The sequence below is a fragment of the Candidatus Neomarinimicrobiota bacterium genome (assembly GCA_022573815.1).
Lineage (GTDB): Bacteria > Fidelibacterota > SORT01 > SORT01 > SORT01 > JACZTG01.
Window position 1 is genome coordinate 57,672 of record JACZTG010000001.1, and the last position, 57,671, is coordinate 115,342.

62 protein-coding genes (2 of these 62 cut by a window edge) are annotated in these 57,671 nt (G+C 40.6%); 56 read left to right on the plus strand and 6 right to left on the minus strand.

Annotation, left to right across the window (positions count from 1 at the left end):
- Positions 1–1,179, plus strand: partial view of a peptidase M49 gene (locus IIB39_00275; protein MCH8927134.1) — the 3' portion only. Its footprint begins 867 nt before the window's first position; only the last 1,179 of its 2,046 coding nucleotides appear in the window; the start codon falls outside the window, past its left edge; it ends in the stop codon at positions 1,177–1,179.
- A 44-nt stretch (positions 1,180–1,223) separates the two neighbouring features.
- Here IIB39_00275 and IIB39_00280 read toward each other — a convergent pair whose 3' ends face one another.
- A complete protein-coding gene (locus IIB39_00280; protein ID MCH8927135.1) occupies positions 1,224–2,861 on the minus strand; it encodes a DUF814 domain-containing protein in 1,638 nt (545 codons plus the stop codon).
- Between the two features lie 140 nt (positions 2,862–3,001).
- On the opposite strand from IIB39_00280, the gene IIB39_00285 reads away from it, so the two are divergent.
- The 12 genes from IIB39_00285 (at position 3,002) to IIB39_00340 (ending at position 14,098) form a co-directional block, all read left to right on the plus strand.
- Positions 3,002–3,874 (plus strand): YicC family protein, encoded by an 873-nt coding sequence (locus IIB39_00285; protein ID MCH8927136.1) that lies wholly within the window; start codon positions 3,002–3,004, stop codon positions 3,872–3,874.
- Between the two features lie 6 nt (positions 3,875–3,880).
- On the plus strand, positions 3,881–4,459 hold the full coding sequence (gene gmk / locus IIB39_00290) for a guanylate kinase (protein ID MCH8927137.1): 579 nt from the start codon (positions 3,881–3,883) through the stop codon (positions 4,457–4,459).
- Between the two features lie 3 nt (positions 4,460–4,462).
- Positions 4,463–4,795, plus strand: a complete 333-nt coding sequence (locus IIB39_00295; protein ID MCH8927138.1) for a DNA-directed RNA polymerase subunit omega — start codon at positions 4,463–4,465, stop codon at positions 4,793–4,795.
- Between the two features lie 11 nt (positions 4,796–4,806).
- Positions 4,807–6,009, plus strand: coding sequence for a bifunctional phosphopantothenoylcysteine decarboxylase/phosphopantothenate--cysteine ligase CoaBC (gene coaBC / locus IIB39_00300; GenBank protein ID MCH8927139.1), 1,203 nt, complete (start codon positions 4,807–4,809; stop codon positions 6,007–6,009).
- A gap of 4 nt (positions 6,010–6,013) precedes the next feature.
- On the plus strand, positions 6,014–6,712 hold the full coding sequence (locus IIB39_00305) for a uracil-DNA glycosylase (protein MCH8927140.1): 699 nt from the start codon (positions 6,014–6,016) through the stop codon (positions 6,710–6,712).
- Entirely contained in the window at positions 6,713–8,092 is a 1,380-nt protein-coding gene (dnaB, locus tag IIB39_00310; GenBank protein ID MCH8927141.1) for a replicative DNA helicase, read from the plus strand. It abuts the gene before it with no gap.
- Positions 8,093–8,104: 12 nt separating this feature from the next.
- Positions 8,105–10,282, plus strand: a complete 2,178-nt coding sequence (locus tag IIB39_00315; GenBank protein ID MCH8927142.1) for a bifunctional (p)ppGpp synthetase/guanosine-3',5'-bis(diphosphate) 3'-pyrophosphohydrolase — start codon at positions 8,105–8,107, stop codon at positions 10,280–10,282.
- 81 nt (positions 10,283–10,363) lie between these two features.
- Positions 10,364–10,687 carry an integration host factor subunit beta gene (locus IIB39_00320; protein ID MCH8927143.1) on the plus strand — a complete coding sequence of 108 codons (324 nt, stop codon included), beginning with the start codon at positions 10,364–10,366 and terminating at the stop codon, positions 10,685–10,687.
- A 71-nt stretch (positions 10,688–10,758) separates the two neighbouring features.
- Positions 10,759–11,187 carry a Holliday junction resolvase RuvX gene (ruvX, locus tag IIB39_00325; protein ID MCH8927144.1) on the plus strand — a complete coding sequence of 143 codons (429 nt, stop codon included), beginning with the start codon at positions 10,759–10,761 and terminating at the stop codon, positions 11,185–11,187.
- Between the two features lies 1 nt (position 11,188).
- A complete protein-coding gene (gene lnt / locus IIB39_00330) occupies positions 11,189–12,751 on the plus strand; it encodes an apolipoprotein N-acyltransferase (protein ID MCH8927145.1) in 1,563 nt (520 codons plus the stop codon).
- The gene (locus IIB39_00335; protein ID MCH8927146.1) at positions 12,741–13,337 is read left to right on the plus strand and encodes a hypothetical protein; all 597 of its coding nucleotides are present in this window, start codon (positions 12,741–12,743) and stop codon (positions 13,335–13,337) included. The genes lnt and IIB39_00335 overlap by 11 nt, the downstream gene beginning before the upstream one ends.
- Positions 13,338–13,342: 5 nt before the next feature.
- Positions 13,343–14,098 carry a hypothetical protein gene (locus IIB39_00340; GenBank protein MCH8927147.1) on the plus strand — a complete coding sequence of 252 codons (756 nt, stop codon included), beginning with the start codon at positions 13,343–13,345 and terminating at the stop codon, positions 14,096–14,098.
- Here IIB39_00340 and IIB39_00345 read toward each other — a convergent pair.
- Positions 14,088–15,041 (minus strand): aminopeptidase, encoded by a 954-nt coding sequence (locus IIB39_00345; GenBank protein MCH8927148.1) that lies wholly within the window; start codon positions 15,039–15,041, stop codon positions 14,088–14,090. The two genes, IIB39_00340 and IIB39_00345, sit on opposite strands and share 11 nt — an antisense overlap.
- 141 nt (positions 15,042–15,182) lie before the next feature.
- Between IIB39_00345 and IIB39_00350 the strand changes: the two genes are divergently transcribed.
- The 21 genes from IIB39_00350 to IIB39_00450 all read left to right on the plus strand — a co-directional run bounded on the left by IIB39_00350 (position 15,183) and on the right by IIB39_00450 (position 33,368).
- Positions 15,183–15,998: an energy-coupling factor transporter transmembrane protein EcfT gene (locus IIB39_00350; GenBank protein ID MCH8927149.1), complete on the plus strand. Its 816-nt coding sequence runs from the start codon at positions 15,183–15,185 to the stop codon at positions 15,996–15,998.
- A gap of 10 nt (positions 15,999–16,008) precedes the next feature.
- A complete protein-coding gene (truA, locus tag IIB39_00355; GenBank protein MCH8927150.1) occupies positions 16,009–16,743 on the plus strand; it encodes a tRNA pseudouridine(38-40) synthase TruA in 735 nt (244 codons plus the stop codon).
- Between the two features lie 12 nt (positions 16,744–16,755).
- A complete protein-coding gene (fsa, locus tag IIB39_00360; GenBank protein ID MCH8927151.1) occupies positions 16,756–17,400 on the plus strand; it encodes a fructose-6-phosphate aldolase in 645 nt (214 codons plus the stop codon).
- A gap of 143 nt (positions 17,401–17,543) precedes the next feature.
- Positions 17,544–18,551, plus strand: coding sequence for a trypsin-like peptidase domain-containing protein (locus IIB39_00365; GenBank protein MCH8927152.1), 1,008 nt, complete (start codon positions 17,544–17,546; stop codon positions 18,549–18,551).
- Positions 18,552–18,556: 5 nt separating this feature from the next.
- A complete protein-coding gene (locus tag IIB39_00370; protein ID MCH8927153.1) occupies positions 18,557–19,852 on the plus strand; it encodes an adenylosuccinate lyase in 1,296 nt (431 codons plus the stop codon).
- A 12-nt stretch (positions 19,853–19,864) separates the two neighbouring features.
- The gene (locus IIB39_00375; protein MCH8927154.1) at positions 19,865–20,569 is read left to right on the plus strand and encodes a phosphoribosylaminoimidazolesuccinocarboxamide synthase; all 705 of its coding nucleotides are present in this window, start codon (positions 19,865–19,867) and stop codon (positions 20,567–20,569) included.
- A gap of 15 nt (positions 20,570–20,584) precedes the next feature.
- Positions 20,585–21,229 (plus strand): phosphatidylserine decarboxylase family protein, encoded by a 645-nt coding sequence (locus IIB39_00380; GenBank protein ID MCH8927155.1) that lies wholly within the window; start codon positions 20,585–20,587, stop codon positions 21,227–21,229.
- The gene (gene pssA / locus IIB39_00385) at positions 21,222–21,953 is read left to right on the plus strand and encodes a CDP-diacylglycerol--serine O-phosphatidyltransferase (GenBank protein ID MCH8927156.1); all 732 of its coding nucleotides are present in this window, start codon (positions 21,222–21,224) and stop codon (positions 21,951–21,953) included. Before IIB39_00380 ends, pssA begins: the two co-directional genes overlap by 8 nt.
- A 10-nt stretch (positions 21,954–21,963) precedes the next feature.
- On the plus strand, positions 21,964–22,209 hold the full coding sequence (gene purS, locus IIB39_00390; protein ID MCH8927157.1) for a phosphoribosylformylglycinamidine synthase subunit PurS: 246 nt from the start codon (positions 21,964–21,966) through the stop codon (positions 22,207–22,209).
- Positions 22,210–22,218: 9 nt separating this feature from the next.
- On the plus strand, positions 22,219–22,905 hold the full coding sequence (gene purQ / locus IIB39_00395) for a phosphoribosylformylglycinamidine synthase subunit PurQ (protein MCH8927158.1): 687 nt from the start codon (positions 22,219–22,221) through the stop codon (positions 22,903–22,905).
- A gap of 15 nt (positions 22,906–22,920) precedes the next feature.
- Positions 22,921–23,190, plus strand: coding sequence for a hypothetical protein (locus IIB39_00400; GenBank protein MCH8927159.1), 270 nt, complete (start codon positions 22,921–22,923; stop codon positions 23,188–23,190).
- Between the two features lie 21 nt (positions 23,191–23,211).
- Positions 23,212–23,412: a twin-arginine translocase TatA/TatE family subunit gene (gene tatA / locus IIB39_00405; GenBank protein ID MCH8927160.1), complete on the plus strand. Its 201-nt coding sequence runs from the start codon at positions 23,212–23,214 to the stop codon at positions 23,410–23,412.
- A 51-nt stretch (positions 23,413–23,463) separates the two neighbouring features.
- A complete protein-coding gene (gene gatA / locus IIB39_00410; GenBank protein ID MCH8927161.1) occupies positions 23,464–24,870 on the plus strand; it encodes an Asp-tRNA(Asn)/Glu-tRNA(Gln) amidotransferase subunit GatA in 1,407 nt (468 codons plus the stop codon).
- Positions 24,871–24,921: 51 nt separating this feature from the next.
- Positions 24,922–25,869: a VWA domain-containing protein gene (locus tag IIB39_00415; protein MCH8927162.1), complete on the plus strand. Its 948-nt coding sequence runs from the start codon at positions 24,922–24,924 to the stop codon at positions 25,867–25,869.
- Entirely contained in the window at positions 25,869–26,900 is a 1,032-nt protein-coding gene (locus IIB39_00420; protein MCH8927163.1) for a VWA domain-containing protein, read from the plus strand. The genes IIB39_00415 and IIB39_00420 overlap by 1 nt, the downstream gene beginning before the upstream one ends.
- The gene (locus IIB39_00425; protein ID MCH8927164.1) at positions 26,884–27,603 is read left to right on the plus strand and encodes a tetratricopeptide repeat protein; all 720 of its coding nucleotides are present in this window, start codon (positions 26,884–26,886) and stop codon (positions 27,601–27,603) included. The genes IIB39_00420 and IIB39_00425 overlap by 17 nt, the downstream gene beginning before the upstream one ends.
- Entirely contained in the window at positions 27,603–29,414 is a 1,812-nt protein-coding gene (locus tag IIB39_00430; protein MCH8927165.1) for a protein BatD, read from the plus strand. Before IIB39_00425 ends, IIB39_00430 begins: the two co-directional genes overlap by 1 nt.
- 2 nt (positions 29,415–29,416) lie before the next feature.
- A complete protein-coding gene (locus tag IIB39_00435; protein MCH8927166.1) occupies positions 29,417–30,175 on the plus strand; it encodes a hypothetical protein in 759 nt (252 codons plus the stop codon).
- A gap of 2 nt (positions 30,176–30,177) precedes the next feature.
- The gene (locus IIB39_00440; protein ID MCH8927167.1) at positions 30,178–30,705 is read left to right on the plus strand and encodes an SPOR domain-containing protein; all 528 of its coding nucleotides are present in this window, start codon (positions 30,178–30,180) and stop codon (positions 30,703–30,705) included.
- Between the two features lie 69 nt (positions 30,706–30,774).
- Positions 30,775–31,767: a flippase-like domain-containing protein gene (locus tag IIB39_00445; protein MCH8927168.1), complete on the plus strand. Its 993-nt coding sequence runs from the start codon at positions 30,775–30,777 to the stop codon at positions 31,765–31,767.
- Positions 31,764–33,368: a CehA/McbA family metallohydrolase gene (locus IIB39_00450; protein MCH8927169.1), complete on the plus strand. Its 1,605-nt coding sequence runs from the start codon at positions 31,764–31,766 to the stop codon at positions 33,366–33,368. The genes IIB39_00445 and IIB39_00450 overlap by 4 nt, the downstream gene beginning before the upstream one ends.
- On the opposite strand, the gene IIB39_00455 is transcribed toward IIB39_00450, so the two are convergent.
- The 4 genes from IIB39_00455 to IIB39_00470 form a co-directional block, all read right to left on the minus strand.
- Positions 33,365–34,627, minus strand: a complete 1,263-nt coding sequence (locus tag IIB39_00455) for a DUF1704 domain-containing protein (protein ID MCH8927170.1) — start codon at positions 34,625–34,627, stop codon at positions 33,365–33,367. The two genes, IIB39_00450 and IIB39_00455, sit on opposite strands and share 4 nt — an antisense overlap.
- Before the next feature lie 35 nt (positions 34,628–34,662).
- The gene (locus IIB39_00460) at positions 34,663–35,628 is read right to left on the minus strand and encodes a tetratricopeptide repeat protein (GenBank protein ID MCH8927171.1); all 966 of its coding nucleotides are present in this window, start codon (positions 35,626–35,628) and stop codon (positions 34,663–34,665) included.
- Between the two features lie 82 nt (positions 35,629–35,710).
- Positions 35,711–35,941 carry a hypothetical protein gene (locus IIB39_00465; protein ID MCH8927172.1) on the minus strand — a complete coding sequence of 77 codons (231 nt, stop codon included), beginning with the start codon at positions 35,939–35,941 and terminating at the stop codon, positions 35,711–35,713.
- Positions 35,942–35,960: 19 nt separating this feature from the next.
- Positions 35,961–36,383 carry a hypothetical protein gene (locus IIB39_00470; protein ID MCH8927173.1) on the minus strand — a complete coding sequence of 141 codons (423 nt, stop codon included), beginning with the start codon at positions 36,381–36,383 and terminating at the stop codon, positions 35,961–35,963.
- Between the two features lie 407 nt (positions 36,384–36,790).
- Between IIB39_00470 and IIB39_00475 the strand changes: the two genes are divergently transcribed.
- From IIB39_00475 to IIB39_00580, 22 genes are all read left to right on the plus strand, one after another.
- A complete protein-coding gene (locus IIB39_00475; protein MCH8927174.1) occupies positions 36,791–37,150 on the plus strand; it encodes a C40 family peptidase in 360 nt (119 codons plus the stop codon).
- Positions 37,151–37,288: 138 nt separating this feature from the next.
- Entirely contained in the window at positions 37,289–37,849 is a 561-nt protein-coding gene (efp, locus tag IIB39_00480) for an elongation factor P (GenBank protein ID MCH8927175.1), read from the plus strand.
- A gap of 28 nt (positions 37,850–37,877) precedes the next feature.
- Entirely contained in the window at positions 37,878–38,339 is a 462-nt protein-coding gene (accB, locus tag IIB39_00485; GenBank protein MCH8927176.1) for an acetyl-CoA carboxylase biotin carboxyl carrier protein, read from the plus strand.
- 10 nt (positions 38,340–38,349) lie between these two features.
- A complete protein-coding gene (accC, locus tag IIB39_00490) occupies positions 38,350–39,783 on the plus strand; it encodes an acetyl-CoA carboxylase biotin carboxylase subunit (protein ID MCH8927177.1) in 1,434 nt (477 codons plus the stop codon).
- Positions 39,767–40,144 carry a glycine cleavage system protein GcvH gene (gene gcvH, locus IIB39_00495; protein MCH8927178.1) on the plus strand — a complete coding sequence of 126 codons (378 nt, stop codon included), beginning with the start codon at positions 39,767–39,769 and terminating at the stop codon, positions 40,142–40,144. Before accC ends, gcvH begins: the two co-directional genes overlap by 17 nt.
- On the plus strand, positions 40,141–41,499 hold the full coding sequence (gene gcvPA / locus IIB39_00500) for an aminomethyl-transferring glycine dehydrogenase subunit GcvPA (protein ID MCH8927179.1): 1,359 nt from the start codon (positions 40,141–40,143) through the stop codon (positions 41,497–41,499). Before gcvH ends, gcvPA begins: the two co-directional genes overlap by 4 nt.
- Positions 41,500–41,502: 3 nt before the next feature.
- Positions 41,503–42,249, plus strand: coding sequence for a geranylgeranylglyceryl/heptaprenylglyceryl phosphate synthase (locus IIB39_00505; GenBank protein MCH8927180.1), 747 nt, complete (start codon positions 41,503–41,505; stop codon positions 42,247–42,249).
- Positions 42,207–43,160: a site-specific tyrosine recombinase XerD gene (gene xerD, locus IIB39_00510; protein MCH8927181.1), complete on the plus strand. Its 954-nt coding sequence runs from the start codon at positions 42,207–42,209 to the stop codon at positions 43,158–43,160. The genes IIB39_00505 and xerD overlap by 43 nt, the downstream gene beginning before the upstream one ends.
- A 2-nt stretch (positions 43,161–43,162) precedes the next feature.
- The gene (locus IIB39_00515) at positions 43,163–43,813 is read left to right on the plus strand and encodes a site-2 protease family protein (GenBank protein ID MCH8927182.1); all 651 of its coding nucleotides are present in this window, start codon (positions 43,163–43,165) and stop codon (positions 43,811–43,813) included.
- Entirely contained in the window at positions 43,813–44,019 is a 207-nt protein-coding gene (locus IIB39_00520; protein MCH8927183.1) for a hypothetical protein, read from the plus strand. Before IIB39_00515 ends, IIB39_00520 begins: the two co-directional genes overlap by 1 nt.
- Positions 44,016–44,990, plus strand: a complete 975-nt coding sequence (gene hutG / locus IIB39_00525; protein ID MCH8927184.1) for a formimidoylglutamase — start codon at positions 44,016–44,018, stop codon at positions 44,988–44,990. Before IIB39_00520 ends, hutG begins: the two co-directional genes overlap by 4 nt.
- The gene (gene mutL / locus IIB39_00530) at positions 44,983–46,782 is read left to right on the plus strand and encodes a DNA mismatch repair endonuclease MutL (GenBank protein ID MCH8927185.1); all 1,800 of its coding nucleotides are present in this window, start codon (positions 44,983–44,985) and stop codon (positions 46,780–46,782) included. The genes hutG and mutL overlap by 8 nt, the downstream gene beginning before the upstream one ends.
- Before the next feature lie 37 nt (positions 46,783–46,819).
- The gene (gene miaA / locus IIB39_00535; GenBank protein ID MCH8927186.1) at positions 46,820–47,755 is read left to right on the plus strand and encodes a tRNA (adenosine(37)-N6)-dimethylallyltransferase MiaA; all 936 of its coding nucleotides are present in this window, start codon (positions 46,820–46,822) and stop codon (positions 47,753–47,755) included.
- Positions 47,756–47,889: 134 nt separating this feature from the next.
- Positions 47,890–48,636 (plus strand): ABC transporter ATP-binding protein, encoded by a 747-nt coding sequence (locus IIB39_00540; GenBank protein ID MCH8927187.1) that lies wholly within the window; start codon positions 47,890–47,892, stop codon positions 48,634–48,636.
- Positions 48,633–49,436, plus strand: coding sequence for an ABC-2 transporter permease (locus tag IIB39_00545; protein MCH8927188.1), 804 nt, complete (start codon positions 48,633–48,635; stop codon positions 49,434–49,436). Before IIB39_00540 ends, IIB39_00545 begins: the two co-directional genes overlap by 4 nt.
- A gap of 27 nt (positions 49,437–49,463) precedes the next feature.
- On the plus strand, positions 49,464–49,883 hold the full coding sequence (locus IIB39_00550) for a response regulator (GenBank protein MCH8927189.1): 420 nt from the start codon (positions 49,464–49,466) through the stop codon (positions 49,881–49,883).
- Positions 49,884–50,669, plus strand: coding sequence for a prepilin peptidase (locus IIB39_00555; protein MCH8927190.1), 786 nt, complete (start codon positions 49,884–49,886; stop codon positions 50,667–50,669). It begins immediately after the preceding gene.
- 35 nt (positions 50,670–50,704) lie between these two features.
- On the plus strand, positions 50,705–52,459 hold the full coding sequence (gene tadA / locus IIB39_00560; protein ID MCH8927191.1) for a Flp pilus assembly complex ATPase component TadA: 1,755 nt from the start codon (positions 50,705–50,707) through the stop codon (positions 52,457–52,459).
- Positions 52,460–52,483: 24 nt separating this feature from the next.
- Entirely contained in the window at positions 52,484–53,884 is a 1,401-nt protein-coding gene (locus tag IIB39_00565; protein ID MCH8927192.1) for a sigma-54-dependent Fis family transcriptional regulator, read from the plus strand.
- The gene (locus IIB39_00570; GenBank protein ID MCH8927193.1) at positions 53,884–55,095 is read left to right on the plus strand and encodes a type II secretion system F family protein; all 1,212 of its coding nucleotides are present in this window, start codon (positions 53,884–53,886) and stop codon (positions 55,093–55,095) included. The genes IIB39_00565 and IIB39_00570 overlap by 1 nt, the downstream gene beginning before the upstream one ends.
- 50 nt (positions 55,096–55,145) lie before the next feature.
- Positions 55,146–56,429, plus strand: coding sequence for a hypothetical protein (locus IIB39_00575; GenBank protein MCH8927194.1), 1,284 nt, complete (start codon positions 55,146–55,148; stop codon positions 56,427–56,429).
- 15 nt (positions 56,430–56,444) lie between these two features.
- Positions 56,445–57,671, plus strand: partial view of a SpoIIE family protein phosphatase gene (locus IIB39_00580; protein ID MCH8927195.1) — the 5' portion only. The gene runs 795 nt beyond the window's last position; the window shows 1,227 of its 2,022 coding nt (coding positions 1–1,227); its start codon is at positions 56,445–56,447; its stop codon lies off the right edge, out of view.

Genomic DNA, 57,671 nt, shown 5'->3' on the forward strand with positions numbered 1-57,671 from the left:
CAGACATATAACATCGCATGGGTGCAGGATAGTTCGTTCTTTGATATTATCAATGGATTTATCGAAGTATATGACGATCCGCGCGCGCAAAAGGGTTCTTATGAGGCGGTGCTTGAAATGATTGACACTGAAAATTCAAAGCTTATGAAACAATTTGCAAGCAACGCTTTGTATTTCGAAAATAAAGCTCCCTGGCCCGATGAATATAAAAGGAAGGAAATAAATCCACCGCTGGCTAATGTAATGACAATATTGGTGGAGACAGGAAACGCGGGACCGATTAGTCCCGGTGGAATTAACTTGCCTAACGAACAATTTATCAGACAGGAATACGGCTCAAAAAGTATATTGCTTGGGAATGTGGTCAAAGCCAGATTGGAAGCGGTGGCGGGTGAAGAAGTTGATGAATTTCTCTCTTCGGAAGTAGAAAAAGAGATATTAAAGAAATACAGCAATATTGAATACGACTTGAAAGTAGGCATGCATGAGGTAGTTGGACACGCTTCCGGGAAACAATCCGAATCGCTTGAGGGAGACCCTGCAGAGTATATAAAGGAGTATTACTCCACTCTTGAGGAAGCACGGGCTGACCTTGTGGCTCTTTGGAATTTCTTTGACGAAAAATTGGTGGAATTGGGTCTAACCCCATCAACGGAAGTTGGAAAGGCAGGCTACATTAAATACGCTATGAGCGCTCTTACGCAGCATCGAACTGTTCCGAATGGCGACCAGTACGAGGAAGACCATGACCGGGGAACACAGATGATAGTAGAGTATATTAAAAGAAATACGTCCGGTATTGAAGTGATAAAACGGGATGGAAAGACGTATTACAAGGTTGTGGATTTTGAAGAAATGCGCAGAGGTGTGGGTGAAATACTCTCTAAATTGATGGTGATTAAGGCTACCGGCGATTATGAAGGAGCCAAAGCTCTGATAGAAGAGTACGGATTAAAGTTTGACACTGCGCTCAGGGATGAAGTTCTTGAGCGTTCCAGAGCTATTGGACTCACCGACTATACGGCAGTAGTATTCCCCCGACTGACGCCGGTTTACGATGCTGATGGAAATATTGAAGACATCTCAATATCCTATCCAAAGGATCTGAAAACCCAGATGCTGGATTTCAAACACTTTTTTGATGAGGAAGAAGAGAAGGATGATGATCCGGTAATGTAGAATCCGATTTAATCAGATAATTCAGGTTATAGATTAAAGCCCGGCTATTGGTCGGGCTTTACCATTATGGACTTTTCGTTCTTAATATGCACCGCGCCGGGCGCCGACCCTTTTTTCTTCCAGACATATTTTCGTAAGGTGTAAATGACCGGAACAATACCGGAATGTTTCTGCGAACTGTATCGCGCGGCGAGTTGGGCCGCCTGAATTATTACGTCTCGAGGGAAAGGGTCTCCCTTTTTTATTGCCGGAACTATCACGTGAGAGCCTTGACCTCCTTGCACGTGCAGCCAGAGGTCGTTCTTTTTAGCTACTTTGAAAGTGAGTTTATCGTTGTCTCTTGAGCTTTTACCAACCAATACTGAATATCCGTTACCTGCGTCAAACTTCCGATAAGGATAAGAACTGAATTCTTTTTTCTTCTTCAGTGGAGTTTTCTTTTTCTTTAGAATCTTTTCAAAAGCGTTCCATTCGTTTATTGATTTAACTTTTTCGATTTCAGTCAGCAGATTGCTGATATTCGGTATTTCTCTTTCGCCTTCCGCAATAACTTTTTCAAGTTTTTTCTCACCCGAACGGGCTGATTTAGCTTTTTTATAATATCGTTCGGCGTTAGCGGCAGGTGGTATGAGGGGGTCGAGTTTTATCTCCACTTCGTCTCCGTTAAAATCGGTTAAAGAAACAGTTGTCATCCCTTTTTTGAACAATGTCAGGTTGGATATGAGAAGGTCGGCAATTTTATCCCAATCTTTTCGCTCTTTTAGTTTCGAGAGATCGACTTTCTGTTTTTTGGTTCTTTCAAATACGGATTTTAATTTTGATTTCAATCCTTTTACAGCCTCTCTTTTCTTTTTGATTAAATTTTCATAACCATATACGGCTTTATTAGTTTCGATAATCGCATCATTTATGGATTTAAACTTCTCCGTCGAGACTCCCTGCAGGTGAGTCAACTCAATAAGAGAGAAAATCGGCGGGGAAGAATGATAGAGAAACTGTTTTGGATTAGAAAATGCCGACGTGATTGAGTTATATGCCGTGAAAAGTTTCTTATAACCGCTATCGGAAAGTGTGTGGCTCAGTGCGTCAGGTTGTAATCCCGCACTGAAAATCAGTTCATCGGCAATAGTTTTGTTCACCAAAGGAAGTGAATTACGAAGCGCCTTTTTAAGTTTGACGGACGTTTTAGATTTTAATGATTCTTTAAGTTTTTTAACGCTATTAAGTGTCTGAATGTTATTCGGCTGAAAAACGTCGCTATAATGTAAATTCATTAATTTTGCCGGGCTTTTGAATGAGTTCAGAATTTCAGATTCATTATTTAGAATCACCACATTTGGCAGGGAGCCGTAAAAGATAAACCGTAAAATCAAATTTCTTTCAAATCGAAAGGAAATTACCTTCTCATCTCCGGAAATCAGATTGGAAATAAATTTCAAACCGTTTAATTCATTGAATAATCGCACTGTTTGTTTTTTCTTCGGCTTAAAACTTCCTGCAATGGCATAAAGATAAGATTTTCCTTTAACCGCATTGAAAAATAGTGTTTTTGTTTCTTTGCCTTCGAATTCCAAAAGTAATTCGTTCTTACGAAATGTGAAAGCTGAGGAGAATCGCATTCCTTTGAGCATAACCTCCAATTCAAGAGATAGGAGTTTCAATGTTTCATGATGATTAATCATAGTAAAATAAACTTAAACAATTATTTAGAAGAAAAATAATACTATTGACTATCCGTCCGGTAATATTTACTTTACCTTGCTTAATATAAAATGAGTTATAACGCTCATTTCAGGTAATAAAAAAGCGCTAAGGAGATAGTTTGCTCAGTAGTATGACAGGATACGGAAGAGGGGAATCCACCGGACCACACTGCACAGTTGCGGTGGAATTACGGTCGGTGAACAATCGCTATTGCGACGTTGTTTTGAGAAATAACAAAGGTTTTATGCAATGGGATGACGAGGTAAGACGCATAATACAGAAAAATCTTAAGCGTGGGAAAATCTATGTTAATATAAATGTGGAAGCTACGAATTCAAACGGAGATGTTTCTAAATTAGATTCGGACGCGGTAAAAAAATATGCTTCTCTTTTAGAAGAGATTAAGAAACACGCAGGAATAGATGAGCCTATTCAGCTCAGTCATCTGCTCAGTAATAACAATATATATGCTCAGCCATCAGAGATAGACGAAGAAGATTTGCACAAGTTAATGCTTAAAGCCCTTGAAAGCGCGCTTACTCAGGTAGAAAATATGCGGAGCGAAGAAGGGGAAAAATTATCAGCAGATATTACAGAAAGAATTAATTTGATAAAAGAAGAGGTTACAAGCATAAAGAATATATCTTCTGATAATGCGTCTACGCAATTCGAAAAATTAAAAGTAAGAGCCCAAGAGCTCATCGGCAATGAAATGGAGTTCGACCGGCTTAATCAAGAGCTCGCCCTGCTATCAGATAAATTGGATATTTCGGAAGAATGTGTAAGAATAGATAGTCATGTCGGTCAATTCACAGATTATTTAACAATTGACGAGCCTGTGGGTAAAAGACTTGATTTTTTATTGCAGGAAATGAATCGTGAATCCAATACGATTTCTTCTAAAAGTAATAATGTATCAATTTCTCATATAATAGTAGAAATGAGAAACGTAATTGAATCGTTACGAGAACAAGTACAAAATATAATTTAAACGAAATTGTCATCAGGAAATAAAAGAGGTTTACTTGTGGTAGTATGCGCGCCATCCGGCTCCGGGAAAACATCAATCTGCAAAGCATTTATGAGCAGAAATTCACGTTCAGGCTATTCCATATCCCTCACAACGCGTCCGCCGAGAGCCGGGGAAGTGGACGGAGTTGACTTCCGATTTGTGAGTACCGAAGAATTTCAAAATGCGGTGAATAATGATGAATTTGTTGAATATGAAAAGGTACATGATTCAATGTACGGCACTCGTAAGGACGACATAGAAACTGCTCTCAGCAATGGAAATATATTGTTAATCGATATAGACGTGCATGGCGGCATGGCAATAAAAAATGAATACCCGGATGATACAATTACTATTTTTATAAAACCGCCGTCTATTGAGGAATTAAAACGAAGACTTCAGGCAAGAGGAACTGAATCGGAAGAAAAAATTATAAAGCGTTTGGAACGATACGAGTATGAACTTTTAAAATCAAAAGATTTTGATATAATAATTAAAAACGAAGATTTTGATGTCGCAGTAAGTGATTTTGAAAACAGTATTAACAATAAAGGAGGAAGTTAGCGAATGGGGTTAGAAACAATAAGAATGCGAGACTTGGAAGGAAAAGCTAAAAACTTGTATGAGGCGGTTACTGTAATGGCAAAACGAGCCAAACATATAAATAACACCAGACTTTCAAAAAAAGAAGAAATTTTAGACCACGACGACGCAGAGGATTACTCGGCTGAACCGATAGTTCCGGTAATCAGCACAGTGAAAGAAACTAAAGTAGCTACTGTTGCGCTCAACGAGTTTTTAAACGGCGAAATTGAATTCGAGTACGTAAAACCGATGCCTGTCTCTGAAGACGAAGAGTTGAGTGAAGGCGAAGAAGAAGAAAAAACCGAAAAATCCTAAAGCAGCGGAAGATGATTTTCAAAGATCATAAAATAGTTCTCGGAGTGACCGGTGGCATAGCAATATATAAATCCGCTGCTCTATTGCGTGAGCTGGTGAATGAACATGGGGCAGAAGTACAGGTCATAATGAGCGACTCTGCCCTGAAATTTATGACTCCGCTGATATTCGAGACGTTCTCGGGGAAACCTGTCTGGACGAGCTTGTTCAGTGATGAAGAAGCTGTTGGCGTTCGTCATGTTACAATTTCAAAGTGGGCTGATGTAGTTCTTGTGTGCCCTGCTACTGCCAATATCATTGGAAAAGCGGCGAATGGAATAGCTGACGATTTGCTTTCAACAGTAATTTGTGATGCCGGTACAAAAACAATATTTGCCGCCGCAATGGAAACAGGAATGTATTATAACCCGATTGTTCAGGGAAATGTTGCCCGATTAAAAGAAGCGGGTTTTGGATTTATCGAGCCTGAGACGGGAGAATTAGCGAGCGGTTCAATCGGGGTAGGCAGACTCGCAGAAAATAAAACAATAATTCATTCAGTGGAAAGACATTTGCAGCCGGGCAGCCTTAATGGTAAGAAAATATTGGTTACGGCCGGTTCTACAAGAGAATTCATTGATCCTGTACGTTTTATTTCAAATCCCTCAACAGGGAAAATGGGATACGCGATTGCTGAAGCAGCTTCTCTTCAGGGCGCTGAAGTTACACTTGTAAGCGGACATTCTGAATTGGAAGAACCTGCAATTTCTAAATTAATTCGAGTATCAACCGCTGAGGAGATGAAAAACGCGGTGGTTAAGGAGTTTAAGAAATCAGATGCATTGATAATGGCTGCGGCAGTGGGTGATTACACAAATTCAGATATTAAAAAACACAAACTGAAAAAGAATTGGGGAACATTGAAACTCGAGCTAAAACCTACCGATGACATCCTGACACTGATCGGCAAAGATAAGGGAAATAAGAAAATTATAGGTTTTAGTCTGGAAACCGAAAATATGATCAAGAATTCAAAGGCCAAGCTGAAGAATAAGAACCTCGACCTTATCATCGCCAACAATCCCACTGAAGAGGGTGCGGGATTCGGATATGATACAAATAAAGTCTCGATGATAAACTCTGCCGGCGAAGTGGAAAATTTTGATTTAATGAGCAAGAAAAAGCTATCACGTATAATCGTTGATAAGTTATCGAATATGATGAACGGAAATTAATCGTTTGTCGCCTCCATTAAATAGCAAAGCAGCTCGATATTTTGAACAGCAGAAGGAATTGTATGGTTCGGAAATCCTGCTTGACGAAAAACTCAGACCGAATCGAAATGCCGATAAAAACGGTGATTCAGCGAAACTTCTTGAAGCATATTATAATGAAATTAAAGATTGCCAGCTCTGCTCACTTGGAAGCACTCGCACTAAATTTGTATTCGGAGTCGGTAATCCGAACGCCGACCTGCTGCTTATCGGCGAAGCGCCGGGACAAAATGAAGATCTTCAGGGAGAGCCGTTTGTAGGACGAGCAGGGCAATTACTCGACAAGATACTTCATTCGATAGGGCTTTCGAGAGAAGAAGTCTATATTGCAAATGTTTTGAAATGCAGACCTCCCAATAACAGGGACCCATTAAAAACTGAATCTGAAACCTGTAAGCCTTATCTTAAGAAACAAATAGAGATCATCAAACCAAAATTGATTCTTGCTCTCGGGCGGATATCGGGTGTTTGGCTCATCGGCGAGGAAATGTCGCTTGGTGATATGAGAGGTAAAACTTTCTTTTTCGGTGACAGCGAGATGATGGTCACATACCATCCGGCAGCCTTATTGAGGAATCCGAATTGGAAGAGACCATGTTGGGAAGATATGCAAAAGGTAAGGGATCGGTTAAAAGAATTGACAGCTAATTCGAGTATGGCATAAATGGCTAAATCAAAGGGTTCACAGGAAAAAGTACCTCCATATTCGAGGGAAGCGGAAGAATCTGTCCTCGGCGCAATGATGCTGAGCAAAGAAGCGACATTTAAAGCATTCGAGCGGATTTGGGATACAAACGTATTTTATTTTGCCGAGCACAGATTCATCTATACCGCGATGAATGAGCTTTTTAATGATTCTCAGCCCATAGATCAGATTACTGTATCCGATAAGCTGAAACAAAAGGGTCAGCTCGAAAAAGTGGGTGGAAGTTTTTATGTGACCGGATTATTGGAAAGTACCCCCTTAGCTTCAAATATTGATAAATACATTGATATAATTATCGAGAAGGTGCTGCTCCGAAATTTGATTTCCCTGGGAGGCAGAATGACCTCTGACGGATATGACGCTTCCACGGGAGTAAATGAGTTGATTGAATCTTACGAGCAAAAGATATTTCAGCTTACCGAAGGGAGATGGAACAGCTCATTCAGACCTATTGAGCCTATTATCCATGACACAATGGAATACATTGATAAAATCAGCCAGACTAAAGGATATGTCACGGGTATTCCAAGCGGCTATACGGAACTCGATAAGAAAACGGCAGGGTTTCAGGATTCTAATCTCATTATTATTGCAGCGCGTCCATCCGTTGGTAAAACGGCCTTGGCTCTTTCAATGGCAAAAAATATGGCTCTCACAAGCAATACTTCCGTAGGGTTTTTTAGTTTAGAAATGTCAGCTCATGAACTTGCGCTCCGATTATTATGTATGGAAGCGAAGGTGAGTTCACTCGATGTCAAGATGAAAAAATCTTCAAATCAGGATCGTTCCCGTTTAGTAAATGCCAGTAACAAGTTATTTAAAGCTCCTATATTTATTGATGATACAGCCGGTCTAACTGTCTTGGAATTAAGGGCAAAAGCCAGAAGACTTAAAGCAGAATATGATATAGGTATATTGTTTATTGATTACCTTCAATTGATGACCGGGCCGGCAAATACAGAAAACAGACAACAGGAGATTTCAACTATATCTCGTTCCCTTAAAGCTACATCGAAGGAACTCAACATTCCGATAATAGCTCTCTCTCAACTTTCTCGCGCACCCGAGCAGAGAGGTACGAAGGACAGACGTCCGCAGCTTTCTGATCTAAGAGAAAGCGGCGCACTTGAACAAGATGCCGATCTTGTGTTATTTATATACAGAGAGGGGATGTATGACAGATATGAAGAAGGATACCAGCAGCCTGATGAAGACGAAGCGGAGATTATTATCGGAAAACAACGTAACGGACCAACAGGAACCGTCAGATTGACATTCTTGAGTAATTATGCGAGGTTTGAAAACAAGGTATTCGAATACGACACGCCTCCTTTTTAAGGTGGTATCAAATTGATTAATGTATTAGACGCGATAGAAAAACGTGTTATCCCTAAATATCCGAGGAAATTCCGCAAACTTTTAGGTAGTATCGAGTATGAAATAAGTTCCAAGGACGGTGATTTTCTTTGGGAGGCATATACTTTTGCCCGTCGGGCGCATAAGGGTCAAACCCGGCTTTCCGGCGAAGCATACTTTGAACACTGCTATCAAACTGCTCTGAATCTGTGTAAAATGAATATGGATATAGTCACTATTGCCAGTGGGCTATTGCATGACGTTTTAGAAGATACAGAAGTATCTATTGACGATATAGCAAATACTTTCGGCGATGAGGTCAGCCGTCTCGTAAATGGCGTAACGAAAATTTCCGAGCTTGATTATAAGAGTAATGAAGAAAAACAGGCCGGTAATTTCAGGAAGATGCTTTTTTCTGTGATTGAAGACCTTAGAGTAATTTTAATTAAATTCGCAGATCGTCTGCATAATATGAGAACGCTTGAATATCTTCCGGAAAAGAAAGCAAAACGAATCGCATTGGAAACTCGCGATGTTTATGCGCCATTGGCTCATCGTCTCGGAATGGGTAGGATAAAATGGGAATTAGAGGATCTTTGTTTAAAAATTCTTGAACCTGATTCTTACGCGGCTATAGAAAAAAAGGTTAAGGGTAAGAGGGGAGAGCGTGAGAGATATATTCAAAAAGTTGCGAAACCATTAAAAGTAAAGCTAAAAGAATCTAAAATTGAAGCGGATATATCAGGCCGACCTAAGCATTTTTCCAGTATTTTTGGGAAAATGACCAGAAGGGAAAAGCCGTTTGAAGAGATTTACGATCTTTTTGCTATTAGGGTAATTGTAAATTCTGTGGAGGAATGCTACGCAACTTTGGGATTAGTGCATTCGATGTATAATCCCGTGGCAGAACGTTTCAAGGATTTCATCGCCATCCCAAAAGCAAATGGCTATCAATCAATACATACCACTATCGTCGGACCGGGTGGAAAAATGGTCGAGATTCAGATTAGAACTTATGAAATGGATAGAACAGCAGAAGACGGTATTGCTGCGCATTGGCGGTACAAAGAGGGAAAAAAGGAAGATGAAGACCTTGATCAGTATATGAAATGGCTGAGAGAACTTATTGAGGCGATTCAAAATGAAGATGCGAATCCGACTGAATTTATGCAATCGCTAAAGATAGATCTGTTTAAGGATGAAATCTTTGCTTTTACGCCAAGGGGTGAATTGATGCAGCTTCCAACCGGTTCCACTCCGGTAGATTTTGCATATGCAGTTCATACTGAAGTGGGCAATCATTGTATTGGAGCCAAAGTAAACGGCAAGATAGTGCCGTTAAATACGAGTCTTTCCAGCGGAGATTCCGTCGAAATAATTACCAGCGATTCCCAACATCCCAACTCGGCACATCTAAAATTCGTTAAGACGGGAAAAGCGAGAAGCAGAATAAAACGGTGGATAGCGAAAGAAAGATCCGAGCAAGCAATTAAGCTGGGGAAAGAAATAATTGATAAGAAGCTCAAACGAAGGAAAGTTTCCAAGGCGAGGCAGAAGCTCAAAGAAGCGCTGGTCAACACCAATTATAATACAATGGAAGACTTATATAAAGCGGTTGGATCGGGAAATTATCCATTTGAAAAACTAATAAATATTATTATTCCTTCCGAGGTTAAAGAAGAAAAAGAAGAAGAGAAGGATAAAAAAAGTTTTTTAGATAGAGCAAGAAGGCGGGTCAAGGGCGTTAAAGTACAGGGATTGGATAACATTATGATTAATTTTGGTAAATGCTGTCAACCAATTCCCGGAGACGATATTATCGGATTTATAACAAGGGGAAAGGGTGTTACTATACACAGAGTGGACTGTAAGGATTCTGCGCATTTATTTAGTTCCAAGGACCGATCTATAGAAGTGGAGTGGGATACAGGTAAAAAAGATGAGTTTCTCGTTCGCGTAAGGATTCAAGGCAGGGAAAGAAAACATTTCCTTAGAGACCTGACAGAAGCTATCTCGTCAACAAACACAAATATTTTAAGCCTCGATCTTGATGTGGAGGATTCGATCGCGGGAGTCAATCTCGTAGTCCAGGTCAGAAATCTTAAACATTTTAATACGGTTAGTAAGAAAATATCAAATATACCAGGTATTATAGGGGTCGAACGCGGATAGTAAAAGAGCTTGAAGCTAATGAACTTATTATTTATCTTAAACTTATCTATAAATGCAATAATTATAATGAGGAATGAGTAAATGAGTTCAATAACCTATACTAAGCGAGACGTGGCAAGACAAACCGCTCGGAAATTGGGTCTCAAAATTTATATGGTTGAGGAGATAGTGGACGGTGTATTTACTACTCTCAGGGAAATGATGAGCGAGCCTTTCCCGCAGATTAGAATTGAGGTTAGAAATTTCGGTGTATTTGAGGTTAAACCGACAAAAGCGAAGCCGAAAGCGAGAAATCCTCGTACAAATGAAATAATTCATGTTCCTCCACGGAGAAAGACCCACTTTAGACCCGGCAAATTGCTGAAAAAATCTCTGAGACTACCGCTTGATTCACTTCAAGGCTGACGAACTTTCAATTTCAAAATTAGTTTTAATCATAAATACCTCAGTGGCAATTCATCAATTATGCGAAAATCTTGAATGAACCCGGGCGTATTTTAGCAATCGACTACGGCGAGAAGCGGGTAGGGCTTGCCATGACAGATCCATTGGCAATTATAGCCAGCGGTTTTAACACAATTCAAAACAATAATAGAAAAGATTTAATCAAAGAGTTATTAGAAATAATTCAATCAAATGGCGTAAATGGAGTAGTAGTGGGAATACCTTACTCTCTTGACGGCGAGAGCGGCCCAATGGCGGAATCAGTGAAAGAATTCGTTAGGGAACTCGAATCCAGTGTGGAAGTTAAAGTAGAGACCTGGCCGGAAGAATATTCATCGGAAGATGCAAAGAGCGAATTGCGGAAATTAGGCGTAGATTATAGGAAGGACAAAGGCGAAGTAGATAAAATGGCTGCGGCTCTCATATTACGGTCATATTTGGATCATATAGAGAAACACTGAATTGAACGGTGAAGAAAGTAATATAAAACGCGAAAAGAAAGTTGATTACGCTTTACTCGGTTTTTTTGCTCTCTTATTTGGAGGTTCGTTTCCTCCGCTAAATACGGGCTATTTCGCGTGGATAGCCTTTGTTCCATACTTTTATTTTCTTGAACGAAACCTCAACGCTAAAATGTTCAGGAAAAACTTTATTACGGGATTGGTAGCAAATCTAATAATTATTTATTGGATAGGAGCAAATTCCGGAGCGTCTGCTTTTGTCGGAATATTAACAGTAATTGGTTCAGTTTCAGTTCTTGCTCTCTGGTTCACATTATACGGATGGATACACGTTCGGCTACTGAAAAAATGGGGAGACTCCGCAATCTGGGCAGCGCCGGTCGTATGGGTAGGGATTGAATTCGTTCGTTCACACGGTTCTTTAGGGTTTCCGTGGACAATGATAGCAAACTCCCAAACGTATTATATTCCGCTGATTCAATTTGCCTCAATAACAGGAGCATGGGGAGTATCATTTTTACTTATATTCGTGAATGTATTAGCGTTTAAAGCGCTGAAATCGCTGTCACAGCCGAAAATTGCAGGAATATATGCAATAGCCGGAGGTATGGCGCTTTTAATCCCCTGGCTATATGGAACTGCTGTTCTAAGCGGCGCAGATACGATTCTTGAAAATACGGTCAATTCAATAAAAGTCAGTATCGTACAGCCGAATATTGATCCGAAAGACAAATGGAATGTGGAGTTGAGAGACGAAGTATATCGGAATTACGGAAAGCTGACAGCCGAAGCGGGAAAATATAATCCCGATCTCATAATTTGGCCCGAAACTGCTACGCCGGCATATCTACGTACAAACAGGGACAACAGATTTGATCAGGTACTCTCTTTTGTTGATTCGGTGGGAATTCCGCTTTTGACCGGTACGTTAGATTATAAATACTATGGAAAAGATAAGTTTCACAAATATAATTCCTGCTTTCTTCTTCGTCCCGGAACTCGAAATATAGAACGTTACCATAAAATGTATCTGGTGCCTTTTGCCGAGAAAGTTCCGTTCGAGGATAAGTTACCGTTTCTCTCTAATTTTGATGTAGGACAGGCAAATTTTACAAGTGGAGAGGACTATAAAGTATTTGATTTAGATGGCAAAAAATTCTCCGTAGGTATCTGTTTCGAATCCGTATTTCCTTCATCATCAAGGACTTTTGTATCAGGCGGGGCGGAGCTTCTCATCATCATCACTAATGACGCATGGTTCGGAAACACTTCAGGCCCATACCAGCATGCTCAGATAGCCGTGATGAGAGCAATAGAAAATCGTCGGTCGATAGCCAGGTGCGCAAATACGGGAATATCGGAGCTTATTGACCCTTTCGGGCGAATCACGAAAAAGATAGGACTCGGGAAAAGAGGCGTACTTTCCGGAGAGCTGAAGCTTCTTGATGAGGAAACGATATACAATAAGTACGGCGATTATGTCGGTTGGATAACCGCCGTTATCACACTTCTATTAGTAGGAATAAGTTATGTAAAGCTACCGTCAGGTAAAAATGAAGTATAAAATTATTTCAATCTTCTTGATTCTAATAGTGAGCGCTCAATTATCCGGGCAGGATGAAATAATGAATAATGTTCGATTTGCAGAAACAGCAATAAAAAAGATAGTGACCGACAGTCTGACGGTTAATGCGATTCCTAAAGAAAAAACGTATAGAATTTTAAGTTCAGAAAATGAAGCCAAGACTTTGTTTGTGACAACCGCAGTCAAAGAAGCGCTTGACGAAATGGGATATACCACTATATTGGATGATGATGTTGACACTCTCACAAATATTGTTGAATTGAATATTCTCAATCCGAAAATCAACTTTGAACTTCGCGACGGATTGAGAAAAATATCAGGAAACTTTAAGTTATTGCTTTATTCGAAGTCAGATGGGAATATAAATTGGGGAAAAGAAATGGATTTGAGTTTTCTGGGAAATGATTCGGTAAAGGGAATTGATACCGGTTTATTAGAACAGGGCGCTCCCGATTTTTTAAAGAGTAAGAGGGAAGTTAAATTCTCAAGCAGCAAAATGGAAAAATTTTTGGCAGGAGTGATCGCCGGGATTATTACATATCTTTTATATTCGGTGAGGAGTTGAAAATATTGAAATTGACTAAATCATCGGGAATTTTGATTGCTCTAATTATCTTAATCGGCAACTCCTACTTATATCCCTCAGATGGGGACGACAAAAAGATTATCCCTGTAGGATTGGTGCAGAGGATGTCTGCGGATGTGACTTCTAAAAGTATAAATGCAAATCTAATGCTGTCTCAGGGAATCGACTATGATAATTATCCTACAAAGAGAAAAGCTGTTTTGTTATCGTTCTTATTGCCGGGCTTGGGAGAAAAGTCAATCGGAAGTCATACATCAGCCAAAATATTTCATTCGTCCGAAACAGCGCTCTGGTTGTCATTGATATGGAACATAAAAGTTAAAAATTGGAAGAAAGAGGATTTTGAAGTTTTTGCTTCGGCAAATGCGGGAGTTGATATAAATGGCAAGGATGATCTGTTTTTCGCAAATATAGGCGGGTATAACACTGTTGAAGATTTCAACGCTTCCAGGAGACGGAGTCGAGACCCGACAAGCGTTTATAATTTGGAGGAGTATAGTTGGAACTGGAGTTCAAATGAGGCAAGGCTCAGGTATAAATCACTGCGGTTTGACAGTGAAAACGCTCAACTAAATATCGAATACACCATCGGATTTTTAATATTAAATAGAATAATTAGCGTTATGAATACAAGCTACAGATACGGACGGAATCAGATGATTGGCAGGTCTATCGAAAGCGCACAGTTGAAGATTAGCCCGGAAGGCACGCCTGTAGTTTCTATGAACTTCATATTCTGATTTTTCCTCCCGATAGAATCACTTTATCATCAATAGTCAAGGTCGGCTTGAGTAAAATGCCGTCTAAGTGAATTCCAACATCGCAGGTTCCGCCCATACTTATATTGTTTCCAAGCGCAACATGAACGGTTCCGAGAATTTTTTCGTCTTCTAAGATATTTCCCGTGAGAATCGCTTTATGGTTGGTTCCTATACCGAGTTCGGCGATATTTCTCCCCTTTTTACCGAAAGGCGCAAGCTGTTTTCTTAAAATGCGGGCTTCGCGTGTTCCGATAATTTTTGTGACATAGCCATTCGAAATATACATTTTAATAGGTTTTTTGATAATCCCTGTATTTCCCATAGAACCGTTGATTACCATTATACCATCCGTTTTCCCTTCCACCGGAGCTAAAAAAGCTTCGCCCGCCGGAATATTGCATGTCTCTCCCGGATTGGTTACGTATCCGGTATCGGGTATTCCTTTTCTCCCTTTGATGGACATTCTCAAATCAGTTCCCGACGCGGTAGTGATATGAACATTTCGACCTATAGTGAGAATATCTGATATTTTATTTGTGATAAGAGACATTCTTTTCATATCCGCATTCCCCGCGCGCGCTAACATATCTTCGTTTACGTTTGGAAGCGTGATGGTTCTCGCACCCTTTTTACTGGCTGCTCTTCGAGCATTTGTATGTGTCAGCGATTTGCTTGTGGGACAAATAAGAACATCGGTGGAGAGCATAAGCTTCGCTATGGCATCAGGCGGCTCTTCACCGTCTGTAGAGCGCGGAATCATATCAATGAGAAACGATTCGGCTCCCAATTCTTTTGCCCTTTCATGAAATAATATTCCGATATGCCGTGTTTTCGCATCAGTGATGACAAGAACCTTTTCACCCTTTTTTACGGCTAAGCTGTTAGTTAAAGCTGAATTTACGGCATCTGACAATCTCTTCAATAGAGCACCATCTGTAAAAATTGAATTATTTTTCCCTCGTTAATTCGGAGCATTTAACCAACTCAATTCTCCTAACAAAGTCAAGCAAAAGTTCCCTTGACCGGCCGATAATAAAATTCAACGAATGATTTCGCAGCAAATTTGACTTTTATTTTATTCAGCTTAACTTATCTACTCGTTAACAATGCTAAAAATATATCAGGATCAATAATCGACCTTTCCAATTCTTTTTATATGAAATATGATCCACGCGTTAAATCTATATTTTTTGTTTGTCTGCTCATTCTCGCAATGGTAGGAGGGATGCGGTCAACGCTGACTTCTCTGCTGTTTTTATTGATAATAATAGGAGTTGAGCCTTCGGGGTTTAAACGGTTTTGGCAGAGATCAAAATACTTTTTATTGCTTGTTCCGTTAACGTTCGTATTTCATTTTATTTTCAATGCGAGCTTTTTAGGTGGAACGGGATTATCATATTCGGATGAAATAGTGAACAAAGCGCTTTTTTTTACTTATCGGGTTGGAATATTAGTTTCTGCCGGAGCTTATTTCAGTATGACTGTTGAACCGGCAAGTTTGGCGGAATCTCTGAGGGAGTTGGCAGCTCCGTTAGGAAAAATCGGTGTTCCGCTTGAGCGTATCTCCCTTCTTTTTCTTTTGGCGCTGTCTTTTGTTCCGATAATTTCTGATCAGGCTGTTCGGATAAAGGAGGCACAGATTGCCCGCGGAATTTCAATGGGGAATAGTCTCTTTAGCAGAGTCAGACGGATGCTTCCTGTGCTGATTCCGCTTTTCACACTAAGCCTTGCTCGAGCGGAGCGATTAGCTCTTGTGCTTGAATCGAGAGGATATAGCAGTCCCGGCGCTAAAACACGATTAAAGAAGTTCAGATTTTCCACGGCTGATTATATATCAACATTTATTGCCACAGCGGTTACAGGAGCAACGTATTTTTAATATGAGGAATGTGAAACTTCTTTTGGAGTATGATGGAACTAACTACAGCGGGTGGCAAAAACAAAAAAACGGGATAACCGTGCAGGGGGAATTAGAAAAAAGTCTTAAAATAATAGTGGGGCAGGACTTGACGGTAACGGGAGCCGGAAGAACTGATAAAGGCGTGCATGCTAAAGGGCAGGTAGCGAACTTTAAAACATCCGCTGATATTCCTGCGGATAAGATAAAGAGCGGGCTTAACGGCACTCTACCGAGAGACATAAGGGTTCTTGCATCGGAGGATGTAGATGATAAATTTGATTCGCGCAGAAGCGCGATTGAACGGCACTACGGATATAAAATTATTAGGAGAGTGACTGCGCTTGAACGACATTTCGCTCACCGTCTGGAGATTGAATTAAATGTAAGTGAAATGAATTCTGCCGCAAATTTCATTATGACACAAAAAGACTTCAACTCATTTTGCAAAGCGACCTCGGGAACCGAAAACGGAAATTGTAACGTATTAAAATCCGTGTGGAATGAATATGATGATTTTTTGTATTATACTATAAGAGCTGACAGGTTTCTGCACCATATGGTAAGATCGCTTGTCGGCACAATGATAGAAATAGGTAACGGTAATATTGGTATTGAAGATTTTAAATTGATATTTGAGAAGTCTGATAGAAGAGCGGCAGGGCCTACTGCCCCTGCTCACGGGTTATATCTTGAAAAAGTTATTTATCCCAACGATGTGAATTGATAGAGGAGTGAAATGAAAATATTTTTAGATACTGCAAATGTGGATGAGATTAAAGAAGGCGCTTCATGGGGAATTGTGGATGGAGTAACAACAAATCCAACTTTAATCGCTAAAGAAGGTCGGGATTTTGAAACAGTAATAAAAGAAATTTGTGAACTTGTTGACGGGCCGGTAAACGCTGAAGTGGTAGGACTTAAAGTAGATGAAATGGTAGAAGAAGGCAGAAAGCTAAGAGAACTGCATAAAAACATCTGTGTTAAAATTCCTATGACGGTTGATGGCATAAAAGCTGTGAAGATTTTAAGCAGTGAAGGAACTATGACCAACGTAACGCTGATATTTTCAGCACTTCAAGCGCTATTAGCCGCTAAGGCCGGAGCTACTTTCGTTAGCCCGTTTGTAGGCAGGATAGACGATATGGCAGCTGAGGGGATGAATCTTATTGGTGATATCAGGCAGATTTACGATAATTACGGATATAAAACGGAAATAATCGTTGCGAGTATTCGGAACCCGATCCATGTGGTTGATTCAGCTTTATACGGAGCGGATATCGCTACGCTTCCGATGAAAGTGCTTCATCAGATGGCAAAGCATCCTTTAACGGATATTGGCTTGAAGCAGTTCCTTAAAGACTGGGAGTCAATGAAATCATAACAGGTTTTTGCATACGAAAGATGAAAGGTCATAAGTCGATATATTATATTTTAATATTATTGGTATCTGTTTCTTTAATACAAGATCTAACCGCGCAGGATAAAAACGATGCGAATGCATTTATTTCTAATAATAGAAATAATATGATAACAAGGACAGTTGCCGATGCCAGTCCGGCAGTTGCAGGAATAAATGCTACTCAGATTCGTGAATATTCACGGACTCCGTTTGACAAGGACCCTATTTGGTCGCTTCTGTTTCCTGATAGGGTATTCAGGCAAAGAATAAAAAGTTTGGGTTCCGGTTTTTTAATTTCATCGGATGGGTTTATACTGACCAATACGCACGTAATTGAAAACGCTGAAGAAGTTATAGTGACCTTATCTGATGGAACAGATCACAATGCCGATATAGTAGGCATTGATGAGGTATCTGATATTGCATTGCTGAAAATCAAGGGAAAAAATTTTCCATTCCTGAAAATGGGCAATTCAGATGATATAATTATCGGGGAATGGGTCATTGCTCTCGGTAATCCATTCGGGCTTTTCGACGTAAGTAAAAAGCCTACTGCAACAGTAGGTGTGGTATCCGGATTAGATCTTGATTTCGGTCAACAGGAATCAGGAAGAGTTTATCAGGATATGATACAGACGGATGCCTCGATAAACTCCGGAAACAGCGGCGGTCCATTGCTTAACGCAATTGGTGAAGTAATCGGTGTGAACACTTTTATCTTCACCGGTAGCCGGTTTTCTGAAGGGTCAATTGGAATCGGTTTCGCCATACCCGTGAACAGAGCAATTTCCGTTTATGAGGAATTAAGGACTATGGGTAAAGTTGATAGAAGTTTCTGGACGGGAATGGCAGTAAGAAACCTGAATCGGCTGTTAGCGAAACATTTGGACTTGAAAACTGAAAAGGGTGTGATTGTCACGAACGTTGAAAAGAAAAGCCCGGCTTCGAAAGCCGGATTACTCGTAGGCGATATAATTATTAAAGTAAATAATGTTGAAGTGATTGATGATGACGATATCTTCAGAATAATTGAGGAAAATTTTTTGAGAGCCGGAGATTTATTGACTATCGAAATTAAAAGAGGGAATTCGGTTAGAGGCGTTAAAATGATTTTAGGAAAATCTCACAAGTAATTATTATGATAGACCGATACACTCCGAAAGAAATAGGTAATGTTTGGACGGAAGAGCATAAATTTGATACCTGGCTCGAAATAGAAACCATAGTCGCCGAGGTGCAATCCGAAATAGGTATGATTCCGAAGGAAGCAGCAAAATCCATTCGCGCAAAGGGTAAGTTTTCCGTTAAGCGGATTGACGAAATTGAAAATGAAGTTAATCATGACGTAATCGCTTTTCTCACTAATGTTGCCGAGTATGTGGGTGATAATTCCGGTTATATGCATTTCGGAATGACCTCTTCAGACCTTCTTGATACATCACTCGCTATGAGGATGAAAGAAGCGGGAATGATAATCGCTAAAGAACTGTCGGTTCTTGAAGATGTATTGATAAAAAGAGCGTTAGAACATAAGAATTCCGTAATGGTAGGCAGAACCCACGGTATCCACGCAGAGCTGCTGACATTCGGTTTGAAGCTCGCCGTATGGATAGAGGAAGTGAGACGACATAAAAAAAGATGGTCAGAGGTATTAGAAGATATTTCTACAGGTCAAATATCGGGCGCTGTGGGAACGTATTCTCATTTGGGTCCTGAAATAGAATCTGCGGTATGTGAACGGCTTGGATTAACGCCTGCCCCTATATCCAACCAGATAATTCAGAGAGACAGACACGCAAGTTATCTGAACATGCTTGCATTGATAGCATCCAGCCTGGAAAAATTTGCTGTGGAAATTCGCCATTTACAGAGGACGGAAGTAAGAGAAGTTCAGGAGTATTTCAGTAAAGGACAAAAAGGCTCTTCGGCTATGCCGCATAAAAAAAATCCGATCCTCGCCGAAAGAATCAGTGGAATGGCGCGTCTCGTAAGAGGATATTCGCTTGCTGCTCTGGAAAATGTGGCGTTGTGGCACGAGCGGGATATATCTCATTCATCAGTTGAAAGAGTTATAATTCCGGATGCCACTATTACAGTGGTATATTGTCTTAAGAAATTTAGTTCATTAATGGAAAATCTGATAGTGGATCCGGATAGAATGAGAGAAAATATTAATCAATCATTTAATCTTGTTTATTCAGGGGGAGTGCTGCTTAAGCTGATTGAGAAAGAGATAGCCAGAGAAAAAGCATATTCGATTGTACAGACATCTGCAATGAAAGCCTGGAACGAGCAGATAGATTTTAAAGTATGTTTACAGGAAAATAACGAAGTTCAATCTCTGCTAAGTGAGGAAGAAATTGAAGAATGTTTCAAGCCGGAATTGAACTTAAAATACGTAGATGAAATATTTGATAGATTGAATCTACATTAACGGAGGAACGTGTTGGACAAGAAAAATCTTTTATATGAAGGTAAAGCAAAAAAAATATATTCTACCAAAGACGATGAACTTGTAATTCAACTCTTTAAGGATGATGCTACAGCAGGAAATGGCGCCAAGAAAGGTACTATTAAAGGAAAAGGCGAGGTCAACAATCAGGTATCGGCATTCCTATTCGATTATTTGAAAACCTTTGGCATTCCAACTCATTACGAGAAAAAGCTGACCGCTACATCCATGCTGGTAAAAAAACTTGAGATGTTCAAATTAGAAGTCGTAATGAGAAATATCGCTGCCGGAAGCCTTGTAAAGAAATACGGTATTAAAGAGGGGACGGAACTTGAGCAACCTGTGCTTGAGTATTATTTAAAAGAAGATAAGCTGCATGATCCGATGATAAGTAACGAACATGCTGTGGCATTCAAGCTTGCCACTCTGGACCAGGTGACGGAAATCGGAAAATATGCTAAAAAGATAAATGTTGTCTTAAAAGATTTTTTAATTAGAAGAGACCTACTGCTGGTTGATTTTAAATTGGAGTTCGGGCTTCAAAACGGAACAATCTATCTTGGTGACGAAATTTCGCCTGATACCTGCCGTTTCTGGGATGCAGAGACTAAAAAGAAACTTGACAAAGACCGGTTCAGGCAAGATCTTGGAGGCGTGGTAAGCGCCTACAAGGAAATTTTGTCAAGAGTTCTCGGTTAATATTAGAGATATAAGATGGCTTTAGACGGACTTCCATTCATTGGAGCAGCAGGATTAGTACTGATAATCTTGGGGATAATTGCATCCTTTACCGGAAGCAATATTATTTGGGGATTCACCTTCGCCGAAGGAGTGCTTTTGCTCTTTATAATTTTTTTCTTTCGTGATCCCGACAGAGTTACGCCGGAAGGAGTAGGACTTGTAATATCCGCCGCTGACGGTAAAGTAGTGGTGGTAAAAGAGGCGAGTTTTCCCGAACTGTCTGACGAAAAGCTGATTCAGGTGTCTGTATTTCTATCGGTATTCGATGTGCATATAAACAGGATTCCGATTTCGGGTGTTGTTGATGAAATAAAATATTACCCGGGAAAATTCTTAGCCGCCTGGAATGAAAAGGCATCGCTCGAAAACGAGCAAACGCTTATTTCTATTGACACTGGAAGCAAAAAAATATACTTTAAACAAATAGCAGGATTGATCGCAAGGCGAATAGTCTGGAAACTTGAACCCGGTCAATCTGTCAGCGCTGGAGAAAGATTCGGATTAATAAGGTTTGGAAGTCGGGTTGATATTCTCCTCCCGTTGAACTCGGAGATTCGAGTTAAAGTTGGTGATAAAGTTAAGGGAGGGGAAACAGTAATAGGGATTATAGATGTTTAGAATAAGCAAATCTGTGGTACCGAGTGTATTTACGGTTATGAACCAAATGAGCGGTTACCTCTCAATTCTTGCTACAATCAACGGCAAGTTTTCCATGGCAGCATATTTTATAATAATAGCTACTCTGTTTGACGCTCTTGATGGAAAAATAGCCCGTAAATTGAATCAGCCATCACATTTTGGGTTAGAATTTGATTCAATGGCAGACATTATCTCATTCGGACTTGCTCCCTCAGTATTACTTTATAAAGCCTTTTCCGGAGATTGGGTAGTGGCAGGAGCCATAGTTGCATTTGTGCCTCTATTATTCGCGGGAATAAGGCTGGCGAAATTCAATATTCATTCGGAGAAACATTCCGCAAAATTTGTGGGTTTACCCGTTCCGGGTATGGCGATGTTACATTCGTCATTGGTTCTTTTTAATTTTGCAGTCCCTTATAATATGGGGGCGGCAAGGTTTGTAATACCTCTTATAATTTTAACATCCACTCTTATGATAAGTCATATTCCTTTCGATAAATTCCCTCACTTCTCCTTAAAAAGAGATGGTAAGGTTAATATTATGTTGTGGATAATGGTCGCCTCAGGTATCTTGATGCTCACTTTCAGAGGTTTGGTAATATTCCCGATTACTTTTACATATCTAACCTATGTTATCGGTCGTTGGATACTGAATAATGGGAAAGAAGAATCAGAAATTACCGACTCCACTATCCGGGAATGACGGCGATTTGATAACAGCCAGGGTAAAAGTCACATTAAAGGACGGTATTTTAGATCCGCGGGGTAAAACTATCTTAGAAGCTTTTCCGGGGGTCGGCATAGAGGGAATCAAGGAACTCCGAACAGGTAAATATTTTGAAATTCTGTTTGATTCTGCTGAATTAGAAGAAGCTCGGATATCAACCGAAAAAGCCTGCGAAAAGCTGTTATCAAACCCTGTAATAGAGAAATATACTTATGAGTTGCTTGAGGAGTAAATGCGTTAAATGAAATTCGGTATAGTCGTATTTCCCGGATCAAATTGCGATTTAGACGCTCAACACGTATTACAGGACGTTCTTCTTCAAGACGTGAAAATGCTTTGGCACAAAAATTCCGAGCTTGAAGAAGTGGATGTAGTGATACTTCCGGGTGGATTCAGTTATGGCGATTATTTACGAGCCGGCGCAATTGCGCGGTTTTCTCCGATTATGGATTCTGTGATAGAATTTGCGAATAAAGGTAAACCTGTTCTTGGTATTTGTAATGGATTTCAAATATTGCTCGAATGCGGATTGTTGCCCGGAGCGCTGGTAACTAATGACTCTTTAAGGTTCATCAGCGACGATGTATATATTACACCTGAGGCAGATAATCCTGTTTATTCCGCGAAATATGAAAAATCACAGGTTTTAAAAATGCCGATAGCGCATATCGGAGGAAATTATTTTGCTGATGCGGAAACTTTGGCTCTGCTTGAGTCAAACAATCAGATAGCTTTCCGATATTGTGACAAGGATGGGAATGTGAACGATGAATCCAACCCGAACGGTTCAATTGCCGATATTGCCGGAATTTATAATAAATCAGGTAACGTGTTAGGATTGATGCCTCATCCGGAACGAGCGAGTGAATCCATTTTAGGCTCCGATGACGGATTGGGAATATTTGAATCAATAACAGCTGCGGGTTAAGCGAAAAAAAAGGATATGTTGAACAAAGGTAAACAAATTGGAATGGTAGTTACCATTATAGTGCTTGGCGCGGTAATAGGCACATTAGTGGGAAAAATCTTAGCATTTATCTTACCTGAAGGCGTAGTAAAACAATTTTTCCTGATTTCCACAACTTTATCAATAGGACCGGGGACAATAAATATAATATTGCTGTCTATTACAGTTGGATTTAGTATTACGTTAAACGTAATAAGCTTGATTGGAATCGGAATTTCTTATTATCTTCTAAGGTGGTGGCGTTAATAAATAACAGAGGAGCATAAAATGGGATTTCCCGGCGGTTGGGAATGGATTATAATTTTCCTTGTTATTCTATTGTTGTTCGGAGCGAAGCGTCTCCCTGAGCTTGCAAGGGGATTAGGCAAAGGCATTATGGAGTTCCGAAAAGCGGCGAAAGAGGTATCCCAGGAAATAAAGCAGGATGAAGCTGACGAATCCAAGGAAGATGACTCTCCGAAAGCTTAAGCGGTAATTCACTTTAGCAGCGATTCATATTAGGATAATCCTTCAATTTAAATTACGATATTCAGGAGTAGTGTGGAGGAGTACGAAAAGTTTCTAAGTAAGGTTGAAGATTCTATCGCTCTGTCGGCAGAACGGGAAGAGTTGAATATATTTACATATATCAACAATGATGAAATACGTGCCTCCGCGAACCGAATATCCGATAAAATGAAATCGGGGAATAACGGGGAGCTTTCAGGCAAAACTGTAGCGATAAAAGACCTGCTTTCCACAGAAGGAATTCCTACGACCTGTGCTTCGGGGATACTCAAGGATTTTGTACCGCTTTATGATGCAACGGTGGTGGATAAGTTAAAACAAAGCGGGGCTCTCTTATTCGGAAAAACTAATATGGATGAATTTGCTATGGGATCATCCAATGAAAACTCGTATTTCGGTCCTGTAAAAAATCCGCATGATCCTAAAAAAGTCGCCGGCGGTTCCAGCGGTGGTTCCTGCGCTGCGGTAGCGGCAGGCATTGTAGATATGGCTCTCGGAAGCGACACAGGCGGCTCAATTCGGTTGCCAGCCTCTTTCTGCGGGGTAGTTGGGATGAAGCCGACTTATGGGAGAGTGTCCAGGTACGGATTAACGGCGTTTGCGTCGTCTCTTGACCAAATAGGTCCGATAGCCAGTTCCGTCAGCGATTGCGCGGCTTTACTGAAAGTAATTTCCGGTTCGGATGAGCGCGATTCTACTTCCGCTGCAAATGAAGTACCGGATTATCCGAGTTTGCTCGAGAGTGATGTTAACGGATTGAAGCTCGGGTTACCGAAAGAGTATTATGGAGAGGGTTGTGATGAGGAGATAGTTGAAAGCGTCAGTAAAATTATTGATGACTTAAAGTCTAAGGGAGCTGAAGTAATCAATATATCGCTTCCCCACACGGAATATTCCATCGCAACATATTATATCATTGCCACTGCCGAGGCATCCTCAAATCTTGAGCGATATGACGGAATGCGTTACGGACATAGAGGAGCGGGAAGCGACCTGTCCGAAGTATATAATTCGTCAAGAAGTGAAGGATTCGGCGAAGAAGTTAAAAGAAGAATTATGCTCGGAACTTATGTATTATCAGCGGGTTACTACGACGCGTACTATAAAAAAGCGCAGCAGGTCAGAAGATTGATACGTGATGATTTTCTAAAGGCTTTCGAAAAGGTTGATGCGATAATCACTCCTACTTCACCGATAACGGCATTTAATATCGGCGAAAAAATGGACGACCCTCTGGCGATGTATCTTGTTGATGTTTACACAACTTCTCTTAACCTTGCCGGATTGCCGGGTATTAGCGTTCCCGGCGGAAAATCAACCGATGGAATGCCTATCGGTGTACAAATAATCGGAAAACCTTTTGATGAACTTGGAATACTGAGGATTGCCTCTAAAATTGAAGAGTCAATAATCACTTAGATTTTTACAACAAATCATTCTATTTTACCGTCTTAACGGTGGATTAGAATGATATCTTTTGAAAATATAGAATTTCTATGGTTACTCTTATTCGTACCCGCTCTCCTGTATTGGTATCTGCGAAAGAATGAAGCTCTTCGCAGTAAATTAAGGTTTTCCGATACCCGGATTTTCAGCAAGATATCCGGCAGGAAAGTATCGCTACGGGTTCATCTCCCGTTTGCTCTGCGTTTGATTGCGCTGACTCTTATAATATTCGGATTCGCGCGTCCCCGTTCGGGGGTTACCAATCAGGAAATCACTACAGAAGGAATTGATATAATGCTCGTTCTGGATATTTCCAGCAGTATGGAAGCGAGAGATTTTAAACCGAACAGATTAGAGGCGGCAAAAGCCGTAGCGGATTTGTTTATAAAAAACAGGAAAAATGACAGGATAGGACTTATAGTTTTCGCCGCTGAATCGTTTATTCAAGCGCCTTTGACGTTGGACTACGATGTACTACGATCGTTTTTAAGAAAGGTCCGAATTGTTCCCAAAAAATATGACGGCACAGCTATTGGTCTTGCTATTTCAAGCGGTGTTAACAGGCTAAGAAGAAGCGATGCCAAAAGTAAAATTATGATTCTCCTTTCTGACGGCAGCAACAACTCGGGTGAGGTGCAGCCGCTTACCGCGGCAGAGCTGGCTGCGGCATTTGACGTTAAAGTGTACACTATCGGCGCTGGAACGAAATCGCGCAGATTGCTTCAAGGTGATTTAGATGAAGAAATGTTGATAAAAATTGCCGAGCGCACCAATGGAAAATATTTTCACGCAGCAGACGAACAACGGCTTCAGGATATATACAACGAAATCAACGAGTTGGAAAAAACTGAAATAAAAGTCAAGGAATATACGCGATTTGAAGAATTGTATTCATTTCTACTACTTCCGGGATTGATTATCCTTCTGATAGAAGTTTTTGCGGGAATGACTTATTCTCGGAGATTGCCCTGATGTTCCGTTTTGTAAATTACAGTTTTATCTATTTTCTATGGTTCATTCCACTGCTGGTATTAATGCTTTATTTTTCATTGAAGAAAAAAAATCGGCTTTTATCTTCATTAGGTGAAATGGAAGTAGTCAAAAGACTTCATCGCAGCACAAGCCGGAAGAGACAAGCCGCGAAAGTATTGACAGTTATTTTCGCGATTTCGCTGCTTATTTTTGCTCTTATGGGACCGCAAATGGGGACGGTACTTTCCGAGGTCAAGCGGGAGGGGATAGATATAATAATACTTTTGGACGTCTCAAAGAGTATGCAGGCGGAGGATATAGTTCCAAACAGAATAGAGAGAGCCAAGTTTGAGATTTCCCGGTTTATAGATAAGCTGGAAGGCGACAGGGTGGGGTTGGTGGCATTCGCAGGAACAGCCTATCTTCAGGTTCCGCTTACTTTAGATTATTCCGCCGCCAAAATGATGTTGGATATACTTGATACTGATATTATCGGAACTCAGGGAACTGCAACTGCCGAAGCGATCGAAATCGCATTGGAATCGTTTACCGAAGAGAGAGCTACACAAAAAGTAATTATTCTGCTCACCGACGGAGAAGACCATGAAAAGCATACGACTGAAGCGGCGGAAAAAGCTGTCGAGACGGGAGCAATAATTTACACCGTTGGGGTTGCATCAGTCTCCGGCGCGCCAATACCTTTATACAATAACCGCGGAGAAAGAACAGGATTTAAGAGAGACAGTGAAGATAAGATTGTGACAAGCAAATTGAATGAAGTTGTTCTCGATGAGATTTCCGGTATTACGGGTGGAAGATACTTCAGAATCGGCGAACGGAGTAATGGACTTGAAATGGTACATAAAGAGATCAGATTGATGGAGAAGAGCGAATTCAGCACGAGAGAGTTCGATGAATACAAAGAATGGTACCAATATATAGTCGCTTTCACCCTTTTATTGCTTATGACTGAACCTTTTATCCCCGAAAAGCGTAAACTTCTAAAAGAGTGGCATGGCAGATATAAATAAAGTAATGTTTCTTATTATGATTTTTGTGGTAACAGCGCCGCTGTACGCCCAGGAGAGCACGACAGATCCAGCTTTACAAGCGTATAGAGACGGAGAATATGATAAGGCTATAAAGCTCTATTCAGATATGTTAGCGGATAAATCAGATGACACTAATCTAAAATTCAATTTAGGAAGCTCATTTTATAAAAAAGGAACTTTTAATGCCGCTAAATCGGGTTTTGAGGATGCTCTGGACTCTGAAGACAATTACACGAAATCGAGAGCGTATTATAATTTAGGAAATACATACTTTAAATTAAATAAACCGGAAGAAAGTCTTCAGGCTTTTAAAAATGCTATGATGCTTAATCCGGAAGATGAAGACGCAAAGTTTAATTATGAATTCGTGAAGAATTTACTCCAAGAGGATGATCAAAAACAGGAAGGCGACGACGAGCAAGAAGAGGAAAACGAAGATTCTGAGGAGCAAGATGAGAGTGAAAAGAAAGAAAACGAAGAAAAGGAAGATGATAACGAGCAAGAGCATAATGAAAATGAACAGAAAAATAAACAGCAGCAGCAACAACAGGAAGAAAAAGAACGAACACAGGAAGAATACAAGGACATTCTCGATGCCTTAGAGCAGCAGGAGATGGAAGCATTAAAGGATTACATATCCGCAAAGACGGTGAGAAGAAGACAGCCGGAAAAAGACTGGTAATGTTAAGACAACTGATATATACCATTCTTGTTGTCTTGATTTTCTTTGACGTCTCAATCGCTCAGAATGAGATAGAGATGGAGGCATCGGTTTCCCGCAGCGATCTAAGTTTAAAAGAGCGGTTTACATATAAGCTGGAAATTCGCGGCGAACGTCAGCTGAACTTACCGGATGTTGAAGTATCAGAATTCAATGATTTTTATATTGTAGGCGGACCGTCCCAATCAACCAATTTTTCGTATTTCAATGGCGAAATAAGTTCTTCGGCTACCTATACCTGGGTGCTGGAGCCAAAAAAGAATGGAAGTTTTAAAATAGAAGCGGCGACTCTAAGATATAGAGGTATGACGTACAAATCGGAATCCATCAGTATCAACGTATCATCTTCCCGTGGAAGAAAAAATCCGATAACCGCTCAGGGCTTAAATCAAAAAGGCGGAAAGAAAAAGTCTACCTTTCTGGTGGCTTCAATTGATAAAGATAAGGTTTATAAAGGAGAGCAGGTAACGGTTACATACAGAATTTATACCAGAGTACGGCTGGTTAATTTCAATACTCCGTCACCTCCGGAGGCAATCGGATTCTGGGTCGAAGAGATTCCTCAGCCGGCAAAACCATTGGTGGAAGAAGAAATAATCGATGGGGTTCGGTACAGTACCGCAGTCGTGGGACGATTCGCTTTATTTCCTACCCGTTCCGGTAAGCTGGAGTTAGCGGAGCTTCCCCTTGATTTCAAAGAGAGAGTTAAAAGGCGTCGCTCTAACAGTATATTTGATGATTTTTTCGATGATCCCTTTGGAAGATTTGTGAACAAACGCGTGCTGTCAAACAGCCTCAAAATAAACGTTCTTCCTCTTCCCGAGAAAGGAAAACCCGAAGATTTTTCCGGTGCAGTGGGTGATTTTAAAATAACAGCGGAAATTGTGGAATCTGAGGCGGAAGTAAATGACGCAATTACATTGAGGGTAAAGATTTCCGGAGCCGGAAACATTAAATCAACAAGGGCTCCCGTAATTGAGTTTCCCGATGGAGTGGAAATTTTCGAGCCTGAAATCAACCAGCAAAGTTCCGTTAAGCGGGGTCGCATATATGGGGAAAAGAATTACGAATACGTATTGATATTGCGTAAAGCGGGTCAAATGGAGCTTAATCGAATTGAATTGACTTATTTTAATCCGAAGAAGAATAAATATGAGGTGTCGAGGTCAAAGCCGATTATAATTGATGTTGAGGAAGGAGACCGTTCTTTTGTGGCAGTCAATCCGGGACTCACGAGAGAAGAGGTAGTTATAATAAGCAGCGATATACGATTTATAAAAAGGGAAACTTCCGAATTCAGTAAAAGAAACGAAAAAATACTCGACACCGGCTGGCTGCTGTTCTGGGGAGTGTCTCCGATGTTCGCCCTCGCAGGAGCTTTTCTATTCAGAAGGCATCATGATCAGATGAGCACGAATGTCGCTTATCAAAGAAGGCGGCGCGTGTCCGGCGAATCAAGGAAAAGACTGAAAAAGGCTAAGGAAGCGTTGGAAGCGGGTAATCTGAAATCGTTTCATAATGAGGTCAGCAAGGTTCTGTTAGGTGCCGCAGCGGACAAATTAAATCTCCCGTTCGCAAACATTAATGTTGCTGAAATAGAGGATGTTCTCAAAAAAAGAGGGGCTGATGAAACATCTATTGCTGAGTTTAATACTCTAATAGCGTTATGCCGGAAAGCAGTTTACTCTCCTGAGAATATTGAATTATACAATATGGATACCACATACGACAGGGCGGTAAAGTCCCTGGATAACTTATTAAAGGTGCTTTAAATATGCTTAATAAGATGATATTATACCTTCTTCTTGTTTTTATCAGCAGTGAGGCGGGCGCACAATCACCGGCAGAATTATTTCATAACGGAAATCTTCAATATGAAAAAGGTGAATACGATAAGGCGGCTGATAATTATCGTTCTATTGTCAACAGTGGGGTAGAAAGCCCGGAGGTCTGGTACAATCTCGGAAACAGTTACTACAAACTTAATATGTTGGGACCGACAGTATTATCGTATGAAAGGGCAAAACGATTAGCGCCTCAGGATGAAAGCATTAATTATAATTTAAAAGCGGTAAATCTGTTGATAACGGATAAAATAACTCCATTACCGGAGAATTTTCTAATAACGGGAGCTCGAAATATACTGGGCTCGCTTACTTCAGCAGGATTACTGCGATTTTTACTGACGGTTTATCTTGCCTCAATTCTGATTTACATATTAACTTTATTTATGTCTTCAGGCAGACCAAAAAGAGTATCGTATTTAGTATTAGGAGCGCTCGGATTTTCGTTTGTTGTTACCGCCGTCATCACAGGAGTGAAGATAGATACCGATTTAAATAATAAAAGAGCGGTAGTAATGGTCACCGAGATGTCCGTCGCAAGTGCGCCCGAAGAGATAGGAGAAGAGTTGTTCATCCTTCACGAGGGTACCGCAGTCGAAATTATCGGCGGTAGTGAAAGTTGGGCGCAGATAAAGATCGTTGATGGAAAAGCGGGATGGGTGCCCACTGAAATGTTAGAAGTAATCTAAAATTGAAATATTATATCCAAACTCTATTATCATTGTTGATAGCCGTCAGCGCTATCTCAGGGTGTACGGCAGGATCAATAACAGAGCATAATTCAGATAACAGAGCCGGACATACGGTTAACGGATGGTTTGATCCTCTATCTCTGAATGACGACGATATAATTATCAATGGAGCGGATATGCCCGCTTTTTCTAACAGATCAAAAGAGTTATCCGATACGAGTAATATTGATTATAACATTATGGTTGCGGGCTATCGAGTACAAGTTTATACGACCCAAAATATTAGTGAAGCCGATAGTATACTTACTCTTACGGATTCTTTGTTTAACGGAGAGGCATATCTTCAATTTGACGCTCCTTTATACAAAATTAGGGTAGGTAACCTTAAATCACGAGCAAATGCTGAAACATTACAACTCGTTACGAGGAAAAAAGGTTTTCCGAGATCATGGGTATTACGAACAAGGGTATTTATGAATTTGAGGCAGCCGAAAGAAAAAGACTCAGCCGAACTGTTAGAGGAGTAATCTTCTAATCTCTGCTCAGCTACTTTTCTTATTATTCTCAAACTTTTTAATTAGACTTAAGCCGCAATAATGGATCTCCGAAATAAATCCACTCTTATCAAGTTGCTCGTCACACTGCTATTGATATATTTTCTGTATAATTTTATTAATGTATCATTCGAAGATATAAGTAATTCGATTCTCCATGCGAAGAAACAATTTTTGATTGCAGCAGCTCTTCTAATGCCGGTGACGATATTGCTGCAGATTATAAAATGGTATCAGCTTTTGCGTGATCAGGAAGCTCGAGTGCCGTTCAAAAGCGCAGCAGTTTCCCATCTATCGGGAATGGCGCTCGGCATAGTGACTCCGGCGAGAATCGGAGAGCTTGGAAGAGCATGGTTTCTGCGGGAACTCCCACAGATAAAAGTTTTCAGCCTGACTATTCTGGATAAATTTTACTCAACATTAGCGTATTTCAGTATAGGAGTTTTCAGCTTATATATGTTTTTTGTACCGAATAATGATTTTAGCATATTCCAGACGGCAGCAGTCGCATTGGCAATGACAGCGATTTATACCTTTATTTTATTGGCGTTAATCAAACCGCAGATTGTGGGATATGCATTTAACAAGTATCCTGATTTTTTACCGAGAAAAGAGCTGTTCAGCAAGATCGCCGCAGTTATGGCTCAGGTTGTCAGGAAAAAAGTATTGCTTGTTTACGCATTAGGTAGCGGAGTTTGGTCGTTAGTAGTGTTTCAACTCTGGTTACTTGTGAATGCGTTCAGCGAGGTCAGTTTTTTCATCGGGATAAATAACGCTTCTGCGGCACATTTTACGAAAACGCTTTTTCCTGTCACATTTGGAGAATTGGGGGTGAGGGAAGCAACTGTAATATATTTTTTTAAAAATCAGGGAGTCACAGAATCAGCGGCGGTAAGCGCGGCGTTGTTACTGCTCCTGTTGAATGTTTTGATACCTTCATTAGTGGGAGTCACATTTATAACACGGTTAAGATGGGGCAATTCGTCAAATATTGGTAAAGGAAAAACGAACGATTCAGTGGAAGTAATTAAGTGATTAGTCTGTTGCTTCCTATTTTAGCTTACGCTGAAATACACTATAAATGGAAGTATTTTCCAAGCAGATTATTTATGAAACGGCCGGAAATTATCGCGGATATTCCATTCAGAATCAACCCGGATACTTCTTTACCCTTACTCTGCATTATAAAAGACGCCAATAGATTTCCTACTCGGTTGAATGATATTGAAATAGACCTTGAAGATGAAAAGGGATATAAACAATCAATCAAATTCAATTATGATGGACAGCCGATTACAAAACGGTATTGGAGCGAGGTAATTAATATAGAACTTTCGGATGAGCTGCAGGGCAGAGTGAAAGTGAATGTAAGATTTTCTTTGTCGGATGAAAATGATAAAAAATATTTCGTTCTGAATGATAATCTGAAAGGTTTATCTCCGTTAAAACTGGAATTTGTTCGCGGTAAAAATGCGTTGCCGAGAATAGACGGTTGGCATTACGGAGATTTTCATATTCATACTGATTTCACTGATGATAAAGTCGAATTCGGGGCGCCGATAGACGCTTCTGCCAGATTGTCCAAATCACTCGGGTTAGATTTTTTTGTTGTTGCCGATCATTCATATAATCTTGATAATTCTATGGAGAATCCGTATGAAAACGACTCCTCTATTCCGCGTTGGAAAGTTTCACGCGATTTGATTGATAATTTTGACACAGAAGAAGGGGCTCTGCCGTTGCCGGCTGAAGAGGTATCTTGCGGAAATGCTCGTGGAGAAAATGTTCATCTCTTAGTGCTGAATTCACCGCATTTTATTCCGGGAAGCGGAGATAGTGAAGATGATTATCCTAATATGAAGCCAACGTTAACTATCACTGAGACACTTGATTTGATGGGAGAAGATGCTGTGGCAATCGCTGCGCATCCATTCGATAAACCTTCTATCGGTCAAAAATTGATTTTTAATCGCGGAAGTTGGTCAAAGAAGGATTTGCTCGATGACAGAATAGCGGGGTTACAAATTTTAAATGGTTTGCCCGACGATGTATTTTATAAAGGGTTAAAAGTTTGGAAAGAACTGCTGCTTGAAGGGCGCAGGAAAACAATATTTGCGGGAAACGATGCCCATGGAAATTTCAATACCTTCAGGCAGATAAAGATTCCATTTCTAACCATGCACCAACATAAAAATCAATTATTCGGTCAAGTGCGAACTGCTCTAAATCATAACGGGATTGTTCAAGCGAAAAGCCTTCTTGAAGCGATAGCTGCCGGTCGAGCACAGATAACAACAGGTCCACTTTCGGAGCTGATTTTGATTGATAAAAACGATAAAACCTATGGTGTGGGAGATGAGGCTGCTGCCGGAGAATATAATCTCAAACTGAAGGTTGTGTCCTCAGCTGAATTCGGCAGATTGAAAAATATTCTTATTATTATCGGAGATTATGCTGAAAAATCTGAAACGGTCAGTAAAGAGCTGACTGATTTCGAAACAGATTATGAATATGAGAATAGATTTAACATCGGAAATTTAAAAGCGGGTTATATTCGGATGGAAGCTTACACGATCAAAAATGGGAAAGAATGTTTTTCTCTGACCAATCCGATTTGGATTGGAAGCGGTGGTTAAGACATTATTTTCGAATAGTGATCTTCTACTTCAGAAAGATTTATCAAGTCCATAAACGCTGAAAAATTAAATAAGGTAACAAGATATCTCATATCTTTAATCCATCCGGGTAAGTATTGAGGCGGTTTAACGATTCCTTTTTGACTCAATTCATAAAGAATAGGAACATTTTCTGCTATAAGCTTGCCGGTAAACAGAAATCGCACTAATTCCGGCCTGCCTTTTTTTAAAGCAACACGAATAAAATTATTAATTCTCACAAGACCATCGAGATAGGCTACATCTTTCGTAAATGGAGCGCCGCCCTCCATTAATCCTCCTCTTATACATCTCGCTGCGGCATCAAAGGATTCTGGTTCACCGAAATTATTTTCGAGATAAAAATTGTAAAGATCAATGAAATCGGCTCCCTCTTCGCACATTTTAATAGCGATAGTTCTATATGCCAATTTTTTCACACGTATGGGATCAATCTGCTGGCTCATAAATTCGGCGAAAACAGCCAAACCTTCCTGATATATTGTTGTTCTTGGAGTTCCTTTAGCAAGAAATTTAAGCACTCCCTGAGAAGCGCCGTTCAATGTAGTTGCAAGGTGGACTTCTCCTTCGTGATGCAGCAATTGATACACTTGTCTGCGAGTGTATGTGGCGCTTTTTTTAAGTTTAATATAGTCCGCTCCGGCAGCGGCATCGGCTGTCATACGATTGGAGATAACCACTTTGATTTTTCGGTTAGGGAATATATCCTCCAAATATGCGAGCAGCAGGTCTCTGGCATCTGCGGAATCAATCCGCTCATCGGAAAAATTCGTATCCGGATCTTCCGGAAACTCTATTCCGTCAAATCCTTTCTGTATGTGGTTTGCAAGATCCAAAATGGATACGTTTCCGCCGACATAGCAATAATCAGGATATCCGAAAAGGTCTTTCGAATACTTGAAAAAATCCATTGTACCTCTTGATTCGAGCATTCGTATTGTAAGTATATACTCTGCACAAGTGTTGTAAATCATATTTTCAATCGGATTTGATTTATCAAGTTTCGACTGAATATCAACAAACATCTCCTTGCGCTGACTCGCATTCCACCTTAACGGCGGATATTCGTATCTTGGCAATCTTTTGAATTTACGGGCGAGAAACCGCTTTTTTACTCTGTCAGGGATATGTATGGAAGAAATTATGCGAATGGGACGTTGGGCTCTGACAAGAGCGATACTCGCGGAACGTAGAAAACTTTTATAAGATTTCTTTTTCATTTATTGGAATTCGCGGAAAAGATACTCGCAAACTGTTATTTATTTTTCCCCCAAAATTCATCAAGAACTTTCTTTCTTTTCCTCTGCTTTTTAAGCCCCTTTTTTATTTCAGCGCTAAATTTGTTATCGGTGTCAAGCTCAAGCGCTTTTTCATAAAATGAAAGAATGTTTTCAAAGTCTTTATCGTCTTTCTTCAGATACCCCAAAGCAAGATAATAATTGGCTTCAGCGGATGATGATCTGATTTCAGCTGCCTTGCCAAATTCGACAATGGCGTCCCAGATTTGCCATTTACTTCCTTTTTTATAAAGGAATAATCCGTTAGACATATAAGAGAGATACTTGATATCAGCGTCATCGCGGTTATTTGCAATAGCAATATCTAAAAGCTTTTTGGCTGTGACATAATTGTTTTTATCATACGCCCGTTTGCCCTTTGTATAATTTTTCTCAGCAAGTTCTCTTTGCGCTGCTATCTTATTTCTGCCATCTTCGATGACGGATTTTTCAGCGCCGTATTTTCCGGCTTCATCATATATATCGGAAGCTTTATTCAGTAAACCATATATTACGTAAGCGTGAGCGAGTGCGATAACAGTTTTTGAATCTTTCTTATTCAGATTATAGGACATTTGGAGAAGTGAGACAGCGCCAATCAGTTCCCCGCTCGCTAAGCTGGCTTCGCTTTCCTTGAGATAGATTTTCTGCAATATTCGAATCGCTTCTTTATGGTTAGGATTAAATTTCACGGCTGCAATAAATTCCTCAAGAGCGCCTTTATGTTTCTTTTTCGCCTGTAATGTCATTCCCAACATATAATGCGCCTGTGCGTTCTCCGGATTGGCTTCAAGAGCAAGTCTGTACGCTTTTTCGGCATTGAGATAGTCACCCGAAGCGTAATATGTGTCCGCCTCTTTAAGTCCTCCGCCCGCACAAGAAAAAGCGAAACCGAGTAACGCTATGAGAGTGAAAGAAAATACTTTTATCTGTTTTTTTGTCATTTTCAATCCATATCACTGTTCCAAATAAAAGGGCAGGCACGTATGCCTGCCGCTAAAATTTGGATATTTACATCCGGCTAAACTATATAACTCTATGTACTAATATTCCTACCATTAAGATCAGAGTCACCATAATGGCTGCAACGCCATAATTCTTATTCTTAATTTCAGCCCATTCATCAATGTCTGTTGAGAGCCAGTTAAATACTTTTAAAGAAAGCCCTACTCCGACGGCAAATCCGACAGAAGCCACTATGGCCCATACTAATGACCAAAAGTAACCGGCTAATCTTGTCATAATATCCATATCCATTTAATACCTCCTTATGATATTAATACCAGCTCACTTTTGAGCTTACAAATTGGTTTGTACTAATCTTCTTATTCAGCAATTTCAAAATGTCTTCGGATCCTGCTGAGAGAAAAATCTTTTCATCATCTTTTTTAGAAATATTTAACACGATATTTACACCTTCAACATTCGTATTAGTTTTTTGCATAGCAATCCCCGATGCATAAAAACCTACTAACATTACCCTGTCAATATCAGTTCTCCGTGATTCAAGATTTAGTAGAAAATGGCGTTTACCGCCATTATCAACGAACTTCATGCGGTCATACGCCACATGTAAGCCCTGAGTCCTGAATACCTTCTGAACGCTGCTAAAGAAAGCATAATCGCTAGCTTGAATAATTCCTGAGAAGAGAAGTACAAGCAGCATTCCTATTACAACAATAAGCCGCTTATTTTTCAAGATGACTCCTCCATTAAGTTAGATGTTTGATAAAAATAGCAGAATTTACTGCAATTATTTATATCAACTACGGACAATGATAAGATTTAGTTTCAGATAAGTCAAGAAAATTTTCCCTATCGGTTTATCTAAGTTTAACAAATATTTGTCAAATCCATTGATTAACGTTAAATTAAACCACTGTAATGATGACAATATTCATATTTAAACGATTAGGTTACTTTAGATGTATCATTGTAGCTGTTATAGTTCTGTTCGCTGTTGGATGCGGAGGAATGAAACCAAATCCAATTTTTAATTCGGGTAAAAGTACAGCCCCGGCGTCTAAACGGGTCAAGAATCACGGAAAATCAAAAAATCCTGCTTTACTCAGAGCCGGAAGGCTCAGATCGCCTAAGAAAGCTTTAATGCTAAAATCCATACGCAGCTACCAGGGCGTGCCTTACTTATGGGCAGGGGATACTAAGAGGGGAATGGACTGTTCGGGCTTTACAATGAAAGTATTTCAGGAGTCATCCAACTATACTTTACCGCATAATGCTGCCGCTCAATATAAATTAGGTTCTAAAGTAAATATAAGGCAGCTGAAGCTTGGCGACCTCGTTTTTTTCAGGGACATTGAATCAAAAGGGGTAAGCCATGTGGGGATTTACGTTGGTGACAATAAATTTGCTCACGCAAGTCTATCAAAAGGAGTAGTTTACTCATCTATGAATCAGGAATATTACCGAAAACGTTATGTATCAGCAAGACGTATTCTTAAGTAAAACAGTTCAATTATGATTTACCTCAAAACCCGATTTTTACGGGTAAAAGTGTTGACAGATGGTTTTAATTCTCGTAGATTACCAAAATTCCAAATTATGTTCGTTTAAAACAGTGAAGAATTGAGGGAAAACAGGTAAATGGCCAGTACATCAGATTTTAGAAACGGATATACATTCTCCTATAATAACGATATTTACAAAATAGTGGAATTTATGCACGTTAAACCGGGTAAGGGGAATGCCTTCGTAAGGACAAAACTCAAGAGTATCAAATCGGGCAAGGTGATTGACAAGACATGGCGAGCAGGTGAAAAGATCGATGAAGTAAGGCTTGATGCAAAAAAAATGCAATATCTTTATTCAGATGACTCGGCATATTATTTTATGGATATGGCTACATTTGAACAAATACCGATACCGGCAATATTAATGGAAGAAGTGAAAAAGTTTTTAAAAGAAAGTATGGAAATAAAAATCCTTTTTAACGGTGATGAGCCGATAGATATAGAAATACCACCTTTTGTTGTAGCAGAAATAGTTGAAACCGACCCGGGTTTGAAGGGAGACACCGCAACAGGCGGCAGTAAACCCGCTACACTCGAAACCGGATACGTTTTGAATGTTCCTTTATTTATTCAGCAGGGTGAAAAGGTGAAAGTGGATACTCGCTCAGGTGAGTATGTCGAAAGAGTAAAATAGTTAGTCTAAATTATTTCTCGGAGAGATAATGAATGAAAAAAAAATAAGGCAGCTCATAAAAATTGTCGAAGAATCCGACATAAATGAACTTGAAGTGAGCCGCTGGGGGAGACGGGTCAGGATAACGAAGAATGTCGTGCATAATAATGGCACAGCAGATATTGAAACAATTCATGTGGGACAGAAACCGGATACCAAAGAGGCGGATTCTAAAGTTGCTTCAGAAGAAGCGGAAGTTTCGCAGGAGACCGGAATTGAAATTAAATCTCCGATGGTAGGCACATTTTATGCTGCTCCGGCGCCCGATGCAAGTCCATACGTTTCCGTAGGTGACAAAATTAAGGTTGGAGATGTGTTGTGCATTGTCGAGGCTATGAAGCTGATGAACGAAATTGAAGCGGAAGAAGCTGGAGTTATAAGCAAGATTTTGGTCGAGAACGCCAATCCTGTACAATATAATCAACCTCTTTTCTTATTAGAGGCCGAGTAAAAGCTCCCGAATGTTCAAAAAAATATTGATAGCCAATAGAGGAGAAATCGCTCTCAGGATTATCCGTGCGTGCCACGAGCTCAAAATTGCGACGGTTGCAGTATATTCTGAGGCTGATGAAGATTCTCTTCACGTAAAATTTGCGGACGAGGCGGTATGTATCGGGCCTTCTCCCAGCGCTGAAAGTTACCTTCTAATTCCACGAATTTTGGCATCGGCAGAGATTACCAACTCAGACGCTATTCATCCCGGTTATGGGTTTCTTGCGGAAAACGCGAATTTTGCTGGCTGCGTTGTAGATTCCGGAATAACATTTATCGGGCCGTCTTCTGAGGTAATTCAAGCAATGGGTGATAAAGCTAAAGCGAAGGCAACTATGAAAAGCGCCGGGGTTCCGGTCATACCCGGCAGCGAAGGCATCGTGGACAGCGTGGAAGATGCGCGAAAAATTTCTAATGATATTGGTTATCCTGTCATTTTCAAAGCTACGGCAGGTGGCGGCGGAAAGGGGATGAGGATTGTTAACAGTGAGAAGGAAGTGGAAAAACAGTTTCTCATGGCCAGGACAGAGGCACAGGCTAATTTTGATAACGGTGATCTATACGTTGAAAAGTATTTTACAAACTCGAGACACATTGAGATTCAAATTCTCGCCGACGACCATGGGAATGTGATTCATCTCGGTGAAAGAGAATGTTCCGTGCAACGCAGACACCAGAAATTGATAGAAGAATCTCCCTCTCCGGCCGTGAATGATGCACTGCGAAAGAAAATGGGCGATGCGGCGGTAAACGGCGCCAGAGAAGCAAACTACAGAAATGCAGGCACCATTGAATATTTGCTCGACAGCGATAAAAATTTCTATTTCATGGAAATGAACACACGAATACAGGTTGAACATCCGGTAACTGAGATGGTATATGGAGTTGACCTTATAAAAGAACAGATACGTATTGCTGCCGGAGAGCCTATCAGCACCGAGGTATTAACGGCTAAGCCGCAATGGCACGCTATTGAATGCCGTATAAATGCAGAAGACCCGGGAAATAAATTTATGCCTTCCCCAACTCTCATAACCGCTTTTCATGTTCCGGGAGGAGTAGGCATACGAGTTGACACTCACGCCTATGCAGGTTATGAAATTCCAATGTATTATGATTCGCTTCTTGCCAAGATGATCTCCTGGGGAAGAACACGGGAAGAAGCTATCGGAAGAATGAAGCGCGGAATCGAAGAATGTGTGATAGAAGGTCCGAAGACTACTTTACCCTTTCACCTTCAGGTTCTGAAGGATGAACGGTTTGCCAAAGGTGAATATGATACAAGTTTTATTGATAACTTTCATTTTGATCCCACCTTGATGAAAAGAGGTGATTATCCCGGATTAATGGAAAATATAGATAAAGAAAAAATTGAGGAGGTAGTGATTGAACCTACCGAATGACATAAAGTACACCAAAGAACATGAATGGACTAAAATTGAGGGAAATGTCGCCACTATCGGAGTTACTGATTTTGCGCAATCTGAGCTGGGAGATATTGCCTGGATTGAAATGCCGGAATTAGGTGCAGAAACTAAAAAAGGCGAACCTTTCGGGACAATAGAAGCAGTGAAAACAGTAGAAGATCTATTTGCTCCTCTTTCCGGAAAGATTGTTGAAATAAACGAAGATCTTTTAGATTCACCGGAATGGGTTAACGATGATCCTTACGGCAAGGGCTGGATAGCAAAAATTGAGTTCAGTGACGAGGCGGAACTCTCAAGTCTTCTTTCCGCAGATGACTATTCAGGACTAATTGAATGACCATCAAGGAAGCGTTTCATCTTATCCCCAACACCGAAAAAGATAGGGAAGAGATGCTCTCCGCTATTGGCGTTGAGAATTTTGAGGAACTGTTGTCAAATGTTCCGCCTGAGCTTCTTAACACAAGTTTTGATTCATTGGATGACGGACTATCCGAATATGAAGTATCGAAGATTCTAAGCGAGCTTGCCAGCGGCAATCTTCATTCAGGTGAAGCGGTTTCTTTTCTTGGGGGAGGGTCTTATGACCATTTCGTTCCCAGTTTAATAGGAGAAATTATAAGTCGCTCAGAATTTCTTACAGCTTATACGCCTTATCAGCCTGAGGTTGCACAGGGCACTCTTCAAGCAATATTCGAGTATCAATCTATGATTTGCGCATTAACGGGAATGGATGTATCAAATGCCTCAATGTATGATGGGGCGTCCGCACTCGCTGAAGCGGCGCTGCTTGCGACAGGCTATACGAAGAGGAACAAACTTCTGATTGCCTCAACAGTTAATCCATCTCACAGAGATGTGGTAAAAACGTATATCCAGGGCGATAATTTGGAGCTCGTCACTGTCCCTAATAAGGACGGGATCGTAAACATTGAAGAACTTAAGTCGTTAATTGACGCAGACACCGCCGCAGTTTTAGTCCAAACGCCGAATTTCTTCGGATGTATTGAAGACGCAGAAAAGATGGCGGATATCGCTCATGAGAACGATAGTCTTTTTATCGTAAGCGCTGATCCAATTTCACTCGGCATATTAAAAAAACCGGGTGAGTATGGCGCCGATATCGTCGTGGGAGAAGGTCAGGCATTGGGAAGCCCCACACAGTTCGGTGGGCCGTATCTTGGAATATTTGCTGCGAAAATGGAACTTGTGCGGAGGATGCCGGGCAGAATCACAGGACAGACCTGGGATGTGGACGGAAAAAGAGGATTTGTACTTACTCTGCAGACGAGAGAACAGCATATCCGAAGGGAGCGGGCAACTTCCAATATCTGTACCAATCAAGGTATTGTAATGCTTACAGCAGCTATTTACATGGCTCTAATGGGGAAAAACGGAATCAGCGCCGTAGCGGAACTGAGCGCTAACAGAAGCCATTATCTTGCGGATGAAATTGATAAACTACCGGGCTATGAGCTGATGTTCAGTGCGCCGTTCTTCAAGGAATTTGTTGTGAAAACTCCCGTTGCGCCCGAGAAAATAATTGAATCCCTTTTGTCAGAAAAATTCTTTGCGGGGATTGACTTATCACCATTTGACTACGAGATTGAAAACGGAATGCTCATTTGCGTTACGGAAAAAAGGTCAAAGGAGGAGATGGACAGGTTAGTCCAACTCCTTCGCGAGGCGGCTTAACAATTGTCCGCTTGGGCAAATCTTCTTAAGAAAGTTGAAACAAGGGGCAGCGCTTATCTTGTCCTGGTGGACCCCGATTCGATAGAACAGGATTCCGTTCCTGACATTGCAAGGCAAATATCGGATGGAGACGCGGATGGAATTCTCGTCGGAGGAAGTCTGATTAACAGTGGAGATTTCGAATCAACTCTTACCGCACTGAAAAAGTCCACCGATTTGCCGCTGATAATATTCCCCGGCTCGTCAGAGCAGGTGTCAGAGACAGCCGATATGCTGCTTTATCTTTCCCTGCTTAGCGGGCGAAACGCCGATAAAATTATCGGCGAACAGGTAAAATCGGCAATGCGGATAAAAAAATCGAATATAGAATCTGTTTCCACGGCGTATCTTCTAATTGAATCAGGGAGTATTACAACAGCGCAATTTATGAGCGGAACGCTGCCGCTGCCAAGGAAGAAATATGATATAGCGGTAGCTCATGCCGTTGCAGCGGAGCTTCTCGGTATGAAGGCGATATATCTTGAAGCGGGGAGTGGCGCGGATTTACCGGTACCGTTGAAAACCGTTTCCGCTGTGACCGCAGAAGTAGATATTCCTGTGTTTGTAGGCGGAGGTATTCGTTCTCCCGAAACAGCGGAGCTCAGAGCGCGAGCGGGCGCTTCTTTCATTGTAACAGGCAGTGTTCATGAATCGGAGATGGATTCTAAATCAGTAAAAGAATTCGCAAAAGCAATACATTGGAAAGAGTAACAAACAGTGAAAAGACTGAATTAAGCAACGGGTTACGCGATTTTTTTATCCACCTCCGATTAGAAAGAAACCTTTCGGAAAATACTATATCCGCATATGGCACAGCGCTAAATCGTTATCTGCTTACACTCCGGGATAAAGGAATCTCCAAAGCCCGGGATATTGATTCGGGAGTCATTGCTTCGATGTTCACCGAGCTGTCCGCATTAGGTCTCTCTGCCAGAAGCGTGGCGCAAAATTTATCAGCCATAAAAGCATATCACAGATACCTTGAGGACGAAAAAATAGCGGTGGAAGATCCCACAATTAATTTTCAGACGCCGAAGATAGGTAAAAAGTTACCTCAGGTTCTTGAGTATACTGAAATAAAGCGTATATTAGACGCAATTGATACATCCACTCTAATCGGGATTAGAGACAGGGCAATGCACGAAACATTATACGGCGCCGGATTGAGAATAAGTGAGTTGATTAACTTAAGTAAAGCGAATATTTTCAGAAAAGAGGAATTTATCAGGGTTATCGGTAAAAGATCCAAAGAAAGGTTTATACCTTTGGGGGAAGAAGCGTTCAGGTGGATTGGATTGTGGGAAACCGATGCGCGACCGCAATTATTCAAAATAGAAATTTCTGAGGATTATCTCTTTCTGAACAATAGAGGCAAGAAAATGTCTCGTGACGGATTCTTTAAGATATTTAAAAAATATGTTGCGAAAGCAGGCATAGACAAAAATATAAGTCCGCACACGATTCGTCATTCCTTTGCTACTCATTTGCTTGAAGGCGGAGCCGACCTTCGTTCGGTGCAGGAGATGTTAGGGCATGCCAGCATTGCTACAACTCAAATCTACACTCATCTTGATCGCGAATATTTGAAAGAAGTACATAAATCTTTCCATCCCAGAGGATAGATATGAATATTTCAGCACTGTTACTCAGCATTCCTCCGATTCTATTCGCGCTGAGTTTTCATGAATACGCACACGGATGGATGGCGAACAGATTGGGAGATCCGACGGCAAAAAATGAGGGTAGATTAACTCTTAACCCTCTTGCTCACCTCGATCCTTTAGGAACTTTAATGATAGTTATAGTGCATTTCGGTTGGGCAAAACCGGTTCCGGTAAATCCCTATAATTTGGCTGACCCGAAAAAAGATATGCTCAAAATTGCGTTGGCAGGTCCTGTCTCTAATGTACTGATGGCGGCGGCAACGGGACTTCTTATTCGCCTGATGCAAGGAATGGGTATGTATGTGGACGGAAGTTTTCTCGGGTTTTTTCAATATATGCTTTACTTTTTAGTGATGATAAATCTTGTTCTGGCGATTTTCAATATGATACCTATTCCGCCTCTCGACGGATCAAAAATACTATTCGGACTACTCCCAACCGAATATGAAGAAAGTTTTATAAGATATGAGAGCAAGGGACCTATGATACTTTTAGGTCTTGTAATAGTGAATAATTTCTTTGGAATACCAATATTCTCCACTTTTATTTCGCCTTTCGTAACATTCTTCAGCACTGTTTTCGTTGGCAGGAATCTCATAAGCCTTTTCTGATGTTTAATCGATTACCGAAGCCGCGGTATACATTCGATCCTTTTGGGGGAAAAGAATCTGATGATGACAAACCAAAAAAAATGATTTTTAAAAGAAAAAGATTAAGTATGAGAGAATCATCGGGTTCAGTTTGGAAAATCGTATTTATGGTTCTGGCTGTTTTCTGGATTATTCATTATTTTGGTGGTTTCGGCGGAGGAAAATGAAATTACTTTCAGATAAATTTGAACTTTCAAAGGCTGATATTCAGCGTAGGGATTCGGATGAAAGGGATCCGCGCGCGTTGGATTTGTTTAAACCCTACGAGGGTAAAAAGGTTGATTTCGGTCTTTTAGGAGTCCCGTTTGACGGAGCCGTAAAAGGCAGACCCGGCGCTCGCCACGCTCCTGACAGTATCAGGGAGGCTTTCAGGTTTTATTCTACATATAATTATGAGCATGATGTTGATGTATCCGGAATGAATGCGGCGGACTTCGGGAATGTTAAACTGACCCGGGAGAACGTTAAAGAGGCACACGATCGGATCACATCTGCTGTCGGACAACTGCTCAGCGTCGCCGATGTTCCTATGATAATGGGAGGGGATCATTCAATTACTTTTGCAACCGTAAAAGCGCTTTCCGAGGTGACCGAAGGAAATATCGGCATAATAACATTCGATTCGCATAATGATGTGAGGGAATATGAAGACGATGATATTTCAAGCGGCACTCCGTTCAGGCGGATTTTGGAGGAAATTGAGGGCGAACCTGTCAAGGGGAAGAATATCGTCCAAATAGGACTTCATGGATTTCTTAACTCTTCGTACTATCGTGATTATGCTATTTCAAAAGAGATGATGATTTTCACTGCCGACGTTGTTCGGACGATGGGGATGGAAAACGTTATTAAAGGAGCGTTGATGCAGGCAGGGGACGGCACAGAAGCGATTTACCTTAGCGTAGATATTGATTCGGTTGACCAGGCGGAAGCTCCGGGTGTTAGCGCTCCCAGCCCGGGAGGTCTCAGCTCTTCCGAGCTCCTTAAAGGGATTTTTCACATCGCAAGCGAATCAAAAGTAAAATGTATGGATGTTGTGGAAATAGCGCCGCCACTTGATTCGAGCGGAAACAGCGCACGGCTCGGCGCAAACGCTTTGTTGTATTTTCTTGGAGGAAAGGCTAAAAGCATTGGGTAATATTAAAGTTCTTTCCGATGATCTGATAAGTAAAATCGCCGCCGGCGAAATAGTGGAACGCCCCGCCTCTGTGGTAAAAGAATTAGTTGAAAACAGCATAGATGCTAAGGCTTCCCGGATAAAGGTAGCTATTATGAACGGCGGGAAATCTATGATAAAGATCGTTGATAACGGCAGCGGGATGACTGAGGATGACGCGCTTCTGGCTCTTGAGCGGCACGCAACGAGCAAAATACATTCCTACAATGATCTTGTGGGCGTGATGACTCTTGGATTTCGCGGCGAAGCTTTGCCGAGTATTTCATCAGTATCGCGGTTTGAGATTATCACCTCTCCCGCGAACGCGAAACACGGTACTAAGATTGTTGTAGCGGGAGGGAGTATCCGTTCAGTAAGTCCTTCTGAGGCAATTGAGGGAACGTCTATAACAGTCAAAAATCTCTTTTACGCTACCGCAGCCCGGCGGAAGTTCCTGAAATCTGTTCAAGTTGAATACAGGCATATCCTTGAGGCGGTAAAAAGGTTTGCATTGGGATATCCTGAGATTGAATTCGAATTTTATAACGGTGATAAAAAAGTATTTCATACAAAGAAAAGCGATTTGGAAGAACGGATCGCCACCACGTTTAGCCGCGAATACATTCCAAAAATAAAGGAAATCAATGGCAGTGGAAGGACTGTTACGGTCAGCGGCTATGCGGGAGACTTGAAGCTTTTACGCCGGAGTCGGGGAGAACAGTATCTCTATCTGAACAGACGATATATCAAAGACAGAAAGATGAGTTCGGCGGTGTTTAAGGGGTATGGCGATCTTATCGGCAGAGGAGAATTCCCTTTTTTCGTCTTAAATCTCACCACCGACCCGAAAAGCGTTGATGTAAACGTCCATCCTTCTAAAATGGAAGCCAAGTTCAAGAATGAATGGGACGTATATGAGACCATTAAAAATTCTGTTCACGAAGCAGTGCATCCCGCTTCCCGGCAGATGACCGATACTTTTAGACCTGTTTACAACGATCAGATGAAAGTTGCCGAAGAGACGAAATCTCACCATAACAGCACTGTCATACAATTTCTTCCTTCCCGACCGGCGCCGAACGAAAGCGTTCGTAATGATAGTCTCGATCGTCTGTCGGATATGATATCCGAAAAAGAGAAAGGTTTTTCTCCGGCAGTGAATACATACATTGAAACTTTTCCGGAACTTGAAGGGAATTTGCCTTCACCTGAAAAAATAGTATGGCAAATTCATAATAAATATATCATTTCCCAGGTGAAAAGTGGCTTGACCATAATTGACCAGCATGTGGCTCACGAGCGGATTCTTTATGAAAAAGCGTTGCACTCATTAGAAAAAGGAGGCGGTCAAAGCCAACAGCTTCTTTTCCCCCACAAAGTGGAGCTATCGCCGGAAGATTACTCTGTCCTATTGGAAATACTTGTGTTTATGAATAAAATTGGATTTGAGATAACTGAATTCGGCGAACGGACTATATTGATTCAAGCCGTACCCGCTGATATCAAAGCGGGAACTGAAGGAAAAGTATTAAGCGAGATTATAGACAATTTTCGCGAAACCAATGGAAAGGAAATTCCGGCTCATAAAGCTCTTGCCGCGAGTTTTGCGTGTAAGGCAGCTGTGAAAGCAGGAGAAAAACTCACTCACGAGGAAATGATCTCGTTGATCGAAAGGCTGTTCACCACAGAATATCCTTACTTTTGTCCACACGGTCGTCCGGTTATTATCAACCTGACATTAGATGAATTGGACAAAAGATTTGAACGAAAATGAATGTTTCGCCCCTCAATAATTTTAGCTGAATAGAGCATTGGGTCAATTACCCGAAGTATTAGCGATTGTCGGTCCTACAGCGATAGGGAAGACTGAAGTCGGTATCCGTGTGGCAACCGAGCTGGACGGAGAGATAATCTCTGCTGACGCAAGGCAGATATATCGGTATCTGAACATCGGAACTGCAAAGCCTTCATCCGGGGAAATGAGAAATATTCCGCATCATATGATTGATGTGGTGGAGCCGGGAGAATATTTCAGCGCAGGGAAATTCGGTGAATTAGGTCGTGAACATGCCGCGGATATTCTAACGCGAGGGAAAACGCCGATTGTTGTCGGAGGCTCCGGGTTGTACGTTCGGTCGCTCTTAGATGGTTTGATTGAAGGCAACGCTCGTGATGATTTGGTGCGGGAGAATATTTCCCAAGAGATTAAAGATTTTGGAATTCAATCGGTATATGACCGCTTAATGGAAATAGATTCCGATTATGCAGAGAATATATCGCCCAATGATGAAGTCCGTATAGTCAGAGCGTTGGAAGTTTATACTCTGACAGGGAAAACTCTCACTGAATCCTTTTCGGATCAAAACAGCTCACCGCATTTAAATACACTTTTCGCCGGGTTAATGATGAACAGGGAAGAGCTCGTGAGCAGAATTGAAGAGCGGGTGGATAAAATGATAAAAGATGGGTTGGTTGATGAGGTAGCGAAATTAATTGAGTCAGGCTATGCAGAAAAGATTAAGAAATTGCAGACAATAGGATATAGCGAGGTAATAGAACATCTTGAAGGTCGAATAAACGAGTCAACAATGCTATCCGAAATAAAAAAGCACAGTAGGAGATATGCGAAACATCAGATGACGTGGTTTCGGTCAGATTCTCGGATACATTGGATAGACGTTGGAGAAATAGGCGATCCGGCATCGCAAATAATCGAATATTGGAACAATCGAACTGCACTGAATTGAATTTATTGGATTTAAGGCATCAGAAGGTAATTTTCCCCTTTTAAACTCTTCACTTGACATTAAAGTGTATAAAATTTATACTATTTTTAGCGAGAGTGTATAATTATTAAGCTGTCTGAGCGAATTTGATTGATATGAGTGGAAAATTGCATACAATTGAAGTAAAAAATCTCAAGAAAAATTTCAAAATCAGCAAAAATAAGCAGATTTCTGCTCTTAACGGGATATCGTTTAACGTAAAACAGGGGGAAATTTTCGGTTTTATCGGTCCCAATGGCGCCGGGAAAACGACCACAATTAAGATATTATTAGGATTTATTCCTTCGACGTCGGGCGAAGTCAGCATAATGGGGCATGATGCCGAATCTGCGCGGTTTTGCGTGAGAATCGGTTATATGCCCGAAGATCATTCATATTATCCTCATCTTAAAGTAAAAGATTTTCTGAAGTATTTAGCTGAACTATCATTCGAATCGGGTTCCGTATCAGAGAAGGTCGATAAAGTGATTGAGAGTTTTAATCTGGAAAAAGTATATGACAGGCGCCTGGATGATCTGTCTCTCGGTTGGAATAAAAAGGTTGCATTGGCAGCTGCGTTCGTTGATGACCCTGAGATAATCGTTTTGGATGAACCTATATCGGGATTGGATCCTATTGCTGTGGAAGAGCTTAAATCTCTTTTGAAAGAATGCAAAACTATGAATAAAACGGTACTCTTTTCTTCGCATCAGCTTTCGGAGGTAGAACAAATTGCTGATAGCATCTGTATAATTGACAAAGGTGATATTGTTAAAAAAGGTCATATTGATGAGCTGCTTTCAAGTTCCGATGCCGGCTCCTTAAAGGAACTATTCTTAAACGCGGTGGGGGAACACTCTTGAGACGCACTTTGCAGATAGCAAAGATGACCTTCGGCATTTTCTTACGGAGACCGGAAGTTTTAATGGTGGCGGCTCTCGGGTTTTTACTCATAACCGGAGTGAGCATGGTACTTCTTAATGAAGATTTGGCTCGGCAAGTCAGCGTCGGAATACAGAAATCCCAGGGAATCGAAATTGAAAAGAAGACTTTTATAGAAGGCAGTCTGGTTTATGCTGAAATTTTTACGGTTATCGCAAGCTTTTTGGTGGGGATGAGCCTTATCGGCAGGGATATCAAGTCAAATTCAATTTCGCTTTATCTGGTGAAGCCGATTACAAGAGTGCAATATCTTTTAGGCAAATATCTTGGCGGAGTACTGTTATCAGTTTCGATATTTTTATTTTATCTTATTTTTATAACTATTGTCCTCTATATAGACGGCGGGGCTGTTCAAATTCCGTTTTTTAAGATTATCTTATTGACGTTTTTTAAGATCGCTCTTCTTTATTCCATAATTATCTTTTTTGTGCAAAAAATGCCCGGATTCGTTGCGGCATTGTTAGGCTCGGCAATATACATCGGCGGCTACTTTGCAGGGGATTTTTATCTGATGTCACTGAGCACAGAAGGATTAATCAAATACACTTCAGCGTTAGTCTATTATTTCTTGCCGCATATGGTGAATGTGAGTCCCGGTTCTGTTATGAGTTCATCAACCGACCTTTCGGTTTTTTTCCGGTGGGCATTCGTCTATGGACTATTATATTCAGGTATATGGCTATATGGGGCATTAAAGTTATTTAATAAAAGAGCGTTATGAGAATATCACAAAATATGAGGAAAATCAATGGCATCACCGGATAAAAGACCTGTTGTATTGGTAATCAGCGAAAAGCCGAATGAGGTGTCAGATTTGGAAACACAACTTCCCGAGAAGGGTTTCGACGTAATAATCGCTTCCGACGGTTATGAAGGTTTACTGCTCGCCCGGGAGAAAAAACCCAATCTTATCATAACAAGCTTTAAAATTAAAAGGCTTAACGGCGCGAAATTAGCAAGATTGCTCAAGTTCGACAAAAAATATCAGGACATTCCGATTATCGCTATTTTGGAAAAAGACAGTCAGGAAAATCTTGACGAAATCCATAGCTTGAGAATTGAGAGATATGTCACAAGACCTATTGACTATGACAATCTGATAATGAACATCAGGAACCTTTTCTCGGAAAGCGAAATCGGCGGATTTATAGAAGAGGCATTGCTTTAATTGACTTTTAATCCTCAATATATTCTTGATACGTGGATTTTTTTGGTTGGTGCCACGGTTGGAAGCTTCCTCAATGTGGTAATTAGCAGACTGCCTCGAGGTGAATCTATCGTGAAACCGGCTTCTCATTGTCCAAAATGCGATACGCCTGTGAAGCCTTACGATAACATTCCGATTTTGAGCTGGCTGCTTCTCAGGGCAAAATGCAGGAGCTGCAAAAAACCTATTTCCGTACGATATCCTTTAGTTGAGTTAGGAGTGGCGCTGTTGTTTTTAGCGATGTATCAATTTTTCGGATTATCATGGGAATTTATGAGCTTTATATCTTTAGGACCGTTATTGCTTGCGGTGAGTCTTATTGATATAGATACACAGCTAATTCCCGATTCAATTTTGATTACAGGCGCCATTATAGGAGTGTTGCTCGCTCTGTTCGGTGACGCCATCTCAATAGAAAATTCGCTAATCGGGGGAGCTGTAATGTCCGGAACGTTCTTTTTGATTGCTCTATTGGGGGAAAAGATTTTTAAGAAAGAATCTATGGGATTCGGGGATGTAAAACTTTCTGCGATGATAGGCATATTTATAGGCTGGAAATTAGCTTTGTTAGCGATATTTCTATCGACGATTTTCGGTTCTATTATCGGCATGGGAGGAATAATATTAGGTCGAATGAAATTCGGGAAACCGTTTGCGTTCGGCCCTTTTATTGCCCTTGGAGCATTTGTCAGCGGCTTGTGGGGAGAAGATATACTTCGGCTTTATATTGAATGGGCATTTGGATGATAATAATATTATTAATAAATAAATAAGGATATAGCATGACTGCAAGAGGAAGTGATCTCATTGGTGATATTCTTTTACAAGATAATAAGATATCTAAAGAGGATTTAGAAAGAGGATTGGAACTGCAATCTGATTCAAACGACACCTTAGGCAATATCTTAATAAAAGAAAAAATTGTTAATGAAGATACAGTTGTTCAGGCGCTCGCTAAGCAATCAAGAATCCCATATCTTGATATAGAGGATTACTCTCTCGACGTCGATTCATTAAAGGTTTTAAAGGCTGAAGAAGCCCGCAAATTACACGTGATGCCCTTGTTTGTTATCGGTGAAAGTCTGACAATTGCTATCAGCGATCCATCTGATGTGCTTTCGGTGGACGAAGTAACCAGAATCACTCTTTTAGATGTGGAAACTGTCCTCTCAACATCAACTGCCATTGATAAGGCGTTGGATACCTATTACGGCACCGGAGATCTGCTCAAATCACGCACAAGCACTGAAGATGCGGCGGCGCAGCTACAGGAATTAGGAGCTGAAGCAGCCAGCGGAGAAGAAGATGTATCTGTGGTCAAAATGCTCGATATGATAATAAATCAAGCGATAAAAACATCGGCATCGGATATTCATATAGAGCCTGGTGAGTATGATATACGGATCAGGTATAGAGTTGACGGCGCTCTACAAAAAGTGTTCACTCCGCCGAAAAAACTTCAGTCCGCGATTATTTCCAGAGTGAAAATTATGGCTTCTCTTGATATTGCGGAAACGAGATTGCCTCAGGACGGCAGAATTCGGCATAAAATAGGAGATAAAAAAGTTGATATGCGTATCTCAACCTATCCCACTTTTTATGGTGAGAAAGTGGTGATACGTGTTCTTGACATTGAGAAGGCACAAATATCGTTACCTGCTTTAGGTCTTACAGGGGTAAACCTTGACAGATATATGAAGCTTATTAAAAACCCAAATGGAATTATTCTTGTCACAGGCCCAACAGGTTCGGGAAAAACCACAACTTTGTACGCAAGTATCAACGAGATCAACAGAGAAGAGATTAATATTATCACTATAGAAGACCCTATCGAATATGAATTGCCAGGAATCAATCAAGGTCAGGTCAATCCCAAAGCCGGAGTGAGTTTCAGTACTGCGCTGAGAAGTATTCTCAGGCAGGATCCCGATGTGATAATGGTCGGGGAGATTCGAGACCTTGATACGGGTGCATTGGCAATCCAAGCTGCTCTCACAGGCCATCTGGTATTTAGTACTGTTCATACCAATGACGCAGCGGGAGCCATAACGCGATTAATAAATATGGGAATAGAAGAATTTCTTGTGGCATCGACGATGAGAGGAGTAGTTGCCCAAAGACTGGTAAGGAAATTGTGCAATGAATGCGCTAAGAGATACAGACCTACAGAGACAGAACTAAAAGCGCTCGGATTAAAACCGTCAGATGATATTATCTTCAGAAAGCCTGTAGGATGTATGTCATGCAGAAAAACCGGCTATCAGGGAAGGATAGGATTATACGAAGTGTTAATTCCCAATCAGGCAATTGTGAACCTAATTCTCAATGGCGGCACATCGGCAGAGATAAAAATAGAAGCGGTGAAAAACGGAATGAAAACTCTTCGATTGGAGGGTTTGGAAAAAGTTAAAAAGGGATTGACCTCAATAGAAGAAGTAATGGTAATCACAGCCTCTGATTATGATGATGATTATAGCAGCGCAGATGAGGATGAATTGAATGGAGCAGTTGGTGATTCAACGATTGAACAAAATTGAATTTATAATTAGACAAGGATAATTATGCGTCGACTTTTTATTGTAGAACCGGATAGTTCGACCAGAAAGGCTCTGAAAAAAACAGGATTACGGGAAGGATGGGACGTGAACTCCGTGAGCGGTGGATTTGATGCTCTTGATTGGCTTGCTGTCCATAAAACTGAAATAGTCCTTATGAGTATGAATCTTCCGCTCATAAATCCGCTAAAAGTTTTGGAAAAGATGAAAAGACTCTGTAAGCATACTCCAATTATCCTAATGGCTGAATCAAATAATAATTTAGATATTACTAAAGCGTTTCAGGGAGGCGCATTTGATGTTGTTTTCAAACCCTTAATTCAGGAATTACTATCTGACTGTCTTGAAGATGCGCTGAGTTTTGTCGAATTAGTTCCATCTTTAAGTAAAGCTGAGCTGCTTCATCCGTTCCTTCAGGGATACGGCGATTTGGACGGAACCAGCAAGGCGTCACAGAATTTATATATAAAAATAGACAGAATATTGGATTCGGATATCAGTATAATGATAAACGGAGAGAGTGGAACGGGAAAAGAGGTAGCAGCCAGAACTATTCACCGGTTCGGAAAATTGAAAGACCAACCATTTGTTTCAGTGAATTGTGCCGCCATACCGGAAAATCTTCAGGAAAGCGAACTTTTCGGATATGAAAAAGGGGCCTTTACAGGAGCGGTTGCCCAAAAAACAGGAAAATTTGAGACCGCAAACAACGGAACGCTTTTTCTTGATGAGATAGGGGATATGAGTTTACCGCTGCAGGCAAAGATATTGAGATTTATAGAAACAGGCGAGCTGGAAAGAGTGGGAGGAATAGTCCGAAAAGATGTGAGGGTTAGATTGATTACAGCTACAAATAAGAATTTGCTTGAGGAAGTAAGAGCAAAACGATTCAGGGAGGATCTGTTTCATAGGCTTAATGTTTATCCTATAACGCTTCCATCGCTTAGAGAAAGAAGAAAGGATATACCGCTGTTGTCTTCATTAACGTTAATGAATATGATTGGGAATAGTGATAAAAATATAATAATTCCTCCTGATACATACGATTATCTCAGTCAAAATAATTGGCCGGGAAATGTAAGAGAACTCATTAATTCATTAAACAGGGCGATTGTGAGCACAAAAGACGGTGTATTATACCCGGAGTCATTTTCGTTGAGCGAGAGTGTGGAACTCGAAGTCCAAAATGAAATATCATTGGAAAAAGAAATTAATACGATGACAATCCCTACACTGAAAAAAGTAGAGATGGACGCTATATTGAACGCATTGAAAATCACCGACGGAAATATCAGACAAGCATCAAAAGCGCTTGGTATAACAAGAGCAACAATGTATAACAAGCTGAAACGGTATAACATTAAAGTTAGAAGAGAAATAAGAGTTGTGAACTCTCAGGAGATCTGATGCCGGAATTCACTTATAAAGCTAAGAATATGAAAGGCGAAATTTTCACCGGAACTTTGAACGTTGGTTCTAAACAGGAAGTAAATGAATACCTTGATGTTCAGGAATATTTTCCATTAGAGATCAAAGAGAAAAAAGAAATCAATCAAGGTCCGTCATTTATGGACAGATTTCAAAAAATCAAAACTGAAGAGATAGCCAACTTTACCCGCCAGGTTGCTACGCTCATCGGTGCAGGCGTACCGATAGTGTCCGCATTGGACGCGTTGTATGACCAGGAGGAAAATGAACGGTTTAAAGGAATTTTAAAGACGGTAATAACCGATGTAAGCGCCGGATCCAGCTATTCTGACGCTCTTATGAAACATCGCACAACTTTTTCGAATTTATACGTGAATATGGTACGGGCAGGAGAGAGCGCCGGTGTGCTTGAAGATGTGCTAAAACGATTGAGTGAGTTTATGGAACATGACGAATCTGTCAGAAAAAGCATCAAAAGTGCTATGCGATATCCGATAATTGTAATGATTGCTTTAACGATGGCATTCTTTTTTGCTGTTACGTTTATTATTCCGAAATTTACGGTTATGTTTGAGCGATCAGGGGTAGAACTTCCATTCATCACGCGGATGCTGCTGGCTCTAAATACTATTATAACAGATTATTGGTATCTGGCGGCTATCGGAATAGGACTGACTATTTTTCTTGTTAAACGGGTTCTCGGCACTCAGCAAGGAAGATTGGTTTGGGATGGATTTAAGCTCAAACTCCCGATTTTCGGAACGCTGTTCCTGAAAAATGCGATTTCGCGATTTACGCATATGCTTGAAACGCTGAATTCCAGTGGTATTCATATAATAGAAGCTCTGCAAATATGCTCGGAGACTACAGGGAATGCAGCTATAAGTCGTGAGATAGATCAAACAAGATCCGAAGTGGAAATCGGAGCAAGCTTGGCTGATGCACTTGATAAAGGAACCATTTTCCCTCCAATGACTATAAGGATGATACGGACAGGACAGGATGCGGGATCACTCGACGAAATGCTGCGAAGTATTTTCGTTCAATACGATGAAGAGGTGGATTATCTCACAAAAAGGCTTTCAGCTCTTGTTGAGCCATTGATGACAGTGGTAATCGGAGTATTTATCCTGATTATAGCTCTGGGAATATTCTTACCAATGTGGGGAATGTACGAGGCAGTGAAATAAAGAGCGCTCAACCAAATTCATTCGCGCGAAACTTTAGTTGCGCCCCAATTTTGGCGTTTTTTTTCATTCTTCTTTCTTGTGACGGGAGAGATTTAACGGATGGCGGAAACGACAACGGAATTACCACACAATTTAATTTAAGCGTAATGTCCGACGAGCTGAAGGTAACGTTAAATTGGGATAAAATCAGTGATGATAATCTTGATTTATATAACATTTATCGTTCAGAGAATGAAGGCGAATTTATTTTATACGATACAGTAAATATTGCTTTAAATACATTCAGCGACACAGAAGTGACTGCTGATTTTATTTATGAATATAAGATAACTGCGATATTTGACGGCATCAGAGAATCCGACCCGTCAGAAATTGTGAGAATTATTCCCGGATTCACTAACCTTTGGGTATTGGACTTTCAGGGCGATGTTTTAAGTGAATTGACTCATGATGCAGCTCATTTTACCGGAAATTTTTTTGATAACTTGACGCTGCCGGTGGCGCTCGACATCGATGAAAGAAACGGTTATATTTACTACATTGATGGATCGAATAAGACTCTTAATTTGGTTTTCGAAGGATCTGAACCATTACTTTTGACAAATGCTGAGGGGAACGCTCAAATGTTTTCGGATCCGACTGATGTGGATTTTGATATGCTCAGAGATGAAATTTGGTTAACAAACGGCAATTCGGGCGCTCTGTTTCATTTCGCAATGATAAACCAATCCCAATGGGTCCTTTCCGATTCCCTAAATACAGGTGGAGACGCAATATACGGTCAGCTGGATATCGCAAGAGGGGATTATTGGGTAGTGAACAGTAAGGGAAAATCAATTGAAATATTTCAGAATAGAAATGGTGAATTTGTACAGATTTCAGCCACAGGCTTTGCGAGCGGAAACCTTACCCTTGCATTGGACGCGGATAGAGCAACGGCGTATGTCATAGACAGGTCAAACGGTGATATATTTTGGGTAAAGGCATCGGGGGAAACAACTTTAATAACTAATATTAAAAATGCATTTTTAGCTGCGGTTGTGCCTTCTACAGGCGATGTGTGGCTTATTGCTGATGACGATGAGAATGGCATCGCAGATTTAGTAAAACTATCAATCGTAGGAAGCCGTATACTGGAAATAATGAATCTATATTCTCAGCCCTCGTGGATAGGAGTAAATCCAATTAATATGAACGTTACAGTGTTGAACACTGCTTCAGGGGAAGTTAAAATTGATGTGTTATCCAATAGCACAGGGGAAAATATAAGTTCATTCAAATCTTTGAATTTTCCCGCAATTGCCCGAATTGTAGATAAAAGAAATAGGATTTAAATTTTATAGAAGAAATTGAAAGCATTTTCTAAAAACTTCATTCTTTTACTTCTGCCTTTGCTGGTTTTTTTTGTTGTCTACATCGGAGATACGGTATTTAAGATTAATACCGGTGTAGTAGAAGTATTAGCGTGGCTAAGAGAATTATTACTTCTTGGAGCTATCGCAGGACTTGTGCCTCTTCTCTCTTCGCTGAAGATTCTTAATCCCGGCAAGACAACAGCAAAATTCAGAGTATTACTTTTCGTTGTTATAGCATTTTTTGTAGTTTCCGTCGTTCACAAATTTGTTTTAGTCCCAATATTCGGTACTCTCAATGGATATGTATTGATATCCATAATCTACTCTTTTTTAAGCATTATAGGGTTGATCCAAATTCGGGACCTCATCTACTTTAAAAGAAAAAAAAATACCGGCAAAGTATTTGCCGCGCTAATCATATCAATTTCTATGGTTTCTATATATGGCGGATTAAGCTCAAAAGATTTTCAGCAAATATTGGGCATAGTGATGATTCCAATCGGATTCGCAATATTCAATTCGTTTAGGGTTTCATGGATCGCTTATTTGTCTAAGAGTCAAAAATACCTGGTTTTACTCTTCTGTATGATTTTAGTTGCCGGATCATATTTTTTAAGGGATTTGGTTATAGCATCAGCATTATTTGAATATAGCTACAGTGTAGAAATATTTGTACATCTTGCCACAACTTCAATCTCTATATATACGTTTTTTGGAATGGTTGGCTTACTGCTTCACCTTCCGACAGCAACGTTATTCGACCGGAAAATAAGAGATATTGAGTCTCTTCAAAGTCTCAGCCGGGCGGTGAGTTCGGTTTTAGATGTAAGTAAACTCACGGAGATGATTTCAGAATTCACTGCTGAATATTCCAACTCACAATACTCGTGGTTGGTATTAAGAGAGCCTGATGATGACGAATTTTACCTTATGTCAAGTCATGGACTCACAGAAGAGCAACAAAATAATATGAGTTTTAAAATTGACGAGGGAACAAGCGGCCTGATTTTTAAAAGCGGCGAACCTTTGATTTCTCAAGATGTGGCAAGAGAAGAAAGCACCAAGCACTTAAAATTCTGGAATGCAGGAATAAAATCACTTATAGGATATCCCCTTATATCCGAAGCGGGAGTTATAGGTATTCTCTACGCCGGAATGAATGAAGAATACGGATATGATAATGACGACATAGACTTAATAGGCGCATTCTCAAATCATATA

Bases quoted from the DNA above. Each gene is read 5' to 3' on its own strand.
- IIB39_00280 (MCH8927135.1), bottom strand. From the start codon at position 2,861: ATGATTAATCATCATGAAACATTGAAACTCCTATCTCTTGAATTGGAG.
- IIB39_00295 (MCH8927138.1), top strand. From the start codon at position 4,463: ATGGGGTTAGAAACAATAAGAATGCGAGACTTGGAAGGAAAAGCTAAA.
- coaBC (MCH8927139.1), top strand. From the start codon at position 4,807: ATGATTTTCAAAGATCATAAAATAGTTCTCGGAGTGACCGGTGGCATA.
- dnaB (MCH8927141.1), top strand. From the start codon at position 6,713: ATGGCTAAATCAAAGGGTTCACAGGAAAAAGTACCTCCATATTCGAGG.
- IIB39_00320 (MCH8927143.1), top strand. From the start codon at position 10,364: ATGAGTTCAATAACCTATACTAAGCGAGACGTGGCAAGACAAACCGCT.
- IIB39_00335 (MCH8927146.1), top strand. From the start codon at position 12,741: ATGAAGTATAAAATTATTTCAATCTTCTTGATTCTAATAGTGAGCGCT.
- fsa (MCH8927151.1), top strand. From the start codon at position 16,756: ATGAAAATATTTTTAGATACTGCAAATGTGGATGAGATTAAAGAAGGC.
- IIB39_00365 (MCH8927152.1), top strand. From the start codon at position 17,544: ATGATAACAAGGACAGTTGCCGATGCCAGTCCGGCAGTTGCAGGAATA.
- IIB39_00370 (MCH8927153.1), top strand. From the start codon at position 18,557: ATGATAGACCGATACACTCCGAAAGAAATAGGTAATGTTTGGACGGAA.
- IIB39_00380 (MCH8927155.1), top strand. From the start codon at position 20,585: ATGGCTTTAGACGGACTTCCATTCATTGGAGCAGCAGGATTAGTACTG.
- pssA (MCH8927156.1), top strand. From the start codon at position 21,222: ATGTTTAGAATAAGCAAATCTGTGGTACCGAGTGTATTTACGGTTATG.
- purQ (MCH8927158.1), top strand. From the start codon at position 22,219: ATGAAATTCGGTATAGTCGTATTTCCCGGATCAAATTGCGATTTAGAC.
- IIB39_00400 (MCH8927159.1), top strand. From the start codon at position 22,921: ATGTTGAACAAAGGTAAACAAATTGGAATGGTAGTTACCATTATAGTG.
- tatA (MCH8927160.1), top strand. From the start codon at position 23,212: ATGGGATTTCCCGGCGGTTGGGAATGGATTATAATTTTCCTTGTTATT.
- IIB39_00420 (MCH8927163.1), top strand. From the start codon at position 25,869: ATGTTCCGTTTTGTAAATTACAGTTTTATCTATTTTCTATGGTTCATT.
- IIB39_00425 (MCH8927164.1), top strand. From the start codon at position 26,884: ATGGCAGATATAAATAAAGTAATGTTTCTTATTATGATTTTTGTGGTA.
- IIB39_00430 (MCH8927165.1), top strand. From the start codon at position 27,603: ATGTTAAGACAACTGATATATACCATTCTTGTTGTCTTGATTTTCTTT.
- IIB39_00435 (MCH8927166.1), top strand. From the start codon at position 29,417: ATGCTTAATAAGATGATATTATACCTTCTTCTTGTTTTTATCAGCAGT.
- IIB39_00445 (MCH8927168.1), top strand. From the start codon at position 30,775: ATGGATCTCCGAAATAAATCCACTCTTATCAAGTTGCTCGTCACACTG.
- IIB39_00455 (MCH8927170.1), bottom strand. From the start codon at position 34,627: ATGAAAAAGAAATCTTATAAAAGTTTTCTACGTTCCGCGAGTATCGCT.
- IIB39_00460 (MCH8927171.1), bottom strand. From the start codon at position 35,628: ATGACAAAAAAACAGATAAAAGTATTTTCTTTCACTCTCATAGCGTTA.
- IIB39_00465 (MCH8927172.1), bottom strand. From the start codon at position 35,941: ATGGATATGGATATTATGACAAGATTAGCCGGTTACTTTTGGTCATTA.
- IIB39_00475 (MCH8927174.1), top strand. From the start codon at position 36,791: ATGCTAAAATCCATACGCAGCTACCAGGGCGTGCCTTACTTATGGGCA.
- efp (MCH8927175.1), top strand. From the start codon at position 37,289: ATGGCCAGTACATCAGATTTTAGAAACGGATATACATTCTCCTATAAT.
- accB (MCH8927176.1), top strand. From the start codon at position 37,878: ATGAATGAAAAAAAAATAAGGCAGCTCATAAAAATTGTCGAAGAATCC.
- accC (MCH8927177.1), top strand. From the start codon at position 38,350: ATGTTCAAAAAAATATTGATAGCCAATAGAGGAGAAATCGCTCTCAGG.
- gcvPA (MCH8927179.1), top strand. From the start codon at position 40,141: ATGACCATCAAGGAAGCGTTTCATCTTATCCCCAACACCGAAAAAGAT.
- IIB39_00515 (MCH8927182.1), top strand. From the start codon at position 43,163: ATGAATATTTCAGCACTGTTACTCAGCATTCCTCCGATTCTATTCGCG.
- IIB39_00520 (MCH8927183.1), top strand. From the start codon at position 43,813: ATGTTTAATCGATTACCGAAGCCGCGGTATACATTCGATCCTTTTGGG.
- hutG (MCH8927184.1), top strand. From the start codon at position 44,016: ATGAAATTACTTTCAGATAAATTTGAACTTTCAAAGGCTGATATTCAG.
- IIB39_00540 (MCH8927187.1), top strand. From the start codon at position 47,890: ATGAGTGGAAAATTGCATACAATTGAAGTAAAAAATCTCAAGAAAAAT.
- IIB39_00550 (MCH8927189.1), top strand. From the start codon at position 49,464: ATGGCATCACCGGATAAAAGACCTGTTGTATTGGTAATCAGCGAAAAG.
- tadA (MCH8927191.1), top strand. From the start codon at position 50,705: ATGACTGCAAGAGGAAGTGATCTCATTGGTGATATTCTTTTACAAGAT.
- IIB39_00565 (MCH8927192.1), top strand. From the start codon at position 52,484: ATGCGTCGACTTTTTATTGTAGAACCGGATAGTTCGACCAGAAAGGCT.
- IIB39_00570 (MCH8927193.1), top strand. From the start codon at position 53,884: ATGCCGGAATTCACTTATAAAGCTAAGAATATGAAAGGCGAAATTTTC.